Origin of the sequence: Endozoicomonas arenosclerae, from assembly GCF_001562015.1 — a bacterium.
Lineage (GTDB): Bacteria > Pseudomonadota > Gammaproteobacteria > Pseudomonadales > Endozoicomonadaceae > Endozoicomonas_A > Endozoicomonas_A arenosclerae.
Genome location: NZ_LASA01000173.1, coordinates 1 through 42,038, shown reverse-complemented (window position 1 = coordinate 42,038; position 42,038 = coordinate 1). Strand labels below are relative to the sequence as shown.

At 47.6% G+C, this 42,038-nt stretch carries 28 protein-coding genes and 8 tRNA genes; 27 read left to right on the top strand and 9 right to left on the bottom strand.

Annotated features, from left to right (window positions below; genetic code table 11):
* The 6 genes from WG89_RS25620 to WG89_RS25595 all read left to right on the top strand — a co-directional run.
* On the top strand, nucleotides 1–405 hold a 405-nt coding region (locus WG89_RS25620; RefSeq protein ID WP_153301823.1), incomplete at its 5' end, for a type I secretion C-terminal target domain-containing protein.
* A 99-nt stretch (nucleotides 406–504) separates the two neighbouring features.
* On the top strand, nucleotides 505–996 hold the full coding sequence (locus tag WG89_RS25615; RefSeq protein WP_062270510.1) for a tRNA-uridine aminocarboxypropyltransferase: 492 nt from the start codon (nucleotides 505–507) through the stop codon (nucleotides 994–996).
* Nucleotides 997–1,123: 127 nt separating this feature from the next.
* Entirely contained in the window at nucleotides 1,124–3,745 is a 2,622-nt protein-coding gene (alaS, locus tag WG89_RS25610) for an alanine--tRNA ligase (protein ID WP_062270513.1), read from the top strand.
* Between the two features lie 137 nt (nucleotides 3,746–3,882).
* Nucleotides 3,883–5,127 carry an aspartate kinase gene (locus WG89_RS25605; RefSeq protein ID WP_062270509.1) on the top strand — a complete coding sequence of 415 codons (1,245 nt, stop codon included), beginning with the start codon at nucleotides 3,883–3,885 and terminating at the stop codon, nucleotides 5,125–5,127.
* Between the two features lie 415 nt (nucleotides 5,128–5,542).
* Complete coding sequence (gene csrA / locus WG89_RS25600; protein ID WP_062270508.1) at nucleotides 5,543–5,746, top strand: carbon storage regulator CsrA; 204 nt, start codon at nucleotides 5,543–5,545, stop codon at nucleotides 5,744–5,746.
* Nucleotides 5,747–5,962: 216 nt separating this feature from the next.
* A tRNA-Ser gene (locus WG89_RS25595) sits at nucleotides 5,963–6,055 on the top strand.
* A 15-nt stretch (nucleotides 6,056–6,070) separates the two neighbouring features.
* On the opposite strand, the gene WG89_RS25590 is transcribed toward WG89_RS25595, so the two are convergent.
* Nucleotides 6,071–6,910: an alpha/beta hydrolase gene (locus WG89_RS25590; RefSeq protein WP_062270507.1), complete on the bottom strand. Its 840-nt coding sequence runs from the start codon at nucleotides 6,908–6,910 to the stop codon at nucleotides 6,071–6,073.
* Nucleotides 6,911–7,296: 386 nt separating this feature from the next.
* Between WG89_RS25590 and WG89_RS25585 the strand changes: the two genes are divergently transcribed.
* The 9 genes from WG89_RS25585 (at nucleotide 7,297) to WG89_RS25545 (ending at nucleotide 13,482) form a co-directional block, all read left to right on the top strand.
* Nucleotides 7,297–11,187: an autotransporter outer membrane beta-barrel domain-containing protein gene (locus tag WG89_RS25585; RefSeq protein WP_062270506.1), complete on the top strand. Its 3,891-nt coding sequence runs from the start codon at nucleotides 7,297–7,299 to the stop codon at nucleotides 11,185–11,187.
* Nucleotides 11,188–11,359: 172 nt separating this feature from the next.
* A tRNA-Arg gene (locus WG89_RS25580) sits at nucleotides 11,360–11,436 on the top strand.
* A gap of 19 nt (nucleotides 11,437–11,455) precedes the next feature.
* A tRNA-Arg gene (locus WG89_RS25575) sits at nucleotides 11,456–11,532 on the top strand.
* 40 nt (nucleotides 11,533–11,572) lie between these two features.
* Nucleotides 11,573–11,665, top strand: a tRNA-Ser gene (locus tag WG89_RS25570).
* 25 nt (nucleotides 11,666–11,690) lie between these two features.
* Nucleotides 11,691–11,767: transfer RNA gene (locus WG89_RS25565), tRNA-Arg, on the top strand.
* 22 nt (nucleotides 11,768–11,789) lie between these two features.
* Nucleotides 11,790–11,866, top strand: a tRNA-Arg gene (locus WG89_RS25560).
* A gap of 56 nt (nucleotides 11,867–11,922) precedes the next feature.
* A tRNA-Arg gene (locus tag WG89_RS25555) sits at nucleotides 11,923–11,999 on the top strand.
* A gap of 38 nt (nucleotides 12,000–12,037) precedes the next feature.
* Nucleotides 12,038–12,130: transfer RNA gene (locus tag WG89_RS25550), tRNA-Ser, on the top strand.
* Nucleotides 12,131–12,567: 437 nt separating this feature from the next.
* Entirely contained in the window at nucleotides 12,568–13,482 is a 915-nt protein-coding gene (locus tag WG89_RS25545; RefSeq protein WP_062270505.1) for an alpha/beta hydrolase, read from the top strand.
* A 79-nt stretch (nucleotides 13,483–13,561) separates the two neighbouring features.
* On the opposite strand, the gene mukB is transcribed toward WG89_RS25545, so the two are convergent.
* Genes mukB through WG89_RS25530 form a run of 3 tightly spaced genes read right to left on the bottom strand, consistent with a single transcriptional unit; the run spans nucleotide 13,562 to nucleotide 20,053 of the window.
* Nucleotides 13,562–17,965 (bottom strand): chromosome partition protein MukB, encoded by a 4,404-nt coding sequence (gene mukB / locus WG89_RS25540; RefSeq protein ID WP_062270504.1) that lies wholly within the window; start codon nucleotides 17,963–17,965, stop codon nucleotides 13,562–13,564.
* A complete protein-coding gene (locus tag WG89_RS25535; RefSeq protein WP_062270503.1) occupies nucleotides 17,962–18,696 on the bottom strand; it encodes a chromosome partition protein MukE in 735 nt (244 codons plus the stop codon). The genes mukB and WG89_RS25535 overlap by 4 nt, the downstream gene beginning before the upstream one ends.
* The gene (locus WG89_RS25530) at nucleotides 18,686–20,053 is read right to left on the bottom strand and encodes a hypothetical protein (RefSeq protein WP_062270502.1); all 1,368 of its coding nucleotides are present in this window, start codon (nucleotides 20,051–20,053) and stop codon (nucleotides 18,686–18,688) included. The genes WG89_RS25535 and WG89_RS25530 overlap by 11 nt, the downstream gene beginning before the upstream one ends.
* Nucleotides 20,054–20,620: 567 nt before the next feature.
* Here WG89_RS25530 and WG89_RS25525 point away from each other — a divergent pair.
* Nucleotides 20,621–21,025, top strand: coding sequence for a PPC domain-containing DNA-binding protein (locus WG89_RS25525; protein WP_062270501.1), 405 nt, complete (start codon nucleotides 20,621–20,623; stop codon nucleotides 21,023–21,025).
* On the opposite strand, the gene WG89_RS25520 is transcribed toward WG89_RS25525, so the two are convergent.
* From WG89_RS25520 to ubiG, 5 genes are all read right to left on the bottom strand, one after another.
* Nucleotides 20,997–22,634 (bottom strand): HAD family acid phosphatase, encoded by a 1,638-nt coding sequence (locus tag WG89_RS25520; protein WP_062270500.1) that lies wholly within the window; start codon nucleotides 22,632–22,634, stop codon nucleotides 20,997–20,999. The genes WG89_RS25525 and WG89_RS25520 overlap by 29 nt on opposite strands.
* A gap of 270 nt (nucleotides 22,635–22,904) precedes the next feature.
* The gene (locus WG89_RS25515) at nucleotides 22,905–24,158 is read right to left on the bottom strand and encodes a nucleoside hydrolase (RefSeq protein ID WP_062270499.1); all 1,254 of its coding nucleotides are present in this window, start codon (nucleotides 24,156–24,158) and stop codon (nucleotides 22,905–22,907) included.
* Entirely contained in the window at nucleotides 24,151–24,924 is a 774-nt protein-coding gene (locus tag WG89_RS25510) for a YciK family oxidoreductase (RefSeq protein WP_062270498.1), read from the bottom strand. The genes WG89_RS25515 and WG89_RS25510 overlap by 8 nt, the downstream gene beginning before the upstream one ends.
* Entirely contained in the window at nucleotides 24,917–25,636 is a 720-nt protein-coding gene (locus WG89_RS25505) for an HAD family hydrolase (protein WP_062270497.1), read from the bottom strand. Before WG89_RS25505 ends, WG89_RS25510 begins: the two co-directional genes overlap by 8 nt.
* Entirely contained in the window at nucleotides 25,636–26,370 is a 735-nt protein-coding gene (gene ubiG / locus WG89_RS25500; RefSeq protein ID WP_062270496.1) for a bifunctional 2-polyprenyl-6-hydroxyphenol methylase/3-demethylubiquinol 3-O-methyltransferase UbiG, read from the bottom strand. Before ubiG ends, WG89_RS25505 begins: the two co-directional genes overlap by 1 nt.
* A gap of 727 nt (nucleotides 26,371–27,097) precedes the next feature.
* On the opposite strand from ubiG, the gene gyrA reads away from it, so the two are divergent.
* The 11 genes from gyrA (at nucleotide 27,098) to WG89_RS25445 (ending at nucleotide 41,767) form a co-directional block, all read left to right on the top strand.
* Complete coding sequence (gyrA, locus tag WG89_RS25495) at nucleotides 27,098–29,722, top strand: DNA gyrase subunit A (protein ID WP_062270495.1); 2,625 nt, start codon at nucleotides 27,098–27,100, stop codon at nucleotides 29,720–29,722.
* Between the two features lie 377 nt (nucleotides 29,723–30,099).
* A complete protein-coding gene (gene serC / locus WG89_RS25490; RefSeq protein ID WP_062270494.1) occupies nucleotides 30,100–31,218 on the top strand; it encodes a 3-phosphoserine/phosphohydroxythreonine transaminase in 1,119 nt (372 codons plus the stop codon).
* Between the two features lie 261 nt (nucleotides 31,219–31,479).
* Nucleotides 31,480–32,565, top strand: coding sequence for a prephenate dehydratase (pheA, locus tag WG89_RS25485; protein ID WP_062270493.1), 1,086 nt, complete (start codon nucleotides 31,480–31,482; stop codon nucleotides 32,563–32,565).
* Nucleotides 32,566–32,857: 292 nt separating this feature from the next.
* On the top strand, nucleotides 32,858–33,970 hold the full coding sequence (hisC, locus tag WG89_RS25480) for a histidinol-phosphate transaminase (RefSeq protein ID WP_062270492.1): 1,113 nt from the start codon (nucleotides 32,858–32,860) through the stop codon (nucleotides 33,968–33,970).
* A 107-nt stretch (nucleotides 33,971–34,077) separates the two neighbouring features.
* Entirely contained in the window at nucleotides 34,078–36,324 is a 2,247-nt protein-coding gene (locus WG89_RS25475; protein ID WP_245662984.1) for a bifunctional prephenate dehydrogenase/3-phosphoshikimate 1-carboxyvinyltransferase, read from the top strand.
* Nucleotides 36,321–37,010 (top strand): (d)CMP kinase, encoded by a 690-nt coding sequence (cmk, locus tag WG89_RS25470; protein ID WP_062270491.1) that lies wholly within the window; start codon nucleotides 36,321–36,323, stop codon nucleotides 37,008–37,010. The genes WG89_RS25475 and cmk overlap by 4 nt, the downstream gene beginning before the upstream one ends.
* 324 nt (nucleotides 37,011–37,334) lie before the next feature.
* Nucleotides 37,335–39,014 (top strand): 30S ribosomal protein S1, encoded by a 1,680-nt coding sequence (gene rpsA, locus WG89_RS25465; RefSeq protein ID WP_062270511.1) that lies wholly within the window; start codon nucleotides 37,335–37,337, stop codon nucleotides 39,012–39,014.
* A gap of 311 nt (nucleotides 39,015–39,325) precedes the next feature.
* Entirely contained in the window at nucleotides 39,326–39,619 is a 294-nt protein-coding gene (gene ihfB, locus WG89_RS25460) for an integration host factor subunit beta (RefSeq protein WP_062270490.1), read from the top strand.
* Between the two features lie 263 nt (nucleotides 39,620–39,882).
* Entirely contained in the window at nucleotides 39,883–40,203 is a 321-nt protein-coding gene (locus WG89_RS25455; protein WP_062270489.1) for a lipopolysaccharide assembly protein LapA domain-containing protein, read from the top strand.
* On the top strand, nucleotides 40,203–41,378 hold the full coding sequence (gene lapB / locus WG89_RS25450) for a lipopolysaccharide assembly protein LapB (protein ID WP_062270488.1): 1,176 nt from the start codon (nucleotides 40,203–40,205) through the stop codon (nucleotides 41,376–41,378). The genes WG89_RS25455 and lapB overlap by 1 nt, the downstream gene beginning before the upstream one ends.
* Nucleotides 41,379–41,476: 98 nt before the next feature.
* Nucleotides 41,477–41,767, top strand: a complete 291-nt coding sequence (locus WG89_RS25445) for a ComEA family DNA-binding protein (RefSeq protein ID WP_062270487.1) — start codon at nucleotides 41,477–41,479, stop codon at nucleotides 41,765–41,767.
* The last annotated feature ends 271 nt before the right edge of the window (nucleotides 41,768–42,038 follow it).

Below are 42,038 nucleotides of genomic sequence, written 5' to 3'. Positions count from 1 at the left end.
CAGGAGACTGTTAGTACAGATCAAAGCGATCAGATTACCGGTGGAGCAGGTGACGATATCCTGACCGGAGGTAACGACAGTGATACGTTTATCTGGGATTCATCAGACGTAGGGACTGGAGGCTCGCCAGCACTGGATACGATTACTGATTTCAGTACTGGGTCTGGCGGTGATGTGATTGATCTGAGTGATGTGCTGGTGAATGAGTCAGAACCTTTGGATCAATATCTAAGCCTGAACTTCGAAGATGGTGATACGACTATTGAAGTGAAGCCGGATGCCAATGGCGATGTCACCCAGAAAATTAAACTTGAGGGTGTCGACCTGTCGAGTTACGGTGGCGGAAGCACTGATTCAGAAATCCTCAACAACCTGATTGATGATGGCAACCTTCAGATAGATTGATATTATTCAATCGCCTAAAAAAGGGACTGACCAACAGGTTAGTCCCTTTTTTATTGTCCAAGCAATTATTTGTATTTCTAAGATAATGAGCCGAAAGCCTTGATCTATCTGCTGACCCACCCACTGGAATTATTGAAAGCAAGCAACACTGGACGATTGGTGAAAGAAGTGATGCCGGAAACGATTGTCGAGAGCTGGAGCAGGGTAGAGCCTCCTGAACAGTTGTTAGCAATGCTGGAGTCGGATAGTTTTGCACCAAAACTCGTATTTCCAGAAGCGTTCGCGATCTATCAGCAATATGATGAGGTGTTTAAAGATTCAGGGGGAGCAAGGAAGCCGCTCTATATTTTGCTGGATGGAACCTGGCAGCAGGCCAGAAAAATGTACCGGCAAAGTCCCTATCTGCATAATCTGCCCTTGTGTGAGATCCAATCCGATGAAAAATCTGTGTATGATCTAAGGCGTAATCAAGCCTCAGGTGGACTTTGTACTGCTGAGGTGGCTGCAGAAGTGCTGGTTATGGAAGGCTTCCCTGAGAAGTGTTTGGCTCTCAAGGAGTCATTAGCCCTGTTCTGTAAGGAATACCGCTGAAAAACCATTGGCTGGCTTGAATCAACGTCCATAGCTGTTTTTCGTTCCCTTCTATATAATGACCGTTTTTGTATAGATTGCTGTTCAATCTCCCGTTTGGAAGACCTGTATGACTCGTGTGACTTATATGAAAAGTGCTGAGATTCGCTCTGCTTTTCTTGAATACTTCAGAGAAAATGGGCACGAAATTGTACCCAGTAGTTCTCTGGTACCTCACGATGACCCAACCCTGCTGTTTACCAATGCAGGTATGAACCAGTTCAAGGATACATTCCTTGGCAGGGAGCAACGAGCGTACAGCCGAGCCACTACATCCCAGAAATGTGTCCGTGCTGGCGGCAAGCACAATGACCTGGAAAACGTCGGGTACACCGCTCGTCACCACACCTTTTTTGAAATGCTGGGTAACTTCAGTTTTGGTGACTATTTCAAGCAGGATGCTATCCGTTTTGCATGGACTTTCCTGACGGAAAAGCTGCAGCTGCCCGTCGAGCGTCTTTGTGTGACTGTGTATGAATCCGATGATGAAGCTTATAACATCTGGGTGAAAGAAATCGGTGTACCCGCAGACAGCATTATTCGTATTGGTGACAACAAGGGCGCTCCTTACGCCTCAGACAATTTCTGGCAAATGGGAGATACCGGCCCCTGTGGTCCTTGTACAGAAATTTTCTATGATCATGGTGATCATATCTGGGGTGGTCGCCCTGGTACACCGGAAGAAGATGGCGATCGCTTTATTGAAATCTGGAACATCGTTTTCATGCAGTACAACCGTCAGGCTGACGGGACAATGGAGCCTTTGCCAAAGCCTTCCGTAGATACGGGCATGGGACTGGAGCGAATTGCTGCCATTATGCAGGGTGGTCACAGTAACTATGACATCGATATTTTCCAGAACCTCCTGAAAGATGCCTCTGAAATTCTGGGTGGTGTAGCTACTACTGAAGCTTCGCTGCGCGTCATTGCTGATCATATCCGTTCCAGCTCTTTCATTATTTCCGATGGCATCATGCCATCCAATGAAAGTCGTGGTTACACACTACGCAGGATTATTCGCCGGGCTTGTCGTCATGGCCATAAACTGGGTGCAAATCAATCATTCTTCTACAAACTGGTAGCTTCTCTGGTTCGTGAAATGGGCGATGCCTACCCGGATTTGGCTCGAAACCAGGCCCAGATTGAAAGAATTCTTCTGCAGGAAGAAGAGCAGTTCACTAAAACTCTCGACAAGGGCATGAAGCTGCTTGAAGACAAACTGCAAGGCCTTGAAGGCAGTGTTATTCCAGGTGATGTAGTTTTCACCCTGTACGATACCTACGGATTCCCGGTTGACCTTACAAATGACATTGCCAGAGAGCGTGAACTCACGGTTGACGAAGAAGGCTTTGAAAAACGGCTTGAAGCTCAGCGTGAGCGTGCCAGAGCTGCGAGCAAGTTTGGTGTTGATTACAACGAACAACTGGTGATTGAAGGTTCTACTGACTTTACCGGCTATGAGAAGCTGCAAGACGGGGCAGAAGTCACCGCTCTGTTTGTTGATGGGCAGTCTGTTGATTTTGTTTCTGAAGGCCAGCAGGCAACAGTAGTGCTGCAATCAACCCCGTTCTATGCGGAATCCGGTGGTCAGGTAGGTGATTCAGGCCTGCTGCAGTTTGACGGTGGCCAGGTCAAGGTGCTGGATACTCAGAAGCAGGGTGAAAGCCACCTTCATATATCTGAAATAACCCAGGGCAAATTAAAGCTGGGGGCCACTGTCACCGCTTATGTTGATGTTGAGAACCGTAAAGCCACTGAGTTGAACCATTCAGCTACACACCTGTTGCATGCGGCTTTGCGCAAAGTTCTGGGCGAGCACGTTACTCAGAAGGGCTCATTGGTAGACCCTGAAAAGCTTCGTTTTGACTTTTCTCATTTTGAAGCCGTTAAGCCTGAAGAGCTAAGAACTGTTGAGCAGATGGTAAACCAGCAGATTCGTGAGAACAGTCAGGTTGAAACTGAACTGCTGGGTATGGAAGCGGCACAGGAAAAAGGTGCCATGGCCTTATTTGGTGAAAAGTACGGTGAGGAAGTTCGCGTATTATCCATGGGTTCCGAAGGCTTTTCTGTTGAGTTGTGTGGTGGTACCCATGTTTCCCGTACAGGTGAAATTGGTTCCTTCAGAATTGTTTCTGAATCTGGTATTGCTGCAGGTGTGCGTCGAATTGAGGCTGTCACAGGTCGAGCTGCAGATCTGTATCAGGAGAAACTTGAAGATACCCTGAAATCTGTAGCCAGCCTGGTGAAAGGTTCTCAGGAAAATCTCCAGGAGAAGGTTTCTAGCTTGCTGGATCGCAATAAAGAACTTGAGAAAGAGATTCAGAAACTTCAGCAGAAATTGACTTCAGCGGGTAGCGCGGATCTGCTCTCGCAAGCAGTAGATGTTAACGGTATTAAGCTGCTGGCAACAGAGCTTGAAGGTGTTGATCCCAAATCTCTGAGGGATATGGTGGATCAGCTCAAAGGCAAGCTGCAGACTGGTATTGTCTTCCTGGCGGTTCCCGGGCATGCAAAGTTCCCTCTGGTAGCTGGTGTTACCAAGGATCTGACTGGCAAGGTGAAAGCAGGCGATTTACTGAAAATGGTGGCTGAGCAGGTCGGTGGTCGTGGTGGTGGTCGTCCGGATTTTGCCCAGGGTGGTGGTTCTGATCCTGCAAAAATGAAAGAAGCACTGGAATCCATTGCGCCGTGGTTGCAAGAACGATTGTAATGTGATTTGTTAAGTCGAACGACTCATACCCAATAAAAACGAGCCTTCTGGCTCGTTTTTATTGGGCTGCGCTTTTTTTCAAGAAGCTATTCGTGTTACATTCCGAGATCGGCTGATTGATGTAGAACGATATAAAAATGGCGCTGTTAGTACAAAAATTTGGCGGCACCTCGGTTGGAGACCTGGATCGAATCCAGGGGGTAGCCGACAAGGTGAAGCGGTTCAGGGATCAGGGACACGATGTCGTTGTCGTCGTCTCAGCAATGAGTGGCGAGACCAACCGTCTGACTGACCTGGCAACCAATATTCAAAAACAACCCACACCAAGAGAGATGGATGTTCTGCTTTCCACTGGCGAGCAGGTCACTATTGCCCTATTGGCTATGGCGCTCAATGAGCGAAACTGTCCAGCACGATCATATACTGGCAGTCAGGTATCCATTGTCACAGATCAGGCTCATACCAAGGCTCGCATCCAGAAAATAGACACAGAAAAAATGCGGGCTGATCTGGATCAGGGCAGAGTGATTATTGTTGCAGGCTTTCAGGGGCGTGATGATCAGGGCAATATAACCACTCTGGGTAGGGGTGGCTCTGATACCACCGCAGTAGCTCTGGCAGCGGCTCTGGACGCTGATGAGTGCCAGATTTATACCGATGTGGATGGTGTATACACAACCGACCCCCGTGTTGTAGAAGGGGCAAGACGTCTGGACAAGATTACTTTTGAAGAGATGCTGGAAATGGCCAGTCTGGGTTCAAAAGTACTGCAAATCCGAGCGGTTGAATTCGCTGGAAAATATAATGTCAAACTGAGGGTGCTGCATTCCATGCAGGAGGGCCCTGGAACGCTTATCACCATCGACGACGAGGATGTAGCTATGGAATCACCGGTTGTTTCTGGCATTGCCTTTAACAGGGACGAAGCGAAAGTCACAATCAAAGGTGTGCCCGACATTCCTGGTGTTGCGTCCCGAATTCTGGGTCCGGTCAGTAAGGCCAATATTGAAGTGGATATGATTGTCCAGAACGTGTCTGATGATCGTACTACCGACTTTACCTTTACTGTCCACCGAAATGACTATCAGCGGACTCTGGATGTTTGCGCCAAAGTGTGTGAAGAGCTGGGTGCCAGAGAATACGATGGCGATGGGAAGATAGCGAAAGTCTCCATAGTCGGTGTAGGTATGAGGTCCCATGCGGGTGTTGCCACCCAGATGTTTGAAGCACTGGCGGCAGAAGGGATCAATATCCAGATTATTTCGACCTCAGAAATCAAGGTCTCGGTCATTATTGCAGAAAAGTACCTGGAGCTGGCTGTCAGGGCTCTGCATTCGGTATTTGAGCTGGACCGGGAACCTGTTGAGAGTAATGGTGTCTAAGGCTGGGTAGAGCGTCTTGAAAAGGGAGTGATGCAGTCTCGACGTGCTACGTTCGATTAGTTGACTGACTTTGTTCTATGGAAGTCGGCCAGGAATATCGGACAAAAACACCGTCATTCCCGTCAGGTATGGATTCTTCAACTAGAATGGTCTGTGCCTATTAAAAACTTAGACAATGTGATTTTTTTGATGACTACATTTCTCTGCTAGTAAAAATACGCATGGAAATGTTGGGTTCGGTGGCTAGACTCTGTTTGCTGAGAGATTCTTAAGCATGAAACGGTGATCTGGCAGCTGCTGCTTTGCTGAGAGCTTAAGTATTCCCGTATGTGGGACTTAGGACAATCAACCAAAGCACCGCCGTGCTCAGGATTGACGGTCGTTGACTTACAGAGATGTAAATAAGGAGATTGTAATGCTGATTCTGACTCGCCGCGTAGGAGAGACCCTGATGGTCGGGGACGAGGTCACTGTCACTGTGCTGGGCGTAAAAGGTAACCAGGTGCGTATTGGAGTCAATGCGCCAAAAGAAGTTGCCGTTCATCGTGAAGAGATCTATCAGAGAATTCAAAAAGAAAAAGAGCACGGAGGTATACCATCTGTCTCTGAATCATACTGATACTCTGGTCGCAAAACTGAATTCAGTGAAAAATACCCAGGCAATTGTCTGGGTATTTTTTTATCTGTAACACTTGAGCATGAGTGATGTATGAACATTTGTAAGTTGTTGTTTATGAAGGCAGTAAATGTTGTTTTTATATAAGTCTGTGGTCGTTAAAGACGTAAGAAAAAGCTTGCATTCCAAGGAGTGAAAGGTAATATTAGTTGCACCTCCGGTGAGGTGGCCGAGAGGCTGAAGGCGCTCCCCTGCTAAGGGAGTATACGGTTTGTAGCCGTATCGAGGGTTCGAATCCCTCCCTCACCGCCATTTAGCTTTTCCTGCTTATTGTTTCTTCTCTTTAATCCTGCATTCAGGTGATATTGAGATAAGCTGCTTCCATTTCTCATTCCAGCCTTTGCTGTGTGTTGCTCCTTCTACTTTCTTCAGTGAAATACACTCTTTAATACTGGCCGACTTCAGATAATGTTTTGAAATCTGAGAGGGAATAATACGGTCTTTGCTGCCATAGAAATGCAGTTGTGGAATAGTGTTTAAACTGTCCTGAAAGTTCAGGGGGTTCATAGCAGATGGCATAGGAGTTACATTATGAAGCCGGTTAGTGAATGCAGGGTCCAGATTGCCAGCCAGTGTCCGTATTGTAATAACGTCATCCCTGCGTGAAGCCGTAAGAAGAGCCAGAGTGGCGCCTCCTGAATAGCCTACAAGTTCAATCTCTTTGTATTGACCATCCTTTTTCAAAAAATCGATGGATTCATTCAGGCTGTCGAGTGATTTACTGTCGTAACGGCCAAAAGTCCAAACAGCTTTATTGCAGGAATCAGACATGATGTATTGGCATGGCCTGCCAAGGTAAGCAACATCACTGTAGGGATCTTCCAACATCAAGCTATGAACAAGGCGGTTTGCAGGTGTTGGGTCACTGGAAGCAATTCCGCGTTTTAACCATGCTCTCCCGTCGCCTTCTATATAGATTCTCAGACGCTGGCTTTTAGGCTTGGCGGGTGTCCAGGCTTTTAATGTATAGGTTGACGTTTGGATTTCAATCGGCTTCAGGCTTTTTGTAAGTACCAGAGATTGGGTGGTCTCTTTAGAGAAGGGGGCGGGTGAATGGCAGCCGTTTAAGAGTAATATCGTAAAAGTGATAAGCAGAGTGTATTTCATAGGGGAGATGATATCGTTTTTAGTACTATTGTACCGATCTAATAAGCTTTATTAAATGTTTTTTGATATGGCTTTCCTGTAACCGTTTATTAAAAGAAAAGCTCTGAATGTTAAAAATAAATCGTAAATATAAGGTGTTATTAAAATTAACAACCAGTGAAAGTTAGTTGATAAAAATTGATTGATCAAATTATTTGTTTTTTAGAATTTAGGGGAAAGATAATTTAATTTTTAATTCTGAAAGAGTATTTAATAATAATTACGCCACTCTGTACGATACCCAGCCTTCAGGCTTCTGTGCCTGAGATGTCCATTGATTTGAAAAAGCTCATAAATGAGAAAATTCAACGAGCAAAACATCCAGACTAGAGGTTGGAGTTGGAGTAATGAGACAAGTTCAGGTGTTTAAAAAGACACTGCTTTCCGTAGCCGTGGTTGCGGCTCTTGGTGGTTATGGTGGTTATTCACAGGCTCAATTCCATGTGGATAATAAAGATATCTTTCTAACAGTAGATAAGCTCGATCTTACCGAAATGGTAAAAACTCGAGACGAAATGGATGCCGATGATCCTTTGAAAGCACAAGCTGACATGGCTGTTAAGCGTTATGAGGCTTACAAAATTAAATATGATGAAAAGACTACTAATGCAGAGAGGATGTTTGTAAATGCCAGTTTCTGGAAGCAGCTCCAGGCAGAAGCACCTCAGTTCTTTTTATTGGGCGTGCAAAAGGAGGCTGACGATGAAGCTGATAAGCAACCAGGTAGTCAGCAAACAGAAGAGAAGCCTACTGAAGAGAAACCTTTAGAAAAACGTGCAAAGGCTGTTTTGGATAAGGTTCAAAGAAACCCTCAGTTACTGGATGCTGCAGAAACAAAATCCAACTTCAGTGGTGAGGATCATGGTCTTCATAAAAGGCTTGTTAAGAGAACAGGACAAGACCTTCAGAAGGCTCAGGAAGCGCATCTAAAAAGCCTGGTAGCCCTTGAAGATGCAAAACTTCAAGATGTACTTCTTGTTGAGAAGGAAGTCATGGATGAAGCGACCAAAAAAACCAAAAAGGTTAAGGTAGCGCCAGATGCGATCGTGTTGAAAGGAATGGATTTGTCTGACGAAGGGGTCAGAAAAACAGTTCTTGAGAAGTTGGCGAAGGTTCCAGAAGTTTTTGAATTAAAGAAAGACGATTCTGGGAAAATTACCCAGTTGGGCTTTAAAACCAAAGTATTGGATCTGGCAGCTGTCAGTAGTGGTTTTAAAGAGGGAGAAAGAGTTCCTGTAGTTGCTTCTGCTGCTTCTGGTGAAGGAGTTGATAAAAAGGCACACGGTACGGTTGTACTTTCTGAGAAATCGAATGCAGTGCATGAAGGATTCGGTACAAAGGAGCGTGGACTTGAGGCATTTGTTGCCAAAGAAGGCACATCAGTACGTGTCGCAAAAGACGGGGCTATCCGATCCACAATCATCTACTTGAAAGACGTTGAAGACGTAACAGGTGTGGATGTTGAAGGTGAAGCTGGCAAGACGACAGAGGCCAAGACCTTTGTAGACTTGATTGCTGTTCTTCCAGAACAAATAGAGGTTATGGAAGAATCCAAAAATGAGAACGGTGAGGTAGTCAAGAAGCCTGTAGCGCGCAAAACTACAATGGTAATTGTTGATGGAGCCAAGAACGGTACTGTTAACATTAAAGGCCAGGAAGAAGTGCTCATTACCGGGGCTAAGTTGAACGTCAGGCAGGTGGGTGTTAAAGAAGACGGTGTTACTCCAGCTTCCACCAACGTTCACCTGACAGACAGTGATATTACTGTTGATGCGGGTTCCGATGATGTGGCCAATGGTGGTAAAGGTGTTGTAGCCGGTCAAAATGTTGTTTTGACTAATACTCGCCTGCGTATTCAGGAAGAGAATAAAATTACTCTTGAAGAAGCTACCCCCGAAGAATCAGGTGATGATGGCAAGGCTAAAGAAAAGAAACAGCCAAAGTCCATTACCGTTACTGAAATTAAGGCTGTACCTGTCAAGGGTCTGAATGCCAAGAGAGCAATGGAAGGTTCAACAGATGGTTTTGATAAGCACATCGTTGATGTTGAAGCTGAAGATGTTCCTGATGTATTCGAAGTTAGAAAAGGCTCTGTTGCCCATGTCAGCCTGACTGATTTTGAGAAGGTTCTGGTTGAAGATGGCTATCTGCATGCTGATGTAGTCAGTACGGTTGAACAGCCCTTGGCCTCGTTTGAGTTGAAAGGTAATGCAACTGTTCGCTCAATGTCTAAGGATGCTCAACCTGTATTCGTCAGAAAAGATGCAGATGTGACACTCTCTGCTGGTCAGGATGTGGCCAAAGATATCCATGGTTTCAGAAACTTCGTTCTGGACGGTGGTACTCTGGAAGGTAACCTGAAAGGTTTCGCTGCCGAAAAAGGTGAAGGCGAAGACCCCAAACGATTCGCTGGTTCAACGGTTACTCTGAAAGCGGGTACGTTGAAAGGTGGTGAGATCGGTGGCCTTATTGACGGTGAAGAAAATGAACACGTCAAAGAGGTTCGTGTAACCGGTCAGGTCGAGGTTAAGCCTGGTACTAGTGACCTGACAGCTCTGGACGCAGAAGCCTCTAAAAAGGCTGGAAAGGCCATCTATCAGTCCACTGACCTTAAGCAGACTAGAGTTGTTGCTCCATTGGTAATTGATTCTGATGGCAGTCTAAAAATCTATAAGACCTTTAAGGAAAGCAAGGGAGAAGGGGAAAAGGCTACTTCAACAGCTGCGCCTTCTTTAGTTGTCACAAATGGTAAAACACTTGAGAAAGGAGCTAATCTCGTTCTTGCTGTAGATTTGAATGACTCATCTCTGGCATCTACGCCTTATGCAAGTGTGGAGGGCGGTCTGAAGCTGAAAGGTCAGAACAAGGTTAAGCTTGATCTTTCGGGTATGGATGGTAAGAAGCGCTTCGAGCATGCTAGAAAACTGTATCAGGATGCGAAATCTGGTACGGCTGTAGCTGCTTCCATAGCTGCAGTAGAGGTGGATAAGGTTGAAGGTGACTTTGTAGCACCTGAAACAGGAACTGTCTTCCTGGATGCTTCCCAGAGTGGGTTTACTAAGAGCGAGAAGGCTAAGAAGTCTATGTACTCGCTTGAGGTTAAGTATGATCGCAATCCAACACAAAAGCTTCGCTCTCAGTTTGGTCTGACTGAAAACCAGGCAAATATGTATGTTGCAACCAATGAGGCTGCAATGTCTACTTCTAACATGGTTTCTTCTGAAGCTATGTATAACGTGATGACTCAGGCTGAGGAGCGTAAGGAAATCACACTGTTTGCTGATCAGCAGTTACCTGATCTTAATAACGGTGTTGGTCGTGCCTCTGTGACTCTCCAGAACAAAGTTAATGAGTCCATAGGTCGTCGTCTGAACAGTGGCCGTACAGGTGTTAATGCTGGAGATATGTTCGAGTCTCAAGGTTTCTGGGCTGAATACATCTTCAGTGATGGAAAGCTTGATAACAAGGACGGTGTGAAGGGTTATGAAGCTAAAGTGAATGGTGTCACTCTCGGTATCGACAGTATGTTGAATGACCAGATGACTGTTGGTTTTGCTTTCACGTTTGGTGATACCAAAGTGGAAACCAACGACATTAATCGTGATACAACCACTGATACCTATATGGGTACACTTTACACAGGTTGGACTCAGGACAACTATTTCTTGGACGCTATGTTCAGCTACGGTAAGGGAACTAACGAATATAAGCGTAAAGTTCAGTTGCAGAGCAACACATCTTATAAAGGCGAGGCGGATAGCACTATCTGGGGTGCTCGTTTCGTAGCGGGTTATAACTATCAGATGAATCAGTGGATTCTCCAACCACAGATTGCTTTTGATTATGCCAGCGTTGACTTTGATGATGTGACCGAAAAGCTGACAGGTGATTTGGCTCAGAAGCGCAAGATGAAAGAGTTCGAAGTTATGGAGTTGGGCGCTGGCATGAAGCTTTTGGGTGATTTCGAAATGGGTCGAGGAACACTTCAGCCTGAATTTGTTCTGATGGGTTATCATGACTTCAAGGATGATAAGCCTGAGACTACTGTGACTATCCTACAGGGTGATGTTACAAGAACATTCACTGGTAGTGATCGTGAACAGAATCGTTTCCTTGCCGGTCTGGGTGTGAGTTACAAAATGGAGAACAACCTGAGTCTGGGTCTGCACTATGACCATAACTGGATGGGTGACTACAAAGCAGACAGCTTTAATGCCACTGTCCGTTATGAGTTCTGATTAGTTGTAAGCTAACGATTAACCACCAGCGTCTGTAAAAAGACCTGAACTTTTTGCCCCGCTTATGCGGGGCTTTTTTGTTTTTGTGCGTTGTTGTTCAGCTGTGAAAATTGCCACAATGCCGTTGACTCCAGGGGGTTAAATCTCTATAGTTCGCTCCCGTTGACGCAGCGCGCTCGTAGCTCAGCTGGATAGAGTACCTGGCTACGAACCAGGCGGTCGGAGGTTCGAATCCTCCCGAGCGCGCCAATCAATGTTTTCAATATGAGCGTCCGTAGCTCAGCTGGATAGAGTACCTGGCTACGAACCAGGCGGTCGGAGGTTCGAATCCTCCCGGACGCGCCATTTGAAAACAACGACAAATGTCGTTAAGGTAGATTGAAACGGTGAGGTGGCCGAGAGGCTGAAGGCGCTCCCCTGCTAAGGGAGTATACGGTTTGTAGCCGTATCGAGGGTTCGAATCCCTCCCTCACCGCCATTTAAGTATGCCATGAAGAAACAACGCGCTCGTAGCTCAGCTGGATAGAGTACCTGGCTACGAACCAGGCGGTCGGAGGTTCGAATCCTCCCGAGCGCGCCATTTTAAAAGTTTTCAAATATGAGCGTCCGTAGCTCAGCTGGATAGAGTACCTGGCTACGAACCAGGCGGTCGGAGGTTCGAATCCTCCCGGACGCGCCATTTTGAAAGCAGCGACAAATGTCGTAGCAGTAAATACAGATCGTTATATAAATTTCGCGCTCGTAGCTCAGCTGGATAGAGTACCTGGCTACGAACCAGGCGGTCGGAGGTTCGAATCCTCCCGAGCGCGCCATTTTAAGCTGATAGTGATCATTATCAGTTTATACATACGGTGAGGTGGCCGAGAGGCTGAAGGCGCTCCCCTGCTAAGGGAGTATACGGTTTGTAGCCGTATCGAGGGTTCGAATCCCTCCCTCACCGCCATTTAATAAAAAAGACGCTCTATTGAGCGTCTTTTTTATTAACGGTATTGGAAAGATTAGAACCCAGGGTTCGACAAAATCGTCCGGAACGATTTTGGACGCACTTCAGTGCGCCCGAAGGGTTGAAGTCACGACGGCTTCAATCTTTCCCTCCCTCACCGCTATTTGATTTCAAAACATTCATTTCCCATATACCCATTCATCGATTGTATTGGTTTTACCAAGAATTTATTCCTTTGAAGTCTTATTTAATCGTATTTTACAGGTAATGCTGTTAAGGGGTGAATGCTGTCCCGTCGGTACTGTTATTGGTTTTTTTGCAGGAGGAAGATCAAGAGAGATGTCTACTTTGAATCATTCATGAAGTGGCTGAGCTTGACAGGATTTCCACTAACAAGTGAAACTCATCCTCAGTCGTATGTTGTTCAGAAAATAATAATGATAAAAAGTTACGCTAAATCTGTTACTGCTCTCCTTTTGTTTGTTTTCTCCATAATCGCTGCAGCAGCCTGGTATTTTTCTCATCAACTTCTGTATCCGGGAATCTATCCCTGTAATCAGGAGCATTACGTTTTCTGTGATTCTCCGTCTGAGATTGGATTAAGTTATGAAGATGTTTCTCTGGAAACGGCGGATGATATCCATCTGAAGGGGTGGTTTGTTCCTGGATCGAAAGCAGATCAGGGGGTTGTCCTGGTGCATGGCAGAGGAGCAACCCGGCATGAAGGTTTAAGAGACTCAATCGCTTTGCATGGGCAGGGTTTTAACCTGCTTCTGATTGATCTGCGTAACTCGGGCTCCAGTCAAAAGTCATATAACTCAATGGGTTTTCATGAGGTCAAAGATGTCCATACTGGAGTGGAATACCTCAAAGATAGGGGAATTTCTAATATTGGAGTAGTCGGTTACTCCATGGGCGCTACTACCTCTATCATGGCTATGTCTGAGAATAAGCAGATCAAGGCTGGCTGGTTTGATGCCGGTTTTTCTGATCTGAATACGATCATTCTTGAGGCTGGAGAGAGGGATTTTAATTTGCCGAAAATGAACTGGTTCAGCGGCCTGGTTCGGTTCTTTTATGAGTGGCGTGGTGATTTGGAAACCATCCAGTCTGCACCGGTTAATGTGATCTCTAAAATCTCACCAAGACCCGTAATGATTGTGCATGGAACCGCTGACAGGGTTGTAGATGTCAGTCATGGAAAAAGGTTGTATGAGGCTGCTCAAGAACCCAAAAGCTTATGGATTGTGCCTGAGGGACGTCACACTCGTACCTGGCAAGCTGATAAGGAAAAGTCCTCAAGATTGATTAGTGAGTTCTTCAATAAAGGTCTTAGTGAGGCAGGAGTATAAAAAGAGAAATAGCCTCAAATATGAGGCTATTTAATATTTTTGATTTTGATGTAGTTAGGTTTAAAGCAGTACTAATTCGTTATGATGCTTCGAGAGCAACTGCCTTGCTCCTGACCCCAGAGAAAATAACATGCTCATAGGGTTCCATTAGTCGTACCATACGATAGGTAACACCATTCTTGGGAAGCACATTGTCAGGTGCGCCCACCAACAGTTGAAGTGACTGGTTTGCACATAGTTCTTCGAGTGTTTGTAGGGCCCTGGCATCCAGCCGGGCTGCTTCATCCAGGAATAGCAGGCGGTTGGCTGCGTGACCATTTCCTTCCCGATTCTGTGACTCCCAAGAGTGAAGAACCATTGTGAGTACCGCAAGGCCTGTTCCAATGGCTTCACCGGTCGACAGATTCGTTGGGTTGGCTGCTTCAAACTGACTGTTGCCTGCACGTTGAATCAGAATGTTGAGCTTGATGTATTCACGATAATCCAGCAGCTTTTCACCGGTAATGGTGCCGCCGGTTTCCCGCTTGAAAATTTCTGCCAGAGCGTCTTCTACCGTCATTTCAGGTTGTTTGAACAGGTCTCCGTAGAACTGGCTCTGAAGGGCGTCCAGTACTTTTCTGAAGCTATCGATTTCCTGAACTTCAATTTTGATGGATCGAATTGTGCCAAAGTGGACGCTAGAGAGTGCTGAGTTCAGCTGGAAGATCTGTTTGCGCTGTCGGTTGATGCTGCGTTGAATGTTCTGGCCCATATATTCGGACTCAGCCAGAAAGCGTGACTCTGCATCTTTCAGGCGCTCCTCAAGACGAATCAGGTGTTCCTCCAGTTGTTCAAGGGCTTGTCTTGGGTCATCTGAGTTGGAAATGGTTTTATCCATTCGCTCAGAAAGGAGTTGTTGTGCACAGAGAAAGCCTTCAAATAATCCGGGCAGATCCGACAGGCTGGTCTCGGAGAGTTGTTTCAGCAGGGTATTTTCTGGTTCAGGTTTCAGAGCCTGTTCGAGTCGGGCTCTGGCTGTAGAGATATTTTCCTTAAGTTGTTCGTTACTTTCTTCGAGCACATATTGAGATTGCAGTCGACTTAAGAGGCCGCTTTGTCCTGCCTGCTCTTGAATGGTCTCCCAATGCTGTTTGGCTATTTCACTCTTGGGAGTGATGGCTTCAACTTCGGTTTGAAGTTTTTGCAGCTGGTCTTTGAGGCCTTCCAGTTCAGACCGGTATCGGGTTACAGATTCGAACAGAGTTTGATGTTTGGGCTCAATAGCGCGTAATTGACTGATGACTTCTTCCAGTTGCGCGCTCATCTGGTCAGAGAGTGATTCATGCCAGTCCAGGGGAATGCCATTCATCTCGTTTTCTTTCAGTAGCAGTTGACCTTCGTTGTGTTGAATCAGGCCTTTGTCTGCAGAAATATTGCCATTGAGTGCCTGAAGCTGCTCTTTGAGCAGTTCCAGTTCTTTTTGTTGAACCCGTTTTCTGGAATCTTTTTCTTCCCATTCCTGCTTCAGAGATTCTCTTAAGGAGCTGGTTTCATTCTGACGGTGAACGGAATCTTTAAAGCGAAGGTTGGGTAAAGTCTGCTCGGCTCTTTGCAGTAGATCTATAACGTTGCCCAGCTCTGAAATGTTGGCGCTGAGTTTATCCAGGCTGGCTTTAAAGGTATCAATATCTTTGGCAGGAGGTGTGTCAAGATACAGTCTGCTTTTTTCCAGTTGTGAAATGCTGTCTGAATGCGTTTTGATCCATTCTGTTGATTCAAGACACTGTGTGTGTTGGCGATCAATGCTTTCAAGCATCATTTCCAGATCAGTATCGTCCAGAACGGGGGCGTTGCTCTGTTGGTTCTCCAGAAAGGCTACAACCTGGCTCAGAGATTTTAACTCGATGCCTTTTTGGTTGAGATTCGCCTGAGTGGAAGTCAGTTCGTTCTGACACTGTTCAATATTGTCACTAATGGTGTCAACATCGGGTTTGCTGCGACCAATCCAATGAGAGATCGGGGCAATCTGGTCCAGTAAAGAAAACTGTTTGGTGAGTTTTTTTCGGTTTACGGCGAGAGTTTGTCTGTCATCAAGCAGCGCCTCTTCCCGATCAATGAGTCTCAGTCTTTCGTTCTCTCGAGCCAGTTTGCCAATGGTTGGGAATTCAGGCTCTCTGCTGATACGAGAAATGTTCTGTGAAAGATTGATCAGGACACTGCCGTCTTCGTCCTGATGGAGGGGGGACTGAATAAAGTCGTCCTCTGAGAAGCTGCTTCGTTGTTCACCCTGAAGTAGCCAGACATCATCAGGTCTATCGGTTTCCTGACGAATCAATGAGGCGGCTTTATCGACATCCTGAACCAGAATGGCGTTTCGAAGCGGGCCCATTTTCGCTTCGAGCCAGGCCGCTTCTTCCAGTGAGATTTCGTCTTCATCAAAGAACTGGCTGACCAGTTGACCGCCAGTGAGTTCTGCCAGTTTCTGCAACTGGATTTGCTCAGCGGATTCAGTGACCTCAAGGCCTTTCAATCGAATACGCAGGGTATTCAGTTCATTCTCAAGGTTGAGATCCTGGCGACTAATCTGTTGCTGCTTCAGGGTAAGCTCATTCCGAACTGTACTTAAATCATTAGGTTGACTCAGTCGTATTTCATGATTCTGTTCGATCAGTTCCTTGAGCAGATTGTCGTACTCTAACCATTGCGAGTGATCTCTATGCGTCTGAGCTTTTTGTTGCTCAAGCGCCTGTTTTGTCAGTCTCAAGTCTTGCAGTGAAGAGGAGAGTTGCTCTAATTGCTCTCCAAGGACAACTTTTTCAGCTTGACCCTCTTGAAGGGTTTCTAACCATTGTGGGTAGTTAGTAATCGATTGGTTGTAAGGCGTCGGTAGCCTGGCTATATGCTCAAGCAGACGTTGTTGTTCCAACCGTTTTTTCTGGCAGGATTCGAGTTTCACCTTGATGGCAGGAAGTTCTCTTGACTCCTGTTCTCTGGTGCGTCGCTTCTGTATCCATTGATCGGCAATAGTGCCGGCGTTATCGGCAGATACTTCGCTGTTTTCCAGCTGTTCAAGGATGGGGAGGCACAGGCTGAAATGGCCTCGTATATTTTCCATCTGTTCAAGCAGGGGGCGCTTGACGTGGTATTCCGCAGACAGTTCCTTGCGGTTTTGCTCTTTATCCAGAAGGATGTTGCTGAGATTCGTTTCGTCCAGTGACTCATCCTTCAGCAGGTTTCGACATTGCTCCAAACTGGAGATTGTCTGGTTATAGAGACCTGCTTTTCGAGCTTCTTCTGAGTAGGCATCTTCAGCGTTGGCCAACTGTGTCACCAGTGAGCGAACATCTTCTTCAATTTGATCAAGTTGCTCACTTTGTTCCTGCTTTTGGGCTTCCAGTATTTCCTGTTGAGAGTTTTGCTGCTCCATGCGTTCATGGATGCAGTCGTTCTCCATTTTCAGTTGTCTGGATTCGCTGTGCAGACGATCAAGGGTTTCAGCTTGCTCTTTCTGGCTTCTTGCTACTTGCTCATGGTGCTCAAGTTGCTCGCGGGTATGGTCGAGTTGCTCAATTTCAAGTTCGACAGCGCTGATTTGCTGTTGTTGAGCAGTAATGTCTGAAGCAGTACGTTGGGACTGATTCTGGCAGTCGATCAGTGATTGCTGGAGTTGAACCTGAAGCCTCTGGGCTAAGCCAATCACGTTTTCGCCCAGCAGATAACTGGAATCCAGAAGTTCCTTGATGAGTTCCCGTTTTTCCCGAGTATCATTGATACTGTCTCGGGTTTTCCGTGTTTCCTGCAGCGCATTCTGCATTGAGCTGACCGACTTTTTAACATTCTCTTCCGAGGTCAGCAGGTAGTCACGGAGGCCTTTCTGCATTTCTGAAGACAGTCCACCATATAGACTGGTCTCCAGCATCCGGTAGTAGCGTTGGCGGTCCCGGGTGTTTTCCATTCGACGGGGGATGATACGGCACTCAAACTGCCAATCCATAAACTGGCCGAGTGATTTGAATCGCTTCAGGGTGCCACCCTGCATGGCAACTTGGTTGGAGAGTGCATTGCCCTCAAGGGCGTCGTAGCGATTCTCTCCAGCTGGACTCATCACCAGATCTTTGACGGAAACATCTGCATCGATTCCGGTAATGGCAAACATTTTCAGTTCGACTCTGGGTTTTCCAAGCCGTTTTAGCTGAACGCCAGCAATAACCCGTGCATTGTTGAACAGGGTGTAGTCGACCAGTGAGTAGCAAGTTCCGCTTTCAATGCGTCCCCATATGCCGTTGTCACTGCGATCCTGGCCGCTGTCGGAGTTGTTTCTCAGTCTTACCAGTCGGTTGTCGGGTACGCGGTTGACCAGTAAGGCGCCCATAATGGTGGTCTTTCCTGCACCATTATGACCAATCAGGTTGCTCATCCACTGGTGCAGGGACAGTGTTTTGAAAAAGATACCGCGAAAATTAACCAGTGTCAGACTGTTAATCTGTGTGCGTGTCTGACTCATGCTTCGACTTCCTTAATCTGATCGGATGTGCCTTCTGTGGTTGATATCTCAGATGATGAGTCATCTGTTGTTGTCTGGTCGGCCACCTCTTCCTCAGCTTCCAGGCAAATGGATCCGGATTGCACCAGTTTTTCCAGGCTTTCCCGGGTCATTTGTCCAGCTCTGACGGGTTCTATAAAACGCATGAGAGGTGATTGGGTCTGAACTCTGTCAGCCTTCATGCCATCCATACGGATCATTCCCAGTCTCGACAGTTGCCTCAAAGAGCGTTTAAGGGTGTCCATGGCTTTCTCACGGTCGAGCTGTGTGTCGATTTTTTTTCGGTCCAGCAGGCGTGCCAGTCGTTCGTCGTCTACCAGCATGCGTAAACGTTCAAATAAAGTATCAGCCCTGATCCAGCCTCCACCTTCCAGCTGTTCAGGATCAAGGTGATAGAGTGCCAGAAGCTGACCCAGAACCATGCTGAGTTCATCGAGTTTTTTCGAGCGAATCAGGTTTTTGTTGCCGAGATTAGGGCGTAGATAATAGTAATCTTCTTGCCCACGGATCAGATCAGCCCCATAGCGCTGATAATGAAGATCCAGCCAGGTTTCGCCTGCCTGTAGCATGCTGTAGAGATGGGTGTGTCTCGCATCAATGTGTTCACCCCGGCGCAGTCGGCTGTCCAGCTCAGGAAAGAGATCGTCATTGATGACTTCGGTCAGAGTCTGGTATGGGGTATTAGCATTCAAGCGAAGGTTCTCCCTGTCTCTTGGTAGGGTGTTGTTTGATAGGTTGAGTCAGTTTGAGCTGCAGGTGCTCTGCTTCAAGATTCGGCATGATTTCCTGCCAGATGCTGTCTGGAATATCTTCGGGATGCTGAAAATGACCCAGCTTGGTCATGGACTCAAACAGCCAGCCGGCGGATTGCAGGAGGTCAGTCATCGGAATCACGGAAGAAAGTTCACTCAGGGCTTCCTCGTAAGAAGGTAAGTGCTCTTTTTCACAAACGAGATTTTTCAACCAGTGAGTAATTTCAGATTTACGCGCTTCCAGATCATCCAGGTCTGTCATACCTTCTTCATCCATAATCACTTGTGATTGAACGGATTCGGATTGCGGGACGTCAATTTCCCTGAGTCGAATCAGTGGCTCGTCACTGCACAGGTTGAGGGACCAGGGCGTCTGATCATAATTCTGAATGGCGTCGAGCGTGCGTTCCATCAGCGCCTTTCTCTCATCCATATTAATGAACTGACGTATGTATTGATGAGCTCGCTGATGAAAACTTTCCCAGTGCTCCAGTCTTTCACCGCTCCAGTGCTCAATCCGGTCCAGATGTTGTTCAAGTCTGAAGACCGAATGCGCGGCCAGTTTTCTGTCGGCGGTTTCGCAGGCGCTGGAGATGGCTTCCAGTAATTGCCTCAGGTGATGGCATGAGGCCAGCAATAATTGTTGAAGGTCCTGAAGTCTGTCCTGGGTGTCATTCAGTAGATGTTCGCAACGGGTCATGGCGTTTTGCCAGTCGTGTTTTAGCAGGGCTACCACTTCAGAGCGGGTCTCTATGGCTTCCTGATCCAGCTGTCGCTGGCGGTGATCTATGGCGGTCACCAGTTGTCGAACCGTTACATCAAGTGGGGCCTCAATCTGAAGGCGCCAGTATTGGTCGTTACCGTCATTGACTGCTGCATCCCTTATTTCGCGCAGGTGGCTGGCTACTGTCATGAACAAAGTGCTCAATGCAGTATGAGAGGCGTCAAAACCAGTGCAGATAGACTCAACTATTTGCTCAGAAACGGGTGGGAGCAGATAGGCGTGCTGCTTTTCGCCGATGCCTTCCAGGCAGATCAACAGGTTCTGCTCCAGAAGGCGGCGAATGGTTTCGTTGCAACGTCGCTGGCAGCTGTCCGCAAGACTATCCAATAATTGTTTGTCGACCTGTTCGTAGACAATATGGAGTTCTTCTTCACTGAACTCCGGTTGGGATTCCTGATCTTTCCAGTATCGCAGGGTGGCAAGAAAAGCCAGGTCCGCAGGTTGCAGGTTCAGCTTCTGTCCACTGGTTAAAATATTGCTGATCAGTGAGGGGATATCGTGAGATGCCGTCAATCCATACTCCCTAGCTAGTTACCTTGAAAACTTTCATTGTCAGTAGGCATGAAAACTTTTTCAGTTGGCCGTGGCCGTTTAAATTAAAAAATACGTTCGTTTTGGACATTGCCGCCAAATCCCTTGATGGAGGGGTATCAAGTACGGTGCTTCGTACTTGTACTGTATGTCCGTTCTTTAAAGGGCGGGGCTGTCAGTCCTGTTCAGCATGTTGAGCAAATGTGGCTGACTTGATCATAGGATGATTATGGAAAACCAAACTGGTCACGTAAAGTGCCTTTGATCAGCAGTGACATAAATAGTGCCGGGAGTGTCGGCTTATCAGGACATCTGGCACTCTAATACGGGCAACTGGCAATAGGGAATGATGAATATTTTTACTAAAGTGAGTCCCGGGTTTTACGGCGTTATGCCGCGACCAGTTTCCTGGTCGGTAGAGAGTAGCCCGGCTTGTTCGGGCTTTCTTTATCCCATGCCTTCTCTATCTTATTCCTTCTTTATATTGCCTCTTTAACTGTCCATTGCGTTTGATATGCTTCCTGTATATCCAGTTTATGCGCAGGCCTTATGAAAACACACAGTCAACGTTTGCTTCCGGGCGATGATCTTTATCTGAAGTTGCAAAATCTTGCACAGGAATGGTCGGCCGCTTGTGTTCTGACTTGTGTAGGCAGTTTGAAAGTGCTCTCAGTCAGATTGGCTGGGGCAGAGCATGAAAAGCGGCTTAATGGGCCTTTTGAAATTCTTTCATTGTCGGGTACATGCTGCTCTACTGGTTTGCATCTGCATATTTCTGTGGCGGATCGTGAGGGAAGGGTGCTGGGTGGTCATTTAAAGTCGGGTTCTATCATCGATACGACGGCGGAAATTGTGATAGCTCTGCTGGAAAATACCTGTTTCACCCGAACCATGGACAGTGAAACAGGCTATCTGGAGCTGGAAGTCAAAAAGGTTTCTCAGGCCAGTTCCTGAGAATTTTGCGGCGAACTTCAGCTCTTTCTTCGCTGCTCAAGTCTTTAATATGTCTACCAGCATACTCGCTGTATATGGCGATCAGCCTGCGATTGTTCATTGGGTTTGGGATCATGATGTACTGGCGGCCAAACAGATCCTTATTGGCGGTTACAGACACTTTCAGGTTGGGGTCAAAGCCATTTTCTTCCAGGTCGAAATCTGAAAGCATGTCGCCAATAAACAGGGCGATCTGGTGTTTTTTCTTATCAACCTGACCGGTTGTGATAGCTCTTCGTTGAAAGGCTTTGGTGCAGTTTTTTTTCTCAACGGTGGAGCAATACTCTCCTTTCAGGACAATATGCATTTCATCGGCATCTGGATAGCCCAGCTCTCTGAGCTTTTTAACGGTCATTTCCTCAATATCTCTCTTATTACCGTGCAGTCCTGAAGAAAGAGGTCTTTCTGATACGTAGAAAATATCAAATCCTTTTTCTTTGGCTGCCGCCAGGAATTCGGGTGCACCAGGAATAGGGCTGGAAGTCTTATGCTTGTTCAGATACCAGTTGTGCTCACTGTTTTCTGAACCCGGTGCCGGGTGGGTTAAATCTGGTCGTTTAGGTGTGTAATTCAGTATGGTGCCGTTAATATCAATTACGATAACCGGGTTTTCCATGGAGTTCTGATTCAGTTTTTCCAGAATACGAGTGGAGTGGTTGTAAGCCTGCCGGGTCAGTGCATGATAGTCTGCGGATGTATTCATCCAGATCATGGCTGAAGTAATTTGCTGGGCAAAGAGAGCGTCCTGAATTTCTCCATAGTGGGAGTCTTTCAGTGCATCCAGGTTGGCATCGTGTTTCTCTTGAGGAGAGAGCTGATTAAAGCCGGGAGTAATAGCACTTTCCCAGCTGCCATAGATAAGGTTGGGGAAGCTGTACCAGTCGTAGCCAAAGTGGCTTCGGTTCTGGTTGACCCATGCCTGTTTCTGGCGAAAATGCTTACCTTGTACATCACCCAGATCATCCAGCTGATCTCCCAGTAGCATCACTATATGGTAATTCTGGTCCCTGATTATCTGTCTTTGACCTTCTTTAGTCAGGGTTTCATTATCGCGCTTCTGGAACAGCAGGTTGTCCACGCCTTTTACCGGAAAACCAAGGCGTCTCAAGTTGTCTACGGTGTCTTGTTTTACTTCATTGAAGCGACCGCTGATGTAGAAAATATCTATATCTTTGTCGTTTACTTCGTTCAGAAAATCAACAGCACCAGGCAGGGCTTCCATGTTTTTGTTCTTCCACCATTCGATGGAAGCGTCGACAGTTCGTGCACTGTCTGTACCTACGAGGCTGGAGAAGTAAATGGCGCCATTGATCAATGTGTCGTCAATGTCTGTGACCAGAGCAGGCTGTTTTCCTTCCGGTACCTGTTGTAGAGCTTCCTTAAGGTTATCTCTGGCCATATTAAATGACTGGTACACAAGTGCTTCATATTCAGGAGCGTGTTGTTGCCAGTTTGAGGCTACTACGCGTTCCTCATTCAGTTCTCTCTGGCTGTATTCTTTGGCGCTGGCATTCGGGGCAATCTGCCAAGCCAGTAATCCCAGTAAAAAGGAGGTTTGAACTCTGAGCATGGAATCCCTCATTGGTATCGAATAAGTGTATTATTTCGACGATAAAACCTAGCTCACGGTTCAAGGGTGGTCGGTTTTTTTGTAACTGCTTGTTTCAAGCCGAGATAGTTCATAAGTTTAATTTTACGATGTAAGTGTCGAGGCGGTATTGATCATTTCTATTTTACAATGTACGCATGAAGGTACGTGAGTTGTCTCTTGGGTCTGGTTCTTATTTATTCTTCATGTCGGCTTACTTTGATAGATATAATAGAGCGAGATTTTATGTTGTTAGTGTTGTCCGCTTTCACAGAAATTCTTACTTATGGCTTCTACAAAGCTGTTTTCAAAACTCCTCTGATCAGCTTTGACGCCGTATGAAAGAGTTGTACCATTGTGGGTTAATGTAAGATTCCCTGCGGTAATTGAGTCAGGATTCGAATCAATGGTTAGTCGTCCTTTTTTTGTAGCTATAAACTCCGGCCTAACCAGATACATGGCGGCAACTGGATCCCACATATAAGTAGAGTAACGTCCATCTAGTTCGCGCCAGCCTTCAATAGTATTTGCAACAAAATTACTGGCTTCTGAGTGTCCAGATTTTCGTATCCTGGAAACCAGGTCGCCATTTGCTGGTACATCTTTGGTGGCATCAAGCGGAATCAAAATCAGATTGTTGATGGAATTCATCACAATTTCCATAGCTTTAGGATCCAAATAAACATTCCATTCTGCCGTGTTATTGCTGGTTTTGAATCCAGGCAGGTCAATGAGGTTTCCTGGAGTTTCAATGGCTCCAGCCATAGCAACAACACGATCAATGCGATCTGCCAGTGCCGGGTTGTTAACAAGTGCTGTTGCCAGGTTGGTCATTGGCCCCAGGACTAAGATGGTGACACGCTCATCTGATTTTTCTATTACCTGATTAATGAGTTGAGGGGCGCTAATATCTTTTACTGTTCGATTTGAATGTCTTACTGTCAACCCTTGAAAATCATCCGTTTGATCTCGAATCCAGTTAGGAAACGTATTATTGCCAGAGCGAGGTTGGTCACTACCTAAGGCAACTGGAATAGGATCTGCACAAGCAATGTCAAGTATGTGAAAGAGGTTGTTGCTGGAAGGTTCTGAGCGACCTAAGCCAGTACCATTTATGGTGATCGCCTTTATCTGAATGGACGGTTCAGCGAGTATATAGAGAATAGCTAGCCAGTCATCCCCTCCCATGTCTGTATCAATGATCACTGGTTTAGCCTGGAGCATGTTCGCTGTTACAAGCAAGAGCAGGCTGAAGTAAATGGGTCGATAAGAGTATTTCTTGAATGGTTGCATTGTATTGTATTGTTGATGACTTGTGCTTGAACATAAAAGGATAGACAAATATTCAGCATTGACTATTTCCTTGAGGTGTAAGTGGGGTTGTTTGGATCGGAGAATGGTTATGAGGCTCTTGAAAAGGAGCTTCAGGCCTTGTTTCATCTGATGGGATTGAGGAAAAAACGTGAATGACCCGCCTGCTTGCGGGTCATTCTGTGGCTCAGACAATATTATGGGTTTCAGGTGATCCGGGTTGTTGGGCGTGAAAGGTCTGGCCGTTGACGGATTGGCTTTCATCGCCCATCAGGTACAGGTAAGCCGGCATAATGTCTTCGGGGGTGGGTCGACTCATAGGGTCTTCGCCCGGGAAGGCTGAGGCTCTCATTGAGGTTCGAGTGCCGCCAGGGTTGATAGTATTAACTCTGACCTGGCTCAGGCCGTCTTCTTCATCGGCCATGACCTGCATGAGGCCTTCCGTAGCAAATTTGGAAATGCTGTAGGCTCCCCAGTGGGCTCTGCCTTTATGGCCGACACTGGAGGAAGTGAAGGCGATTGAGCTGCTATCAGCCTTTCTTAGCAAAGGCAGAAGTTCTCTGGACATCAGGAAGGGGGCGGTTACATTGACATGCATCACCTCATTCCACTTATCCAGATCATACTGAGCTATGGCTTTAAGCTCACCCAGCAGACCTGCGTTGTGAAGCAGTCCGTCCAGTCGGCCAAATTCATCATCCAGTGTGTTAGCCAGATTTGTGTAATCCTGCTCAGTGGCTCCTGCTAGGTTCATAGGATAGATGGCAGCCTGAGGCCATCCGTTTTCCTCAATCTCGTCATAAACTTCTTCCAGTTTGCTGGTGGTTCTTCCCAGCAGAATGACGGTTGCGCCGTATTTGGCAAATGTCAGGGCTGCGGTTCGGCCAATGCCACTGCCGGCACCGGTGACCAGAATGATTTTGTCTTTTAAGAGGTTGTCGGGTGCATTGTATTCAAACATCTGAGTGTCTCCGTGGCAGCTGCCACTTGTATTTTTCAAGCAGGGGTAATATTTCCCTTGCTGTGGCAACACTGTGATCGGCCTGCCATTCCTCAGGGTGGTCGTCAGGGCTGATATAGCCATAGAGTGCTGCAATGGTTATCATGCCTGCATTTCTGCCTGCATCAATGTCGCGAAGGTGGTCGCCTATGTAGATGCTTTGTTCCGGTCGTGTACCCGCGCTCTGGCAGGCTAGCAGCAGGGACTCTGGATCGGGTTTGGCCTTTTTAACGTGATCAGGGCAGATGAGTGCTTGATAGCGATGGCCCAGGTTAACCTGATCCAGTAATACGTGGGCATAAGCAAATGGTTTGTTCGTGACGACACCCCAGCGGATGGCGTTTTCGTCCAGAGCCATCAGCAGGTCTTCAATTCCTTCATAAAGGCAGGCGGCGCTTTTACGCTGCTTGTTGCTGATGTGTAAATCATATTCATTGAGCAGTCGGTTTCTCAATGGTTCAAGTGCTGGGTCAGTGGCTTCTATTTTATAAGCCAGCTGGATCAGTTTTCTTGAGCCTTCGGAAACATGATCGCGAATCAATGCGCTATCCGTTTCTGGCAGATTATCTTTTGCCAGCATTTGATTGATAACGGCTATGAAGTCGCCTGAGGTGTCCAGTAGAGTGCCGTCCAGGTCAAAAAACAGGCCTTCAATGGCGTTATGATGACTCATCAGGCCTCCGGCTTACTGCCATAAATCAGATAATTAACGTCAGTGTCACTCTTTTTCAGGGAGTACACGCCAGTGAGCGGGTTAAAAACCATTCCGGTCATGTCGTGTACTTCCAGGTCGGTCTGTCTCATCCAGCTGCAGAGTTCATGGGGTTTGATGAACTTGCTGTGTTCATGAGTGCCTTTCGGCAGCATTTTTAACACGTATTCGGCGCCGACAATGGCAAACAGCCAGGATTTTGCGTTGCGGTTGATGGTGGCAAAAAAGATCTGGCCGCCCGGCTTCAGAAGTTTTTCGCAGGCTCTGATGACGGAAGCAGGTTCGGGTACGTGCTCCAGCATTTCCAGGCAGGTAACAACGTCGAATGTACCGGGCATTTCTTCCGCCAGCTCTTCGACAGGAATCTTGCGGTAATTAACCTCGACTTCACTTTCCATGCTGTGCAGTCTTGCAACGGAAAGAGGAGCGTCACCCATGTCTATGCCAGTCACCTCTGCACCGCGCAGGGCCATTGATTCACTGAGGATTCCTCCACCGCAACCAACATCCAGTACTTTCTTGCCGGCCAGGCCAACGCGTTCATCAATGTAGTTCAGTCGAAGCGGGTTGATCTCGTGCAGAGGCTTGAACTCTCCGTCCATATCCCACCATCGACTGGCCAGCTCTTCAAATTTTGCAATTTCAGCTGGATCGACATTTTGTGCTGGGCGAGGCTCATCCTGATTTGAAGTCATAATGTCCAGATTCTCAAGCGGTTTGATTGGGTATGCGCCAAAAAGAAGGTCTCTCAGGAAGGTCTGGAAAAGGCTTCATGAGAGTCGGTTGATGCCGAAGGTGACAGCGCAGTCAATATTCTTCTTTGCATTATACAGACAGAGTTTTCAGAGTTAAGTGTTCCTGTTCATCCGGATAAGGGTTTAGAGAAACTTTACAGCCGTGTTTCGATAGTTTTTCGATTTTTCAATGGCTGCGTGCAGAAAAAACTGCTGACATTGGCACTATGTCGTACTTAAGTGTCATTTTTTCTGCAGAAAAATCGTGTGTTCACATACACTGGCTCGCAGTAAGGCTGCCAGCTGTGGTATTATTTGCTACTTGATATGAAAAAAGCAGCCATGCTTTTTTTATCGTGAAAATCATTTCATCACTTCCTCTCTTTCAAGAGGTGATTAAATGATTTTTTTACGCTTATGGCTGTCTGTTAATTGAATTAATCGGGTTGCCGGCCAGCCGGCTGCAAACAAAATGCCGGGTCACAGGGTGGCTGCTTGAGCAGTCAAGCCCGCACAGTAATGGAAGACTATGACTCCATTATGACAGATCCGAGTATGTGGGATTTTGGTGCAACATTTTGCTAAGACAGAACGTTACGACCAATTTTCGGGGTTTTCGGCCTTCTGGGTTGAGAAAGGATGCTGACTGGTATCCGGTGGGCGCAAGCTAAAGGACGACTGGGTTTACATGACTGATATCGCCAAAGAGATTCTTCCGGTAAACATCGAAGACGAGCTCAAGCAGTCCTATCTGGACTATGCCATGAGTGTTATCGTCGGGCGGGCATTGCCTGATGTGCGTGACGGACTCAAGCCGGTCCATCGGCGGGTTCTCTTCGCAATGAACGAGCTGAGCAATGACTGGAACAAGCCCTACAAGAAATCAGCTCGTGTGGTGGGTGATGTCATTGGTAAATACCACCCCCACGGAGACTCTGCTGTATATGACACCATTGTTCGTATGGCGCAGCCTTTTTCCCTGCGTTACATGCTGGTAGACGGGCAGGGTAACTTCGGTTCGGTGGATGGCGACTCTGCAGCTGCCATGCGTTATACCGAAATTCGTATGCAGAAGATCAGCCATGACATTATGGCGGATCTGGATAAGGAAACAGTTGATTATGTGCCTAACTATGACGGCACTGAACAGATTCCTGCGGTAATGCCTACCCGCATACCTAACCTGCTGGTAAACGGTGCAGCCGGTATCGCAGTGGGTATGGCAACGAATATACCGCCTCATAACCTGACAGAAGTCGTAAAAGGCTGTCTGGCTCTGATTGATGATGACAGTCTGTCCATTGATGACCTGATGGAATACATTCCGGGCCCTGATTTTCCAACAGCCGGCATTATTAATGGCCGTGCAGGTATTCTCCAGGCATACCGTACAGGTCGTGGTCGAATCTATATCAGGGCGCGTGCTGATATAGAGCATGATGAAAAGAAGAATAAAAGTACGATCATTATTACTGAGCTGCCTTATCAGTTGAACAAGGCCCGGTTGATTGAAAAGATCGCTGAACTGGTCAAAGACAAGAAGATTGAGGGTATTACTGAGCTGCGCGATGAGTCTGACAAAGACGGTATGCGCGTAGTGATTGAATTACGTCGTGGTGAAGTAGCCGACGTAGTACTGAACAATCTTTATGCCCAGACGCAGCTTGAATCTGTATTTGGTATTAATAATGTTGCGCTGGTGGATGGTCAGCCCAGACTCCTGAATCTGAAGGAGATGCTGGAAGCCTTCATCCGCCATCGTCGTGAAGTGGTGACCCGCAGAACAGTTTATGAGCTTCGAAAGGCTCGTGAACGTGGTCACCTGCTGGAAGGGCTGGCGGTTGCCCTGTCCAATATTGATCCTGTCATTGCCTTGATCAAGGATTCTCCAACGCCAGCGGAAGCCAAAGAAAAGCTGATCGCTCAAGGCTGGAAGCCTGGACATGTCCTGGAAATGGCCGAGCGCGCGGGTGCTGATGCCTGTCGTCCGGAAGAATTGCCTGCTGAGTTTGGTCTTCGTGATGATGGTCTCTACTATCTGTCACCTGCTCAGGCACAAGCCATTCTGGAAATGCGTCTGCACAGGCTGACCGGTCTGGAACACGACAAACTGCTGGGTGAGTACCGTGAGCTGCTGGAAAAGATTGCAGAACTGCTGCTGATTCTCTCCAGCTCAGAGCGTCTGATGGAAGTGATTCGTGAAGAGCTGGAAAAAGTGGTTGAAGAGTATGGCGATGAGCGTCGTACTGAAATCACCAGCTCCCGCCGTGATCTGACCGTTGAAGACCTGATCACTGAAGAGGACATGGTGGTCACCCTTTCTCACGGTGGTTATGCCAAAACGACCACGCTGGACACCTATCAGGCTCAGCGCCGTGGTGGTCGTGGTAAGTCTGCGGCTTCGGTTAAGGACGAAGACTACGTTGAGCACATGCTGGTGGCGAACACGCACACCCAGATTCTGTGCTTCTCGAGCAAGGGTAAAGTGTATTGGTTGAAGGTTTACCAGATTCCGCCTGCAGGCAGGACATCCCGTGGTCGACCTATTGTGAATATTCTTCCCCTTGAAGAAGGCGAGCGTATTACGGCCATGCTGCCGGTGGAAGAATACACTGAAGGGCACTTCGTCTTTATGGCGACAGTTTCCGGTACTGTTAAGAAAACACCGCTTGAGCAGTTCTCCCGTCCTCGTTCCAGTGGTTTGATTGCTCTGGGGCTGGATGAAGGTGATTCCCTGGTCGGTGCCAAGATTACTGCCGGAGACAAGCAGGTCATGCTGCTCTCTAATTCCGGTAAGGCTATCCGCTTTGAAGAGACCGATGTACGTGCCATGGGTCGTACGGCTCGGGGTGTCAGGGGGATGAAACTGCAGGAAGGTCAGCGAGTGATTTCCCTGATTATTCCTGAAGATGAGTCCCAGATTCTCACAGTGAGTGAAAACGGCTTCGGTAAGCGAACGGGCGTTGAAGACTTCCGCATCACTGGTCGTGGTGGTCAGGGTGTTATCTCCATGCAGTGCACCGATCGTAACGGTGACCTGATTGGCGCTATCCAGGTGAAGGATGGTGAAGAGATCATGCTGATCTCTGACCAGGGCACTCTGGTAAGAACCCGGGTGGATGAAATCTCTGTCATGAGCCGTAATACGCAGGGTGTTACCCTGATCAAGGTTCAGGAAGGTGAGAAACTGGTCGGTGTTGCCGGGGTTGATGAGCCGGAAGAAGTTGAAATCGTTGATGATGAGACTGATGAAGCCGAGGAAGGGGGGGATGAAACCCCTGATACTGGGCCTGAAGATAATCAGGAAGATTGATTCTCATTGAAACATGTTAACGCCAGCGCTCAGCTGGCGTTTTATTTACATGGACGTAATGTATCCCAGAAATGCACGACTGTATGGATACATGAGTTAGAGTAACGAAGGATCAGTTACCGTGGAGCAATTTTTTGGGGTGTTTACACGGATGTAATGTGTGCCTATAGAGCAACGCTGAAGGGATGCAGCTGACAAACAACAAACTGGCTGTCGGAGTGTTCGTGCCAAAGCAGGCCTGAAATGCTTTGAACGGTACTGTATAGGTTCAGTGGTAGTCGTGGGAAGCCTTTGAAAGGTGTTGAAGTTCGGTTTGGTCATGATCATGTCACATGATCCGTTCAGTGTGACCGAATCAGGAGAGTTGGGAGGGTGGTATGAATAATCTGTTGGCAGAAACACTGGCTGGTTTAGAGGGGCGGACCTATAACTTTTCGGCAGGTCCGGCTCCTATTCCTCAGGCCGTGTTGGAGCAGGCTCGTGATGAACTGCTGGATTATAACCGGGAAGGAGCTTCCATCATGGAAGTCAGTCATCGTGGTAAATCCTTTCTTGAGGTGGCAGAGCAGTCTGAGCAGGATCTGCGTGATCTGCTGAAAATTCCGTCCAATTATAAAGTCCTGTTTTTACAGGGCGGTGCCCGGGGCCAGTTTGCTGCTATTCCTCTGAATCTGAAGGGTGATAAGCAATCGGCTGACTATGTGAACAGTGGACATTGGGCGCAGTCTGCCATAAAAGAAGCTCAGCGCTATCTCAATGTGAATGTCATTGCGGATGGTAAGGGTGCTTCATTTCATACCATGCCAGAAGAGGCTGACTGGCGGTTCAGTTCTGATGCCGCTTATGTGCATTACACGCCTAACGAGACGATTGGTGGTCTGGAATTTCCGTTTATTCCTGATTCCGGTGATGTGCCTCTGGTGGCAGACATGTCTTCCAACATTCTTTCCCGTCCTATTGATATCAGCAAATTTGGGCTGATTTACGCCGGTGCGCAAAAGAATATAGGGCCTGCAGGATTGACTGTTGTGATTGTCAGAGAAGACTTGCTTGATCGAAGTCACGCGCATTGCCCTGCGGTTCTGGATTATCGGGTCCAGTCTGACAAAGATTCCATGTATAACACGCCACCTACTTTTGCCTGGTATCTGGCAGGGCTGGTGTTTAAATGGTTGAAGGCGCAGGGCGGTCTTGAAGCGGTTGATCAGTTGAATGATCGCAAGTCTGGAAAGCTCTATAAGACCATTGATGACTCAGGTTTTTATCACAACAAAGTGGATCCTCGCTGGCGTTCAAGAATGAATGTCCCGTTTACCCTCGCAGATCCGGAGCTTGACAAGGTCTTTCTGGCAGAATCAGAAAAGGCCGGGTTTCTGTACCTCAAAGGGCATAAGGCTGTAGGCGGAATGCGAGCCAGTATTTATAATGCTGTACCAGAGAATCATGTCGATGCACTGGTCTCATTTATGCGTGAATTTGAGCGGAAGTACGGATGATAGACTCTACGCCTTTTCCAGAGGTGTAGCGCAATAGATAGAAGGATGGGTCGCACAGAATACTCTTGCATCGAGTTGACCGCTGGAGGGCTGAATGTTTGATAGTCAGTCCTTTCAGTCTCTGTGACCATTTTCAGGATATAGAATGAGTTGTATTTCGACTCATGGCTGTTTGAGCCGTTATCAACTAAAAGAACAGCAGAAGGAATGCTGTTTCAATCAATACGGCTGAAGTCATTACAGTAAGACGCAGAGAACATTATGACAGATGACAAGTTAAAGGGGTTGCGAACCAAAATCGACAAGCTGGACCGGGACATTCTGCAGCTGATCAGCGACAGGGCCCGTTGTGCCCAGGACGTCGCCAAGGTTAAGCAGAATGAAGACTCCGCTGCGGTTTTTTATCGTCCTGAGCGTGAAGCGCAAGTGTTGCGAAGGGTTATGGAGCGCAACGGTGGCCCTCTTGATGATGAAGAAATGGCTCGTCTGTTTCGTGAAATTATGTCGGCCTGTCTGGCTCTGGAAGAGCCTGTTCATGTAGCTTTTCTGGGCCCGGAAGGTACCTTTACCCAGCAGGCTGCCATGAAGCACTTTGGTCATTCTGCTGTTTCCGTACCCATGGCGGCTATTGATGAAGTGTTTCGTGAGGTGACTGCAGGGGCTGTACGCTATGGTGTGGTGCCGGTTGAAAACTCAACAGAAGGCGTAATCAGTCATACGCTGGACAGTTTCATGGATTCCTCCCTCAAAATCTGTGGAGAGGTAGTGCTGAGAATTCATCAGCATCTTCTGGTGTCTGAGAATACGCGTCGTGACCATATTACCCGAATTTACTCTCACGCCCAGTCTCTCGCACAGTGCCGCAAGTGGCTCGACGCCCATTGGCCAATGGCTGAGCGAGTAGCAGTCAGCTCTAATGCTGAAGCTGCAAAGAGAATCAAGGGTGAGTGGAATTCAGCAGCTATTGCCGGTGATATGGCGGCGGATATCTATGGTTTGAAGAAAATCTCTGAAAAGATTGAAGATCAGCCAGATAACTCCACTCGATTCCTGATTATTGGGCATCAGGATGTACCTGCCAGTGGTGCGGATAAAACATCCATTGTTGTTAGTATGAGAAACCAGCCAGGTGCTTTGCATGCCATCCTGGAAGTTTTCCACGTTCATGATATCGACCTGACTCGTGTGGAAACCCGTCCTTCCAGATCGGGTATTTGGAACTATGTGTTCTTCATTGACTTTGAAGGGCACAAGGATGACCCTGTAGTTCAGAAAGTACTGGAGAAGCTCGGTGATCGTGTCAATGATCTTCGCGTGCTGGGTTCCTATCCCAAAGGTGTTCTTTAACGGGCCTTTCTGAGGCATTGTCATATCCAACACCAAAAGTGTTTTGATGGTGCCTTCAGGCCGGGCAGGCTCTCCTGCCTCGGCAAGGCCGCCAGCGAGCTGTCTAGCTGGGCAAATAGCGATCTGCGCTCTAAGCGAGCTGCCGATTGACCCAAAAAATCAAAAAAGCCAAAAGCAATTGTGCTGCTCCAAGCTGGGAGCCTCAGCTGGATCACGTTCTGATGCGGAGGGGCTTTACTGATGAATCAAAGTCAGTAATTGGACGGTATTTTAAAGATAATACAGGTGAATTATGGGTTGTGATTTTATAGAGCTGGCTGTTCCTGGTGTGCGTGCCCTGAATCCTTATCTGCCCGGTAAGCCCGTTGAGGAGCTGGCCAGAGAGCAAGGGCTCGACGCTGATAGCATTGTTAAATTGGCCAGCAATGAAAATCCGCTGGGGGCAGCGCCTTCTTCTCAACAGGCGATTGCCCGTATGATGGGTGAGCTGGCTCGCTATCCTGACAGCAGTTTGTACAATTTGCGGGATGCATTGTCCCGTAAGCTGTCTGTTGAGCCTGAGCAGATTACTTTTGGTAATGGCTCCAATGATGTGCTGGTATTGCTGGCGCAATGCTATCTGACCCAAGGGGCTTCGGCTGTTTTCTCTGAGTATGCTTTTGTTGTCTACCCGATTGCTGTTCAGGCTGCGGGTGCCCAAAGCATAGTTGTGCCTGCTAAAAACTGGGAGCATGACCTTGACGCCATGGCAAATGCTATCCGTCCGGACACTCGTATGGTCTTTCTGGCTAACCCCAATAATCCGACGGGTACCAGCTTTTCAGATGCTGAGCTGAAAACATTCCTGGCAAAAGTGCCTGAAAATGTCATTGTCGTTCTGGATGAGGCTTATTTCGAATACGCTTCTGACAGTGATCACCCGGATGGTATTTCTCTGTTAAAGCAGTACCCGAATCTGGTCGTTACCCGGACCTTTTCAAAGGCTTATGGCCTGGCTGGTGGGCGTGTTGGTTACTCGGTATCCAGTAAAGAAATATCCAGTGTTCTCAATCGCTTAAGGCAGCCTTTTAATGTGAATAATCTGGTTGAAGCAGCGGCTGTTGCTGTACTAAATGATGATGAATACCTGCAGCGTTCCAGGCAGGTAAATCAGGATGGTATGGCTCAGATTGAAGAGGGTCTGAGAGCTTTGAATATTGATTTCATCCCTTCAACGGGCAACTTCATTACCTTCGATGCCGGGATGGATGGTGTCGAGTGCTACCAGAAGTTGCTTAAGCTGGGTGTCATTGTTCGGCCAGTAGCCAACTATGGCATGCCGGGGCATTTACGAGTGTCTATTGGGCTGGAAGATGAAAACAGTCGATTCCTTGAGGCATTGGCCTCGGTCGTCAAACAGCCCTGAGCGAAACAAACAGCCCTGAGCGAAACAAATAGTCCTGGGCAAAAGGCTGAGACCTTCCATCTTTTGCTTTGATGGAAGGTTTATCTAGTAAAAAGGTTAAGTTTGCAGTGATTGAACGAAACAAGGCTGATGCCCCGCTGAAGGTGTTGATCGTGGGGCTGGGTCTCATTGGGGGCTCGTTTGCAGCCTCCCTGAAAGCTTCAGGTCGGCCTTGTCATTTACTCGGTTTTGATCTCAGGGAAGAGTATATCGATGAGGCAGTGACTCTAGGCATTGTCGATGAAGGATGCAGGGATTTTGCAGTCGCCGTTCAAAAAGCGGATGTGATTCAGATTTCCGTCCCCATGCTGGCTATGCCAAAAGTCCTGGCGAATCTCAAACAGCTGGATCTTGATGGCAAGGTCATTACTGATGTAGGCAGTTGTAAAGGTTCTTTGATTTCAGCCGCCAGAGAAATTTTTGGTGAAGTGCCCGATAATCTGGTGCCCGGTCATCCCATAGCGGGCTCAGAAAAGAGTGGTGTGTCTGCCGCAAAAACCGGTCTTTTTAAAGGCCATAAAGTGATACTGACACCTCTTGAGAATACTGATCCTGATGCATTGGCTCTGGTGAGGTCACTCTGGCAATCCTGTGGTGCCCAGGTTAATGCCATGGATGTGAAAAGGCATGATGAAGTGCTGGCTCTGACCAGTCATCTTCCGCATCTTCTGGCATTTTCTCTGGTTGATACTTTGGCCGGTAATCCCGAGAATCAGGATATATTCCGTTATGCTGCAGGTGGCTTTCGGGACTTTACCCGAATCGCCGGCAGTGATCCGACTATGTGGCATGATATTGCCCTGGGTAACAGCGAGGCAATTCTTGCTTCTATTGATCGTTTTACCGATGGGTTGGAAGATTTAAAGCAAGCCATTATCGATCAGGACAGCCAGGCTCTGCAGGGCACCTTCGAACGGGCCCGCTCGGCTCGTCGTCGTTTTGCCAGTATGCTGGAAAGAAGAGCTTATATGGCGTCACTGGGTGATGAGCACAATAGCTGTGTTACTTTTGTCGCCCAATCGGGTGGCTCTCTGAAAGGGGAGTTGAGAGTACCCGGGGACAAGTCGATCTCTCATCGGGTGATTATGCTGGGAGCGCTGGCGGAAGGTGAAACCATTGTTGATGGTTTTCTTGAAGGTGAAGATGCCATGGCAACCCTTCAGGCATTTCGTGACATGGGCGTTGACATTGAAGGGCCTCATGAAGGCCGTGTAGCGATTCATGGTGTCGGGATGCATGGGTTGAGTCAGCCAGTAGGCCCGCTTTATCTTGGTAATGCTGGTACAGCTATGCGGTTGATGTCAGGCCTGATGGCAGCACAGTCGTTCGATGTCACACTTTCCGGAGATAAATCTCTTTCATCTCGATCCATGGACAGAGTGGTCAAGCCACTGGTCAGCATGGGGGCGAGCATAGAGACTTCTGAGGGAGGTCGTCCACCATTGAAAATTTGTGGTGGTCAGTCTCTACAGGGTATTGATTACCAGTTGCCCATGGCTTCTGCTCAGGTTCAGTCCTGCCTGCTTCTGGCAGGGATGTACGCAGAAGGTAAAACCACTGTGACCACTCCCGGCATTGTTCGTGATCATACCCATCGCATGCTTTCAGGATTCGGGTATCCTTTGGAGGTTGATGGCAATACGGTCAGTCTTCAGGGAGGTGGCAAGCTTAAGGCCACCAATATTGATGTGCCCGGTGATATCTCCTCGGCAGCTTTTTTTATTGTGGCTGCCAGTATTGCGGAAGGTTCAGACCTTTTATTGACTCATGTTGGCATCAATCCGACTCGAACGGGTATTATTGAGATTCTTCGATTAATGGGCGCAGACATTTCTGTTCTCAATGAACGAGAGGTGGGTGGTGAACCCGTCGCAGATATTCGTGTCTGCTATGCCCCGCTTCAGGGTGTAGAGATCCCTCAGGAGCTGGTGCCTCTGGCGATCGATGAATTTCCGGTAATCTTTATTGCTGCAGCCTGTGCCCGGGGTGAGACCCGGCTTAGGGGTGCAGAAGAATTACGTGTAAAAGAAAGTGATCGAATCCAGTCCATGGCCGATGGGCTGGTGGCTCTGGGTATCGAGGCTGAAGCATTGGCTGATGGAATGATTATTCGGGGTGGCAAACCCTTCGCTGCAGGCACAGTGGACAGCCATGGTGATCACAGGATTGCCATGGCGTTTGTTGTGGCATCCCTGAAAAGTGAGGGTGAAATCCGTATTCTTGATTGTGCCAATGTGGCAACATCGTTTCCTAACTTTGTCAGGCTGGCTTGTCGAGCGGGTCTGACACTCTCAACAGAAGGTATTCAAGCGTGAGAGACCCTAATGTGCCAGTAGTTACCATTGATGGCCCCAGCGGTTCCGGGAAGGGAACCGTGGCGGCTCTTCTGGCTAAAGAGTTTGACTGGCGCCTGCTGGACAGTGGGGCGCTGTATCGTCTGACTGCTCTGGCAGCCATGAATCATGGTGTCGATTTTTCCGACGAAAAATCTCTCGAGGTGCTGGCAGGGCATCTTGATGTTCAATTTGAGCCGGGTGAAGAAGGCGAAGGTCTTAAAATCATCCTTGAAGGCGAGCGTGTGGGTGCCAATCTAAGAACGGAAGAAGTAGGTGCCAAGGCTTCACAGGTGGCGGCATTGCCTGGTGTTCGCAGAGCGCTGTTGAAGCGTCAGCAGGATTTTGCCGAAGCGCCAGGACTGATTGCCGATGGCCGTGATATGGGAACAGTTGTTTTCCCGGATGCCAGCGTGAAGGTTTATCTCACAGCCAGTGCCGAAGAAAGGGCAAAGCGCAGACAAAATCAGTTGCAACAAAAAGGGATTGATGCTAGCTTTGACCAGCTTTTAGCTGACATTATTGCCAGAGACAATCGCGATATGAATCGCGATGTTGCACCTCTGAAACCCGCCGAAGATGCTATTGTTCTGGATAGCACCCGGTTGAGTATCCAGGAGGTCTTCAGTCGGGTGATAGATGTCATGAGACAGAATGGCCTGATCTGATTATTTTTAATCATTTCGGAACTTGAGCAGGCTGGTGAGGGAACTCAGCAGCCTGTTTTTATTAAGGTAGTCGGACCGACTTTTCGGAATGACTTACGTGAATAACCTGATGGTGCAGATTGCCAGTTACAGCCATCCGGTGTTTTTTTGATAGACAACCCACACTGACTGGCGGTGTGGCCAGCATACGATCAGCAGTAACTGCCGTTTTTAGCGGGAACATTGCCTGGTTCGACCTGAGTCATCAGGGCGGCCGACAAATGTTATTCACTCGCTTGAAACATCTGGTGGTGTTGATTCAAGTGCTGACTGATAGGAATGACCATGAGCGAAAGCTTTGCTGAACTGTTTGAAGAAAGCCTGAAAGATATCGAAATGAAGCCGGGCGCTATTGTTAGCGGCCAGGTTGTAGATATCGACAGCGACTGGGTTACTGTACACGCAGGCCTGAAGTCTGAAGGCGTTATCCCTAAGGCTCAGTTCCTGAACGAACAGGGTGAACTGACCATCGCTGTTGGCGACGAAGTTCAGGTTGCTCTTGACGCGGTTGAAGACGGTTTCGGTGAAACCCGTCTGTCCCGTGAAAAAGCCAAGCGTATGGAAGCTTGGGGCGAACTGGAAAAAGCCTTTGAAGCTGAAGAGATCGTTAAAGGCGTTATCTCCGGTAAGGTCAAGGGTGGCTTCACTGTTGACGTTAACACTATCCGTGCGTTCCTGCCTGGTTCTCTGGTTGATGTGCGTCCAGTACGTGACACTGCTCACCTGGAAGGCAAAGAGCTGGAATTCAAGGTAATCAAGCTGGACCAGAAGCGCAACAACGTTGTTGTTTCCCGTCGTAGCGTTCTGGAAGCTGAAAACAGCGCTGAGCGTGAACAGCTGCTGGCTTCCCTGCAGGAAGGCCTGGAAGTTAAGGGTATCGTTAAGAACCTGACCGACTACGGTGCGTTCGTAGATCTGGGCGGTGTTGACGGCCTGCTGCACATCACTGACATGGCCTGGAAGCGTATCAAGCATCCAAGCGAGATCGTAAATGTTGGTGACGAAATCAACGTTAAGGTCCTGAAGTTTGACCGTGAGCGTAACCGTGTATCCCTGGGTCTGAAGCAACTGGGTGAAGATCCATGGGTTGCTATCACCAACCGCTTCCCAGAAGGTACCCGTGTATCCGGTCGCGTAACCAACCTGACCGACTACGGCTGCTTCGTTGAGCTGGAAGAAGGTGTTGAAGGTCTGGTACACGTTTCCGAAATGGACTGGACCAACAAGAACATTCACCCATCCAAGGTTGTTAACCTGGGTGATGAGGTTGAAGTTCAGGTTCTGGACATCGACGAAGAGCGTCGTCGTATCTCCCTGGGTATCAAGCAGTGCAAGCAGAACCCATGGGAAGAGTTCTCTGGTTCCTTCAACAAGGGCGACAAGCTGGCTGGTAAGATCAAGTCTATCACTGACTTCGGTATCTTCATCGGTCTGGACGGCGGCATCGACGGTCTGGTTCACCTGTCCGACATCTCCTGGAACGAAACTGGCGAAGAAGCTGTTCGCAAGTACCGTAAGGGTGATGAAGTTGAAGCTGTTATCCTGGCAATCGACGCTGAGCGTGAGCGTATCTCCCTGGGTATCAAGCAACTGTCCGAAGATCCATTCAATTCTTTCGCTGGCCTGAATGAAAAAGGTACCATCGTTAAGGGTGTGATCAAGGAAGTGACTGCCAAGGCTGCTACGGTAGAACTGGCTGAAGACGTTCTGGCTACTCTGAAAGCTTCTGAAATCAGTGTTGATCGCGTTGAAGACGCTACCAACGTCCTGAAGGAAGGCGAAGAAGTAGAAGCTCGCATCATCAGTATCGATCGTAAGAACCGCAATATCTCCCTGTCCATCAAAGCGAAGGATCAGGCTGAAGAGAAAGCGGCTATGAAAGAACTGCGTACCAAGCAGGAAGAAGATGCTTCCGGTCCTACCACTATCGGTGACCTGATCAAAGCACAGATGGAAAACAAGTAATTCTGTTATTTGTATCGGAGAGTGCTCTGGCACTTTCCGAACCATCTAAAAAACCGCGGCTTATGCCGCGGTTTTTTTTATGCTTATCAATAGGTTGCTTGATTTATTGAATTGGGTTGGCTAGGGTAGGAACTGTCTGTAATCCCTGTCAGGTCTGAGCTTGCCTAAATCGGGTGCTCTGGGTTATTAGATACATGGCCATTACACCGTCCATGTCCATTTTTTCTGAAACCGCCTGATCTGGGGACAGCGTTCGTATTGACGCTGATGCTTCAGTGTCACCCAAGGGTACAGGGAAAGGAAGAACGACAATGACCCGATCAGAATTGATAGAACGACTGACCGATCAGCAGGATCAGTTGTCGGTAAAGGACGTGGAACTGGCGATAAAGTCTATTCTCGAACAGATGTCCCAATCCCTATCCAGTGGCATGCGGGTTGAAATCAGGGGCTTTGGCAGCTTTTCTCTTCATTACAGGGCACCGCGGGTGGGCCGAAACCCAAAAACCGGTGAATCCGTTGTTTTGAATGGCAAATATGTACCTCATTTCAAGCCTGGTAAGGATATGCGCGATCGCGTTAACAGCAGCATATTGAAGAAGTAATGCGCACTCTTGCCGTGACTGATCTCTTGATTAATCCTTCATAGGCCGGAACAGCTGCTCATCCTCAATAATAAAGTGATTGTCGGGCCTCATTTGGCTGCAATTTCATTGTTAAATAGCTTTAAGTCAGGGGCTGATACAGGATATTCTTTCAAATCATGGTCGTTACTTGTTTGAGCCATGAGTGAAAGAATGTTTTGGTCATTCTCGTGAATGGCATAAAATCTCATCGTAAATAAGTGATCACTGGAGTTTGATCGGATATGGTCTCTCTATTGGGTACCTGGCTGAAGTGGCTGTTGATTCTGCTGGGCAGTCTGGTACTGCTTGTTATTCTCGTTAATTTTATTGTGGCAAACCCTCAGTTGATCCAATTTGATCTGGCGGGCTTCTCATTGCCAGAAGTAAAGGCTTCTTCCGTTGTTGTGATCTCCTTTATTATGGGGGGGTTATTTGGTTTGCTGGTGTCATTGGGTGCTATTACCCGGCTCAGATGGTCCAATGCCAGTTTCAAACGCAAGCTGGGCCGCAGAGATGCAGAAATACAAAAACTCAGAGCGAATGCATTGAAAGGATTAACCTGATGCCCGATGTTGCGCTGCTGGCACTGATTATGGTGGCGATGCTGGCAGGATATCTTCTGGGGCGTGCTGAAAAAAAGAAGAAAAAGGAACACTTCCCTGAGCAACCCCTCTCCAAAGAGTACTTTGTAGGGTTAAATTATCTGTTGAATGAGCAGACAGATGAAGCCATAGAAACCTTTATCAAGGCTCTGGATCTTAACAACGATACCGTCGATACCTATCTGGCGCTGGGCAGTCTGTTTTGTCGAAAAGGCGAAGTGGAAAAATCCATCCGGGTTCATCAGGATCTCCTGGCCCGCCCCAGTCTCACGCCTCTACAGTCTATTCGGGTTCAGCTTGAGTTGGCCAAGGATTACATGACAGCAGGATTGTTTGACCGGGCAGAAGCCATGCTGGTCGATCTTTCCAGACAGAATCATGAATATCGCGTCGATGCCTTGCAGCAACTGCTGAAAATTTATGAAAGAGAAAAGGAGTGGCAGCAGGCGGTTGAGATTACCGAGTCACTTCGAAAGCTCTGTGGTGAACAATATGCGTCACGTCTTGCTCATTTGTATTGTGAGATTGCAGAAGACAGGCTCCGCGTCAATGACCGCTCAGGGGCTCGCAAGTACATCAGAACGGCGTTTTCACGAGACAGGAGCTGTGTCAGAGCCAGTCTTATTTTAGGGCGTATGGAAATGGAGGAAGGCCGTGACAGAGACGCGATCAAGGTGCTTCAAAAAGTTTCCAGCCAGGATAATCGTTATGTACCTCTGACTCTGGACATGCTCGAGACAGTCTGTCACCGAAGTCATCAGCAGCGTGCATTAGGCAGTTATCTGGCCCGTTGTCTGAATGAAAAGCCTGGTACAGCCATTATTCTTGCGATGACTGCCCAGCTTATGAATCAGCGCGGAGAGGCATCAGCCATGGAGTTTCTTTCCAGCCAGCTCCGGCGTCAGCCCTCTCTGAGGGGGTTGAATGCACTGATGAATATTCAGCTGAATTATCCTTCAGAACCCTCTCTCACCAGCATTAAGTTGTTGAAAGAAGTGACGGATCAAATGCTCATTTCCAAGCCGGTCTATCAGTGTTTCAGCTGCGGATTCGCTGGAAAGGAAATGCACTGGCACTGCCCGAGTTGTCATGACTGGGGAACCCTGGCACCCGTTCAGGGGGTGGAAGGGGAGTAATATCCCTTGGTCATTGTTGCCAAAGATATCCTTGTCTAAACCTGTAATAAGAGCCTCTCATCTTCAGGACTTCTAAAGAGAGGCTGACAGGAAGAAGGATGTCTCCTATGAAAAAAAGAATGATCAGCCTCACGGCAGTGACCCTGCTGGCCCTCTCTGCCCCGATTATTGCCGACAAAGCTCCCTCCCGTATGAAAGTCAAAATCAATATTGCAACCGTTCAGGAACTGGATGAAGTTCTGGTGGGTGTCCCGCGGACTTTAGCTGAAAGGATTATCAAGGATCGTGAAAAGAATGGCCCGTTTCATTCCCTGAAAGACCTCTACAGGATTGAACAACTTAATGATCAGATTCTGGATAGAAACCGGGAAAGAATTGTCTTTGATTAGAGGAAGTTGAATAAATAGTACGAGGTCTTTTGGCTGCTTCAGACTAAAGCTGTTTTGCTATCTTGCTACTTTCTATTACCAACTGTTATTTAAATTATTGTTTATATGAATGAAATATGAATGAAATATGAATGAAATATGAATGAAATATGAATGAAATATGAATGAAATATGAATGAAATATGAATGAAATATGAATGATTCGGTAATTACTATGTTAATTAGTTGATTTGTGAATTGAAACTATTCTCATTTACGCCTAATCTTTGCC

Excerpts from the sequence above, each read along its gene's own strand:
- alaS (WP_062270513.1), top strand. The coding sequence starts at position 1,124 with ATGAAAAGTGCTGAGATTCGCTCTGCTTTTCTTGAATACTTCAGAGAA.
- WG89_RS25605 (WP_062270509.1), top strand. The coding sequence starts at position 3,883 with ATGGCGCTGTTAGTACAAAAATTTGGCGGCACCTCGGTTGGAGACCTG.
- csrA (WP_062270508.1), top strand. The coding sequence starts at position 5,543 with ATGCTGATTCTGACTCGCCGCGTAGGAGAGACCCTGATGGTCGGGGAC.
- WG89_RS25590 (WP_062270507.1), bottom strand. The coding sequence starts at position 6,910 with ATGAAATACACTCTGCTTATCACTTTTACGATATTACTCTTAAACGGC.
- WG89_RS25585 (WP_062270506.1), top strand. The coding sequence starts at position 7,297 with ATGAGACAAGTTCAGGTGTTTAAAAAGACACTGCTTTCCGTAGCCGTG.
- WG89_RS25545 (WP_062270505.1), top strand. The coding sequence starts at position 12,568 with ATGATAAAAAGTTACGCTAAATCTGTTACTGCTCTCCTTTTGTTTGTT.
- mukB (WP_062270504.1), bottom strand. The coding sequence starts at position 17,965 with ATGAGTCAGACACGCACACAGATTAACAGTCTGACACTGGTTAATTTT.
- WG89_RS25525 (WP_062270501.1), top strand. The coding sequence starts at position 20,621 with ATGAAAACACACAGTCAACGTTTGCTTCCGGGCGATGATCTTTATCTG.
- WG89_RS25520 (WP_062270500.1), bottom strand. The coding sequence starts at position 22,634 with ATGCTCAGAGTTCAAACCTCCTTTTTACTGGGATTACTGGCTTGGCAG.
- WG89_RS25510 (WP_062270498.1), bottom strand. The coding sequence starts at position 24,924 with ATGTTTGAATACAATGCACCCGACAACCTCTTAAAAGACAAAATCATT.
- WG89_RS25505 (WP_062270497.1), bottom strand. The coding sequence starts at position 25,636 with ATGAGTCATCATAACGCCATTGAAGGCCTGTTTTTTGACCTGGACGGC.
- ubiG (WP_062270496.1), bottom strand. The coding sequence starts at position 26,370 with ATGACTTCAAATCAGGATGAGCCTCGCCCAGCACAAAATGTCGATCCA.
- gyrA (WP_062270495.1), top strand. The coding sequence starts at position 27,098 with ATGACTGATATCGCCAAAGAGATTCTTCCGGTAAACATCGAAGACGAG.
- serC (WP_062270494.1), top strand. The coding sequence starts at position 30,100 with ATGAATAATCTGTTGGCAGAAACACTGGCTGGTTTAGAGGGGCGGACC.
- pheA (WP_062270493.1), top strand. The coding sequence starts at position 31,480 with ATGACAGATGACAAGTTAAAGGGGTTGCGAACCAAAATCGACAAGCTG.
- hisC (WP_062270492.1), top strand. The coding sequence starts at position 32,858 with ATGGGTTGTGATTTTATAGAGCTGGCTGTTCCTGGTGTGCGTGCCCTG.
- rpsA (WP_062270511.1), top strand. The coding sequence starts at position 37,335 with ATGAGCGAAAGCTTTGCTGAACTGTTTGAAGAAAGCCTGAAAGATATC.
- ihfB (WP_062270490.1), top strand. The coding sequence starts at position 39,326 with ATGACCCGATCAGAATTGATAGAACGACTGACCGATCAGCAGGATCAG.
- WG89_RS25455 (WP_062270489.1), top strand. The coding sequence starts at position 39,883 with ATGGTCTCTCTATTGGGTACCTGGCTGAAGTGGCTGTTGATTCTGCTG.
- lapB (WP_062270488.1), top strand. The coding sequence starts at position 40,203 with ATGCCCGATGTTGCGCTGCTGGCACTGATTATGGTGGCGATGCTGGCA.
- WG89_RS25445 (WP_062270487.1), top strand. The coding sequence starts at position 41,477 with ATGTCTCCTATGAAAAAAAGAATGATCAGCCTCACGGCAGTGACCCTG.